At 64.0% G+C, this 56,624-nt stretch carries 55 protein-coding genes and 3 tRNA genes (2 of these 58 cut by a window edge); 22 read left to right on the top strand and 36 right to left on the bottom strand.

What is annotated here, in order from left to right:
• On the top strand, positions 1–781 hold the 3' portion of the coding sequence (locus tag ACX80G_RS13460) for an aldehyde dehydrogenase family protein (RefSeq protein WP_459308153.1). 587 nt of this gene lie to the left of the window's left edge; 781 of the gene's 1,368 nt are visible here — the last part of the coding sequence; its start codon lies beyond the left edge, outside the window; it ends in the stop codon at positions 779–781.
• A 28-nt stretch (positions 782–809) separates the two neighbouring features.
• Entirely contained in the window at positions 810–1,592 is a 783-nt protein-coding gene (locus ACX80G_RS13455; RefSeq protein WP_459308152.1) for a 3-oxoacyl-ACP reductase, read from the top strand.
• Positions 1,593–1,601: 9 nt separating this feature from the next.
• On the opposite strand, the gene ACX80G_RS13450 is transcribed toward ACX80G_RS13455, so the two are convergent.
• From ACX80G_RS13450 to ACX80G_RS13405, 10 genes are all read right to left on the bottom strand, one after another.
• On the bottom strand, positions 1,602–2,543 hold the full coding sequence (locus ACX80G_RS13450; RefSeq protein ID WP_459308151.1) for a DUF2797 domain-containing protein: 942 nt from the start codon (positions 2,541–2,543) through the stop codon (positions 1,602–1,604).
• A gap of 95 nt (positions 2,544–2,638) precedes the next feature.
• Positions 2,639–3,205 (bottom strand): type 1 glutamine amidotransferase domain-containing protein, encoded by a 567-nt coding sequence (locus tag ACX80G_RS13445; protein ID WP_459308150.1) that lies wholly within the window; start codon positions 3,203–3,205, stop codon positions 2,639–2,641.
• 81 nt (positions 3,206–3,286) lie between these two features.
• Entirely contained in the window at positions 3,287–4,498 is a 1,212-nt protein-coding gene (locus ACX80G_RS13440; RefSeq protein WP_459308149.1) for a MinD/ParA family ATP-binding protein, read from the bottom strand.
• A 178-nt stretch (positions 4,499–4,676) separates the two neighbouring features.
• A tRNA-Met gene (locus tag ACX80G_RS13435) sits at positions 4,677–4,750 on the bottom strand.
• A gap of 58 nt (positions 4,751–4,808) precedes the next feature.
• Positions 4,809–4,880: transfer RNA gene (locus ACX80G_RS13430), tRNA-Thr, on the bottom strand.
• Positions 4,881–5,010: 130 nt separating this feature from the next.
• Complete coding sequence (locus tag ACX80G_RS13425) at positions 5,011–6,942, bottom strand: DEAD/DEAH box helicase (protein ID WP_459308148.1); 1,932 nt, start codon at positions 6,940–6,942, stop codon at positions 5,011–5,013.
• A 361-nt stretch (positions 6,943–7,303) separates the two neighbouring features.
• Positions 7,304–7,948, bottom strand: coding sequence for an MOSC domain-containing protein (locus ACX80G_RS13420; RefSeq protein WP_459308147.1), 645 nt, complete (start codon positions 7,946–7,948; stop codon positions 7,304–7,306).
• Between the two features lie 20 nt (positions 7,949–7,968).
• A complete protein-coding gene (locus tag ACX80G_RS13415) occupies positions 7,969–8,640 on the bottom strand; it encodes a response regulator (protein WP_459308146.1) in 672 nt (223 codons plus the stop codon).
• Between the two features lie 10 nt (positions 8,641–8,650).
• Positions 8,651–10,123, bottom strand: a complete 1,473-nt coding sequence (locus tag ACX80G_RS13410) for a sensor histidine kinase (RefSeq protein ID WP_459308145.1) — start codon at positions 10,121–10,123, stop codon at positions 8,651–8,653.
• Positions 10,124–10,187: 64 nt separating this feature from the next.
• Complete coding sequence (locus tag ACX80G_RS13405) at positions 10,188–10,940, bottom strand: SDR family oxidoreductase (RefSeq protein WP_459308144.1); 753 nt, start codon at positions 10,938–10,940, stop codon at positions 10,188–10,190.
• Between the two features lie 147 nt (positions 10,941–11,087).
• Here ACX80G_RS13405 and ACX80G_RS13400 point away from each other — a divergent pair, with 147 nt between their 5' ends.
• The gene (locus ACX80G_RS13400; RefSeq protein WP_459308143.1) at positions 11,088–12,263 is read left to right on the top strand and encodes an amidohydrolase; all 1,176 of its coding nucleotides are present in this window, start codon (positions 11,088–11,090) and stop codon (positions 12,261–12,263) included.
• 1 nt (position 12,264) lies between these two features.
• Positions 12,265–12,717, top strand: a complete 453-nt coding sequence (locus tag ACX80G_RS13395) for a hypothetical protein (protein ID WP_459308142.1) — start codon at positions 12,265–12,267, stop codon at positions 12,715–12,717.
• 73 nt (positions 12,718–12,790) lie between these two features.
• Here the strand turns inward: ACX80G_RS13395 and ACX80G_RS13390 are convergent, their stop codons facing one another.
• The gene (locus ACX80G_RS13390; protein ID WP_459308141.1) at positions 12,791–13,948 is read right to left on the bottom strand and encodes a cystathionine gamma-synthase; all 1,158 of its coding nucleotides are present in this window, start codon (positions 13,946–13,948) and stop codon (positions 12,791–12,793) included.
• Positions 13,949–13,981: 33 nt separating this feature from the next.
• Complete coding sequence (locus ACX80G_RS13385) at positions 13,982–15,358, bottom strand: cystathionine beta-synthase (RefSeq protein ID WP_459308140.1); 1,377 nt, start codon at positions 15,356–15,358, stop codon at positions 13,982–13,984.
• Between the two features lie 236 nt (positions 15,359–15,594).
• Between ACX80G_RS13385 and ACX80G_RS13380 the strand changes: the two genes are divergently transcribed.
• Positions 15,595–16,578 carry a DNA-3-methyladenine glycosylase family protein gene (locus ACX80G_RS13380; RefSeq protein ID WP_459308139.1) on the top strand — a complete coding sequence of 328 codons (984 nt, stop codon included), beginning with the start codon at positions 15,595–15,597 and terminating at the stop codon, positions 16,576–16,578.
• A 10-nt stretch (positions 16,579–16,588) separates the two neighbouring features.
• Entirely contained in the window at positions 16,589–16,870 is a 282-nt protein-coding gene (locus ACX80G_RS13375) for a putative quinol monooxygenase (protein ID WP_459308138.1), read from the top strand.
• Between the two features lie 66 nt (positions 16,871–16,936).
• On the opposite strand, the gene trxA is transcribed toward ACX80G_RS13375, so the two are convergent.
• The 3 genes from trxA to ACX80G_RS13360 all read right to left on the bottom strand — a co-directional run bounded on the left by trxA (position 16,937) and on the right by ACX80G_RS13360 (position 18,145).
• Positions 16,937–17,371, bottom strand: coding sequence for a thioredoxin (gene trxA / locus ACX80G_RS13370; RefSeq protein ID WP_459308137.1), 435 nt, complete (start codon positions 17,369–17,371; stop codon positions 16,937–16,939).
• Between the two features lie 284 nt (positions 17,372–17,655).
• A tRNA-Tyr gene (locus ACX80G_RS13365) sits at positions 17,656–17,737 on the bottom strand.
• 117 nt (positions 17,738–17,854) lie between these two features.
• Positions 17,855–18,145 (bottom strand): hypothetical protein, encoded by a 291-nt coding sequence (locus ACX80G_RS13360; RefSeq protein WP_459308136.1) that lies wholly within the window; start codon positions 18,143–18,145, stop codon positions 17,855–17,857.
• A 162-nt stretch (positions 18,146–18,307) separates the two neighbouring features.
• Between ACX80G_RS13360 and ACX80G_RS13355 the strand changes: the two genes are divergently transcribed.
• The 4 genes from ACX80G_RS13355 (at position 18,308) to ACX80G_RS13340 (ending at position 21,510) form a co-directional block, all read left to right on the top strand.
• A complete protein-coding gene (locus ACX80G_RS13355; protein WP_196842058.1) occupies positions 18,308–18,796 on the top strand; it encodes a YajQ family cyclic di-GMP-binding protein in 489 nt (162 codons plus the stop codon).
• Between the two features lie 192 nt (positions 18,797–18,988).
• A complete protein-coding gene (locus ACX80G_RS13350; RefSeq protein WP_459308135.1) occupies positions 18,989–19,399 on the top strand; it encodes a YybH family protein in 411 nt (136 codons plus the stop codon).
• A 4-nt stretch (positions 19,400–19,403) separates the two neighbouring features.
• Positions 19,404–20,864 (top strand): purine-cytosine permease family protein, encoded by a 1,461-nt coding sequence (locus ACX80G_RS13345; protein WP_459308134.1) that lies wholly within the window; start codon positions 19,404–19,406, stop codon positions 20,862–20,864.
• Positions 20,812–21,510: a cyclase family protein gene (locus tag ACX80G_RS13340; RefSeq protein WP_459308133.1), complete on the top strand. Its 699-nt coding sequence runs from the start codon at positions 20,812–20,814 to the stop codon at positions 21,508–21,510. Before ACX80G_RS13345 ends, ACX80G_RS13340 begins: the two co-directional genes overlap by 53 nt.
• A 436-nt stretch (positions 21,511–21,946) precedes the next feature.
• Here the strand turns inward: ACX80G_RS13340 and ACX80G_RS13335 are convergent, their stop codons facing one another.
• Positions 21,947–22,657 (bottom strand): ankyrin repeat domain-containing protein, encoded by a 711-nt coding sequence (locus ACX80G_RS13335; RefSeq protein ID WP_459308132.1) that lies wholly within the window; start codon positions 22,655–22,657, stop codon positions 21,947–21,949.
• Positions 22,658–23,347: 690 nt separating this feature from the next.
• On the opposite strand from ACX80G_RS13335, the gene ACX80G_RS13330 reads away from it, so the two are divergent.
• From ACX80G_RS13330 to putP, 3 genes are all read left to right on the top strand, one after another.
• Positions 23,348–24,784 (top strand): HNH endonuclease signature motif containing protein, encoded by a 1,437-nt coding sequence (locus ACX80G_RS13330; RefSeq protein ID WP_459308131.1) that lies wholly within the window; start codon positions 23,348–23,350, stop codon positions 24,782–24,784.
• 108 nt (positions 24,785–24,892) lie between these two features.
• Positions 24,893–25,090 carry a hypothetical protein gene (locus ACX80G_RS13325; protein WP_459308130.1) on the top strand — a complete coding sequence of 66 codons (198 nt, stop codon included), beginning with the start codon at positions 24,893–24,895 and terminating at the stop codon, positions 25,088–25,090.
• Positions 25,091–25,308: 218 nt separating this feature from the next.
• Complete coding sequence (gene putP, locus ACX80G_RS13320) at positions 25,309–26,820, top strand: sodium/proline symporter PutP (RefSeq protein WP_459308129.1); 1,512 nt, start codon at positions 25,309–25,311, stop codon at positions 26,818–26,820.
• A gap of 86 nt (positions 26,821–26,906) precedes the next feature.
• Here the strand turns inward: putP and htpX are convergent, their stop codons facing one another.
• From htpX to ACX80G_RS13300, 4 genes are all read right to left on the bottom strand, one after another.
• On the bottom strand, positions 26,907–27,785 hold the full coding sequence (gene htpX, locus ACX80G_RS13315; RefSeq protein WP_459308128.1) for a zinc metalloprotease HtpX: 879 nt from the start codon (positions 27,783–27,785) through the stop codon (positions 26,907–26,909).
• Positions 27,786–27,893: 108 nt separating this feature from the next.
• Entirely contained in the window at positions 27,894–29,174 is a 1,281-nt protein-coding gene (locus tag ACX80G_RS13310; RefSeq protein ID WP_459308127.1) for an MFS transporter, read from the bottom strand.
• Between the two features lie 254 nt (positions 29,175–29,428).
• Complete coding sequence (locus tag ACX80G_RS13305; RefSeq protein ID WP_459308126.1) at positions 29,429–30,130, bottom strand: esterase/lipase family protein; 702 nt, start codon at positions 30,128–30,130, stop codon at positions 29,429–29,431.
• Positions 30,117–30,875, bottom strand: coding sequence for an alpha/beta fold hydrolase (locus ACX80G_RS13300; RefSeq protein ID WP_459308125.1), 759 nt, complete (start codon positions 30,873–30,875; stop codon positions 30,117–30,119). The genes ACX80G_RS13305 and ACX80G_RS13300 overlap by 14 nt, the downstream gene beginning before the upstream one ends.
• 104 nt (positions 30,876–30,979) lie before the next feature.
• Between ACX80G_RS13300 and ACX80G_RS13295 the strand changes: the two genes are divergently transcribed.
• Together ACX80G_RS13295 and ACX80G_RS13290 are read left to right on the top strand one after the other, a co-directional pair.
• On the top strand, positions 30,980–31,429 hold the full coding sequence (locus ACX80G_RS13295) for a Fur family transcriptional regulator (protein ID WP_459308124.1): 450 nt from the start codon (positions 30,980–30,982) through the stop codon (positions 31,427–31,429).
• Between the two features lie 56 nt (positions 31,430–31,485).
• Positions 31,486–32,979 carry a catalase gene (locus ACX80G_RS13290; RefSeq protein ID WP_459308123.1) on the top strand — a complete coding sequence of 498 codons (1,494 nt, stop codon included), beginning with the start codon at positions 31,486–31,488 and terminating at the stop codon, positions 32,977–32,979.
• Between the two features lie 64 nt (positions 32,980–33,043).
• Here ACX80G_RS13290 and ACX80G_RS13285 read toward each other — a convergent pair whose 3' ends face one another.
• The 7 genes from ACX80G_RS13285 to ACX80G_RS13255 all read right to left on the bottom strand — a co-directional run bounded on the left by ACX80G_RS13285 (position 33,044) and on the right by ACX80G_RS13255 (position 42,120).
• Positions 33,044–33,679 carry a TetR/AcrR family transcriptional regulator gene (locus tag ACX80G_RS13285; RefSeq protein WP_459308122.1) on the bottom strand — a complete coding sequence of 212 codons (636 nt, stop codon included), beginning with the start codon at positions 33,677–33,679 and terminating at the stop codon, positions 33,044–33,046.
• Between the two features lie 60 nt (positions 33,680–33,739).
• On the bottom strand, positions 33,740–36,307 hold the full coding sequence (locus ACX80G_RS13280; RefSeq protein ID WP_459308121.1) for an MMPL family transporter: 2,568 nt from the start codon (positions 36,305–36,307) through the stop codon (positions 33,740–33,742).
• A gap of 81 nt (positions 36,308–36,388) precedes the next feature.
• Positions 36,389–37,054 carry a TetR/AcrR family transcriptional regulator gene (locus ACX80G_RS13275; RefSeq protein WP_459308120.1) on the bottom strand — a complete coding sequence of 222 codons (666 nt, stop codon included), beginning with the start codon at positions 37,052–37,054 and terminating at the stop codon, positions 36,389–36,391.
• A 140-nt stretch (positions 37,055–37,194) separates the two neighbouring features.
• The gene (locus ACX80G_RS13270; RefSeq protein ID WP_459308119.1) at positions 37,195–37,590 is read right to left on the bottom strand and encodes a DUF779 domain-containing protein; all 396 of its coding nucleotides are present in this window, start codon (positions 37,588–37,590) and stop codon (positions 37,195–37,197) included.
• A gap of 9 nt (positions 37,591–37,599) precedes the next feature.
• Entirely contained in the window at positions 37,600–39,123 is a 1,524-nt protein-coding gene (gene exaC / locus ACX80G_RS13265) for an acetaldehyde dehydrogenase ExaC (RefSeq protein WP_459308118.1), read from the bottom strand.
• Positions 39,124–39,234: 111 nt separating this feature from the next.
• Complete coding sequence (locus ACX80G_RS13260; RefSeq protein ID WP_459308117.1) at positions 39,235–40,542, bottom strand: GAF domain-containing protein; 1,308 nt, start codon at positions 40,540–40,542, stop codon at positions 39,235–39,237.
• A 138-nt stretch (positions 40,543–40,680) separates the two neighbouring features.
• Entirely contained in the window at positions 40,681–42,120 is a 1,440-nt protein-coding gene (locus ACX80G_RS13255; protein WP_459308116.1) for an FAD-dependent oxidoreductase, read from the bottom strand.
• Positions 42,121–42,313: 193 nt separating this feature from the next.
• Between ACX80G_RS13255 and rarD the strand changes: the two genes are divergently transcribed.
• On the top strand, positions 42,314–43,288 hold the full coding sequence (rarD, locus tag ACX80G_RS13250; RefSeq protein WP_459308190.1) for an EamA family transporter RarD: 975 nt from the start codon (positions 42,314–42,316) through the stop codon (positions 43,286–43,288).
• A 40-nt stretch (positions 43,289–43,328) separates the two neighbouring features.
• Here rarD and ACX80G_RS13245 read toward each other — a convergent pair whose 3' ends face one another.
• From ACX80G_RS13245 to ACX80G_RS13230, 4 genes are all read right to left on the bottom strand, one after another.
• Complete coding sequence (locus ACX80G_RS13245; protein WP_459308115.1) at positions 43,329–44,171, bottom strand: universal stress protein; 843 nt, start codon at positions 44,169–44,171, stop codon at positions 43,329–43,331.
• A 124-nt stretch (positions 44,172–44,295) separates the two neighbouring features.
• Complete coding sequence (locus tag ACX80G_RS13240) at positions 44,296–45,813, bottom strand: APC family permease (RefSeq protein ID WP_459308114.1); 1,518 nt, start codon at positions 45,811–45,813, stop codon at positions 44,296–44,298.
• 5 nt (positions 45,814–45,818) lie between these two features.
• Entirely contained in the window at positions 45,819–46,781 is a 963-nt protein-coding gene (locus tag ACX80G_RS13235) for a universal stress protein (RefSeq protein WP_459308113.1), read from the bottom strand.
• A gap of 5 nt (positions 46,782–46,786) precedes the next feature.
• On the bottom strand, positions 46,787–48,154 hold the full coding sequence (locus ACX80G_RS13230; protein WP_459308112.1) for a flavin monoamine oxidase family protein: 1,368 nt from the start codon (positions 48,152–48,154) through the stop codon (positions 46,787–46,789).
• Positions 48,155–48,328: 174 nt separating this feature from the next.
• Between ACX80G_RS13230 and ACX80G_RS13225 the strand changes: the two genes are divergently transcribed.
• The 4 genes from ACX80G_RS13225 (at position 48,329) to ACX80G_RS13210 (ending at position 50,345) form a co-directional block, all read left to right on the top strand.
• Positions 48,329–48,991 (top strand): TetR/AcrR family transcriptional regulator, encoded by a 663-nt coding sequence (locus tag ACX80G_RS13225; protein ID WP_459308111.1) that lies wholly within the window; start codon positions 48,329–48,331, stop codon positions 48,989–48,991.
• A gap of 299 nt (positions 48,992–49,290) precedes the next feature.
• Positions 49,291–49,932, top strand: coding sequence for a hypothetical protein (locus tag ACX80G_RS13220; RefSeq protein WP_459308110.1), 642 nt, complete (start codon positions 49,291–49,293; stop codon positions 49,930–49,932).
• Entirely contained in the window at positions 49,933–50,103 is a 171-nt protein-coding gene (locus ACX80G_RS13215; protein WP_459308109.1) for a hypothetical protein, read from the top strand. It abuts the gene before it with no gap.
• On the top strand, positions 50,103–50,345 hold the full coding sequence (locus ACX80G_RS13210; RefSeq protein ID WP_459308108.1) for a helix-turn-helix domain-containing protein: 243 nt from the start codon (positions 50,103–50,105) through the stop codon (positions 50,343–50,345). The genes ACX80G_RS13215 and ACX80G_RS13210 overlap by 1 nt, the downstream gene beginning before the upstream one ends.
• 101 nt (positions 50,346–50,446) lie before the next feature.
• On the opposite strand, the gene gabT is transcribed toward ACX80G_RS13210, so the two are convergent.
• A complete protein-coding gene (gene gabT / locus ACX80G_RS13205; protein WP_459308107.1) occupies positions 50,447–51,823 on the bottom strand; it encodes a 4-aminobutyrate--2-oxoglutarate transaminase in 1,377 nt (458 codons plus the stop codon).
• Positions 51,824–51,838: 15 nt separating this feature from the next.
• Positions 51,839–53,278: a gamma-aminobutyraldehyde dehydrogenase gene (locus ACX80G_RS13200; protein WP_459308106.1), complete on the bottom strand. Its 1,440-nt coding sequence runs from the start codon at positions 53,276–53,278 to the stop codon at positions 51,839–51,841.
• A gap of 162 nt (positions 53,279–53,440) precedes the next feature.
• Here ACX80G_RS13200 and ACX80G_RS13195 point away from each other — a divergent pair, with 162 nt between their 5' ends.
• Together ACX80G_RS13195 and ACX80G_RS13190 are read left to right on the top strand one after the other, a co-directional pair.
• Entirely contained in the window at positions 53,441–54,886 is a 1,446-nt protein-coding gene (locus ACX80G_RS13195; RefSeq protein WP_459308105.1) for a PucR family transcriptional regulator, read from the top strand.
• A gap of 98 nt (positions 54,887–54,984) precedes the next feature.
• On the top strand, positions 54,985–55,572 hold the full coding sequence (locus tag ACX80G_RS13190; protein WP_459308104.1) for a DUF1349 domain-containing protein: 588 nt from the start codon (positions 54,985–54,987) through the stop codon (positions 55,570–55,572).
• A 301-nt stretch (positions 55,573–55,873) separates the two neighbouring features.
• Here ACX80G_RS13190 and ACX80G_RS13185 read toward each other — a convergent pair whose 3' ends face one another.
• The 3 genes in view from ACX80G_RS13185 to ACX80G_RS13175 are tightly spaced (at most 48 nt apart) and all read right to left on the bottom strand, a layout consistent with a single transcriptional unit that may run on beyond the window.
• The gene (locus ACX80G_RS13185) at positions 55,874–56,263 is read right to left on the bottom strand and encodes an SRPBCC family protein (protein ID WP_459308103.1); all 390 of its coding nucleotides are present in this window, start codon (positions 56,261–56,263) and stop codon (positions 55,874–55,876) included.
• A 48-nt stretch (positions 56,264–56,311) separates the two neighbouring features.
• On the bottom strand, positions 56,312–56,614 hold the full coding sequence (locus ACX80G_RS13180; protein ID WP_459308102.1) for a Clp protease N-terminal domain-containing protein: 303 nt from the start codon (positions 56,612–56,614) through the stop codon (positions 56,312–56,314).
• Positions 56,611–56,624 carry the 3' portion of a hypothetical protein gene (locus ACX80G_RS13175; protein ID WP_459308101.1) on the bottom strand. Its footprint extends 229 nt past the window's final position, so the window shows 14 of its 243 coding nt (coding positions 230–243); the start codon falls outside the window, past its right edge; the stop codon is at positions 56,611–56,613. The genes ACX80G_RS13180 and ACX80G_RS13175 overlap by 4 nt, the downstream gene beginning before the upstream one ends.

Here is a 56,624-nt window from a genome sequence, read left to right as displayed (position 1 = left end):
CGTCACCCACCCGTCCGTGCGGAAGGTGGTGTTCACCGGCTCGACCGCGGTAGGTAAACGGATCATGGCCGGCTGCGCCGAGCAGGTCAAACCGGTCACCCTGGAACTTGGGGGCAAGAGCGCCAACATTATCTTCGGGGACGCCAACCTTGAGGAAGCAGTCGCTGCCGCGCCCGGGGCGGCATTCGACAACGCCGGCCAGGACTGCTGCGCCCGCTCCCGGATCCTCGTTCAGGACACCGTGTACGAAAGGTTCCTCGAGCTTCTGGAACCAGTGGTGAAGTCGCTTAGGGTCGGTGACCCCCGGGACGAGAACTCGTTCATGGGACCGCTCATCTCCGCCGCGCAACGGCACACCGTCTCCGGCTTCCTGCCTTCCGGCAGTTCCATCGCGTTCCAGGGGAACGCACCGGACGGTAAGGGATTCTGGTTTCCACCAACGGTGTTGACCCCTTCCCGGGAGGACAGGGTGATGCGCGAGGAGATTTTCGGACCGATCGTCGCCGTCGTTCCTTTCACCGATGAAACCGATGCGCTCCGTCTTGCAAACGATTCCATCTACGGGCTTTCGGGGTCCATTTGGACCAGGGACATTGGCCGCGCGCTGCGGATGGCGCGCGGCCTGGACTCCGGGAACCTCTCGGTGAATTCCCATTCCTCGGTCCGGTACTCCACACCCTTCGGAGGCTTCAAGCAGTCAGGACTTGGTCGCGAACTCGGACCAGACGCCCTGGACGCCTTCACCGAAACAAAAAACGTCTTCATCGCCACCCACCCGTGACTCCGACATCAGCAAAAGGGAGCCAGAAATGACCCAGCAGACCATCTCCAACCGCCTCGAGGGCCGCAGCGCCGTGATCACCGGCGGCGCCAGCGGCATCGGTTTGGCAACCGCCCGCAGATTCGCCGCCGAAGGGGCGCATGTCGTCATCGCCGATGTGGACCCGACCGCCGGCCTGCGTGCCGCCGAACAAGTCGGCGGCCTCTTCGTCAAAGTTGATGTGACAAACGAAGAGGAAGTCAAAAACCTCTATGAGACCACTAACGAGACCTACGGGCGGGTGGACATCTCCTTCAACAACGCCGGCATCTCCCCCGCCGCCGACGGATCGATCCTGGAGACCGGCATCGATGCCTGGCGCAAGGTGCAGGAGGTGAATCTCACCTCGGTCTTCTACTGCTGCAAATACGCCATCCCCTACATGCAGACCCAGGGCAAAGGCTCGATCATCAACACGGCGTCATTCGTCGCCGTCATGGGCGCCGCAACGTCCCAAATCTCCTACAGTGCATCCAAGGGAGGGGTCCTCGCCATGAGCCGGGAGCTGGGCGTCGAGTTTGCCCGCCAGGGCATCCGCATCAACGCACTGTGCCCGGGTCCGGTCAATACACCCCTCCTGAAGGACCTCTTCGCCAAGGACCCTGAGAAAGCCGCCCGCCGCCTCATCCATGTTCCGTTGGGCCGCTTCGCTGAACCGGAAGAACTCGCCGCTGCCGTAGCGTTCCTCGCCAGCGACGATTCCTCCTTCATCACCGCGTCAACCTTCCTGGTAGATGGGGGCATTTCCGGCGCGTATGTGACACCCGAGTGAGATCAGCCGTCAGAACAGTGCCGCCTGGACCTCGGGAACCACCGAACAATACCGCCCCAACTCGATCCGCCGCCCCTTCAACCGGGAGAGGTCGGCGAGAAGCGGCACATCCGAGCCTCCGATGAAGCTCAGCGCGGTGGGCCCCACCAGTGCCTCCACCCGGAATCCGTGTTCCCCGGCGGCCAGGTTGTGGGGGTACGGCTGCGTTCCCACCGCTGAAAGGACGTGCGACCACGACGACGGCGCCTCCCACCGCTGATCGGCCACCCTGAAACCGGGGAGGTCCAGTCCGTCGGTCAGCAGGTGGCGCACGCTGGCAGCGAACCCGGCATTTATCCCGTCGAGACGTCCCGGAGGAAGCGGCGACACCAAAGCCAACGTTTTCGCGGCGGACCGCACGGCCTGCACCAGCCCCACGTGACGGGTCACCGCGTCCTCAAGGACCCGAACGATCCGGCCGTCGTCGGCACGCGCAACATAGCGCGCGACGACGGCACCCTGTTCCGCCAACCGATGCCATTTGCGCAGATTCGACGCGGTACCGATCTTGGAGGCACCATCCGCGAAGGTCGCAACGTAGAGCCAGTGTTCCTGGGCGAGGTAGCTGAGCAGGCCATCCGGGGCGACTCCGAAGCGGTGCACATCGTGCATGAACCGCAGATCATCGCGCGCAAAACACCTGCCGCACTGGTATCCGCGCTCGGCGGTCGCTTGCTGGGGGCACGCCGTGTGATCCCGGGAATCCGGACCATACACACTGTGAAATCCGAGGCAGTGCCGCTCGCCGTACCCGCTCAGCACCCGAAAACCGAGGTCGACGCCGTCCCGCTGGGCTGATCCCACCACCGGCAACTTCAGCTCCGTCTGGGCGCCATCGGGTGTCGCCAGCTCCAGTGCCGGTCCGTCGCGGTGCCAGCTCACGCCCCTGCAGAGGAACCGTCCGTCGTCCATCCCCCAACTGTAGACACCCGGGCGCGTACGACCCCGAACACGTTGAAGGACCGGCGGTTTTCCGCCGGTCCTTCAATCAGACAGTGATACTGCGGTCAGGCAGTCTGGCCCGCGTGCTCGCCCTCGGCAATCTCTTCAATCATCTTGTCATTGAAAGCCGGGAGATCGTCAGGCGTGCGGCTGGTGACAAAGCCCTGGTCGGTGACCACTTCGTCGTCGCTCCAGTTGGCCCCGGCATTGCGGAGGTCGGTCTGCAGCGTGTGATACGAGGTCAGGTCGCGACCGCTGACAACTCCTGCCTCGATGAGCAGCCATGGTGCATGGCAGATCGCGGCAACCGGCTTATGCTGGGCGAAGAACGCACGGGCGAACGCCTGGGCATCCTTGTCGACCCGCAGGTGATCGGCGTTGATGACGCCGCCGGGTAGCACCAGTGCATGAAAGTCGTCAGCGTTGGCGTCAGCCACCGCGAGGTCGATGGTGAAGCTGTCGCCCTGGTCGGTGCCGTTGAAGCCCTGTATGGTGCCGGTGCCCGGCGCCACCAGGACCGGTTCTCCGCCAGCCTGCTTGACTGCGTCCCAGGGGCTGGTGAGTTCAATCTGCTCCACCCCGTCGGTGAGTAGAAACGCGACCTTTTTACCGGAAATGTTATGGGGGGACATGCTTCCTCCTGTGTTCAAAACGTCGATGTCGTACATCCCAACACTATTAACACCCTAAATAATAAGCAAGCTGCGTAACTGCTAAAGTCCCTCGGCGACCGCCGCTGCAGCCGATAGCCAAGCACGTTGCGTCGCCGGCCTCAAGTAGACCCAGCGGATGCGCCCCTTGTGCAGCGCCGGATCGTAGGGAATGGTCACGGCCCGGCGGGCGAGCTGCCCAAACCCATCGGCAATCTCCTGAGCCTGAGCTGCGGTGCCGTTCTTGTCCGACTGGCTGACGACGACGACGGCGTTCCGCGACAGTTCGGCATACCGCCCACCCCGGGATTGCAGTGCTTCCAGGAGCAGGGCGCCTGCCTCGGCGTGTTCCTCGAGGGTGGTGGTGGCAATGACCAACTGGTCCGTGTGGTGGATCATCCGCAGCCACCGTTCGGCGGTTTCGTCGTTGCCGGAGTCCACGATGTTCAGCCTGAAGTACTTCGAGGCCACCTCGTGCAGGTCGTCGAAATTGTCGGCGGTGACCTTCTGCTCGGACGCGAGGACGTCCGGCTTGGACCGCAGAACGTCGTACTTGTCTTCGGTCTGGTGATGCACGTAGCGGGCCAGCAGCGCGGACTGGGCCGACGGTGCCAACAGCTGGTCGGTCTGCGGGAGCAGATCCATCACGGTGGCACTGTGGGGTCCCTGTTCGGTACGCCACCCGAGGGTTCCGCGGGTCTCGTTGTTGTCCCAGGCCAGCACTGGTCCCCCGCCATTGCGGGCAAACACCGAGGACAGCATCACTGTGGTGGGCGTCTTGTTGGCGCCACCTTTGCCGTTGACCACCGAGATGGTGCGCGGGCCGGGCCTGTGCTGGCTCACGGCTCGAGTATTGGTGCGTTCCAGGAGTTCGCGCTTGGACGGCGCGATCCGGATACCGAGCTTCGACAGGAAGCCCCTCAACCCGGTCTCTGCAGGAACCCGTGAGGTGTCGGGGGCCAGAAAGGACTTGCGGCCGGACGGCCGCTCCGCCGACTGGCGGCCCGGTGCCGTTGGCGCTGAGGCTGCGAGCGCTCCAGACCCGGCTGGCGCGGACGTGGACACCGCCGACGCGGACGGCGCCGGGGCAGCTGGTCGAGCGTCCGCGGGTTCAGCGCCGGCAACCTCGGCGGGGGCTAGCCGGTCGGCGAACCGTGAAGCCCCGGAGATCGGTCCGGTGCCCTGGTCGGTCACGTGACCACGGCGTCGGCTGGCACGGGTCGGGAGGTCGGCCGGGTTGTCGGTGGGTCCCCACTCGGAGTTGTTGTCGGTCATGGGTTCCATCCGTTTCGTGCGCCGCGGACAGCCCGGTGTTCAGTGCGGTGTTCAGTGCGAGTGTTCGCCCCATCCTATAAGGATGCTGGTTGTGGGGCACTGGTCCTGCGGTACTAAAGGCTAAAGGCCAAAAAGAAAGCAGGCCAGCGGCTTTTCAGCCTCTGACCTGCTATGTCTGTAGCGGTGCCGGGACTCGATCCCGGGACCTCACGATTATGAGTCGTGCGCTCTAACCAGCTGAGCTACACCGCCACAAATGAGTGTGCCCGCAGCCGGGCCGTCTGGCCTGCTTGCGGGACTCCCACTTGAGAGCCCCCCACCGGAATCGATCCGGTGACCTCGTTCTTACCAAGAACGCGCTCTACCACTGAGCTAGGGGGGCAACAGCAGAAAACTTTACCAGCTTCTGCGACCTACACGAAATCAGCTTCCGACCGCTCGGGCCGGGCCATGATTTCACCGCCAGATCCCCGAAAAACCGGGGGATCTGGCGAAATCAATCAGCTACTTAGTCACCACTTGTCGCGACGCTGGGTGGTGCCCGCGCCGGCACCCTTGCCGTGACGTTCCTTACGATCTCCACTGGCGCTGGCGCTGTGTCCGGACGAGCGGAAGCCGCCGTCATGCCCGCGGTCCTTAGTGAAGCCGCCACCCTCGCCTTCGCTCTTCTTGAACGGCTTCTTGAAGCCGTCGCGGTCGCCTGTTGGCTTGCGGCCCTTGTCCAGTTCGAGGTGGATCAGCTCGCCGCCGATACGCGTCTTCGACAGGGCACGCCACTGGTCCTTGGACAGGTCCGCTGGCAGCTCCACCAGGGTGTGGTCGGCGCGGATGTCAATGCCGCCAATCTGCGCTGAGGACAAGCCGCCCTCGTTGGCAATGGCGCCAACGATTGAGCCGGGCATGACCCGCTGGCGACGACCGACAGCAATGCGGTAGGTCGCGTTGCCTTCGGTCAGGCTGCGGGTGGGTCCGCGTGAGCCGAAACCATCCTTGCGGCCTGCTGCGCGTTCCTTCTGGCCCGCTGGAGCAACGGGGATGTCCTTGACCAGGATCGGGTTGCCACCCTGCGCCATGACGGCGAGGGCTGCTGCGATCTCGGAGGCAGGCACGTTGTGCTCGGTTTCGTAGCTGGAGATCAGGTCACGGAAGATTGACACGTCTTCGGTGGCGATGGTCTCGGTGATCCGGTCAGCGAACTTGTTCAGCCGCAACGCGTTGACGGCGTCGGAGGATGGCAGATGCATCTGCTCGACAGGCTGACGGGTTGCCTTTTCAATCGAGCGCAACAGGTACTTCTCCCGCGGCGTAATGAAGAGGATCGCATCGCCTGAACGGCCCGCGCGGCCGGTCCGGCCGATGCGGTGCACGTAGGACTCAGTGTCGTGGGGGATGTCGTAGTTGACGACGAGTGAGATGCGCTCGACGTCGAGCCCGCGGGCGGCGACGTCAGTGGCCACGAGGATGTCGAACTTGCCGTCGCGGAGACCTTCGATCGTCCGCTCGCGCTGCTGCTGGGGGATGTCACCGTTGATTGCTGCAGCCTGGAAGCCCCGTGAACGCAACTTGTCCGCCAGGTCTTCGGTCGCCATCTTGGTGCGCACAAACGCGATGATGCCATCGAAGTCTTCGACCTCAAGGATGCGCGTGAGGGCATCCAGCTTGTGCGGGCCCATCACCTGCAGGAAGCGCTGACGCGTGTTGGTGCCAGTCGAGGTTTTACCCTTGACGGTGATTTCTGCTGGATTGTTCAGGTACTTCGACGCAATGCGGCGAATGGCGCTAGGCATCGTTGCCGAGAACAGCGCCACCTGCTTGTCATCTGGTGTACCGGACAGGATCTGCTCGACGTCGTCGGCGAAGCCCATGCGCAGCATCTCGTCGGCCTCGTCCAGGACCAGGTACTGGAGGTTGGACAGGTCGAGTGAGCCCTTGGAGATGTGGTCAATAACGCGCCCTGGGGTACCCACCACTACCTGCGCACCGCGGCGCAGGCCGGCCAGCTGAGGGCCGTAGGGCGCTCCACCGTAGACCGGCAGGACCGTGAAGTTGTCAATGTGCTTGGCGTAGGAAGCGAAAGCTTCGGCGACCTGCAGCGCCAGTTCGCGGGTCGGTGCGAGCACCAGGATCTGGGTGAACTTGCTGGGACCGTTGAGGTCGGCGAGCTCGGCCATGCGGGACAGGGCGGGAATCGCGAATGCTGCGGTCTTACCGGTACCCGTCTGCGCGAGGCCGACGACGTCGCGCCCTTCCAGCAGCACCGGAATGGTGGCGGACTGGATGGGGGAAGGCTTTTCGTAGCCGACATCGCTCAGGGCCGCGAGGACACGGCCGTCAAGACCGAAGTCGGTGAATTTGATGTCATCAGCTTCGGGAGCTTCAACATTCTGGGGAGCGTCCACGGCGTCGCGAGCTACTAGAGTTTCGGGAGCGTTATTTTCTGGCATGAGGGATTGACCTTCAGGTAGATGCCGGGGAGCTGGAACTAAAGGATGATTCCAGCCCATGAACATAGAAATCCGGCACTGTTTCAATCCCGCGGCAGGACTTCGCGTCATAACTGGCGGCCGCTATCTCAGCGGTCTGTATGACGTTTTCTTCTAGCCGGCGCTCCCTGATGAATCTGCCCGCATGCTTACTCTGCGAGCCCCAACACAACCTATCCAGCCCAGCGAAATGGGCGGAATTTTAAGGGAATACCGGTGTGGGGGATGTTCCAAGTGTACCGCATGGGGGTGCCGGGCCGCATCCACAACGACGACGACAACGCGTGAGCCTGCCCACACCCGCGTGAGCCTTGGTGCCCTGCTAGGCCCTTCTCAATACGGCGGCGACTACAGCGTGGATTTCGGGGCTGAGCGTCACGCCCCGCTCCTCGGCGTTCAGAAGCCGCCGGGCCGCGTCGGCGCCCAGGCCGGCGAACACCTGGTGCCCGGTGATCCCGTGGTCGGGGCGCTTCACCACGGTGACAGTGTCGCCTGCCTGGACTGATCCTTTGGTGATGACCCGCAGGTAGGTTCCTACCCGGTTCTCCTCGGCGAACCGCTTCACCCACCGCGGCTCCTTGACGAACCGGGCGAAGTTCATGCAGGGGGTGCGGGGCGCCGTTACTTCGAGGACAACGTCGTCACCCACCTGCCAGCGTTCGCCGATGACCGCATGGCTGGTGTCGATACCGTCCAGCCTGAGGTTTTCCCCGAACATGCCCGGGCCCATCACCCGGCCCAGCTGGGCGTCCCAAAAGTCGGCGTCCTGCTGTGAGTAGGCGTAGATGGCTTTGGATTCGCCGCCGTGGTGCTTGCGGCTCGCCTGCACATCACCCGTGAGGCCCAGCTTATGCACGTTGACGGGTCCATCGACGGGGCGCTTGTCGATAGCAGTCACACCGGTGGAGTCCTTCGTGGGGAGCAACGCGTGGACTCGGCACACAGCGAGCAGGGAACCTGTTGTCATAACCTCTATCCTAGGGAGCCTCACGGTTCAAACCGGTACCCCATCCCGCTTTCGGTAATGAAGTAGCGCGGCCTGGCGGGGTCCGGTTCCAGTTTCTTGCGCAACTGGTTGAGATAGACCCTCAAATACTGCAGCTCCTTGGCGTAGGCCGGCCCCCACACTTCCAGCAGCAGTTGCCGTCCGGAGATCAGCCGGCCCGGGGAGGCCACCAGCAGGTCCACGATCTTCCACTCGGTCGGCGTCAGTCGCACCTCGGCATCACCGCGGATGGCCGTCCGGGCCCCGGTATCGAGGATGAAGTCGGGGGTCCGGATGATTGGCGAGGCCGGCACAACAGCACGGCGGCTGGCCGCGCGCAGCCGGGCCAGCAGTTCGTCGAGGCCGAAAGGCTTGGTGACGTAGTCGTCCGCTCCCGCGTCGAGGGCGTCCACCACATCATCCGATCCGTGCCGCGCGGATAACACGATAATGGGGGTCTGAGTCCATCCCCGCAGGGCCGCGATCACGTCCATCCCGTCCATGTCCGGCAGCCCAAGGTCAAGCACCACGATGTCGGGGCGGTGGTCGGCCGCGGCGGCGAGCGCCGAGGCCCCGTCGACCGCGGTGATCGGTCGGTAGCCGTGTGCGCGCAGGTTGATTTGGAGGGCGCGGAGGAGCAGCGGTTCGTCATCGACAATGAGGACCGTGGTCACTGGATCCCCCTCACGAGCCCACGCCAGTGGCCAGCGGCAGCCGGATCCGCAGGGTCAGCCCGCCGCCCGGTGTTGCTTCGGCGACCAGCTGGCCATTCATCACCTCGGTGAATCCCTTGGCGACAGCAAGGCCCAGGCCGACGCCCGCTCCGGCCGGGGCGTCGCTGGCCCTTTGAAAGGGCAGGAAGATGGTGGCGGCGTCGTCAGCTCCCACTCCCTGCCCATGGTCGACCACGCGCAGCTCCCCCGCCGGCACGCCGTCGGCACCAACGCCTACCGTCCCTTCCACCGACGCGCTGATCACGATGTCCTCCCCGCCGGCATACTTGTCGGCATTTTCGACAATGTTGGCGATGACCCGTTCCAGCATGCCGGGATCGGCGTCGACCGGCGGCAGGTTACCGGGTACCTCCACCCGGACCCGGCGCGCCGGAAGGCCAGCCAACGCAGCAGGAATCACGTCGGCCCAGTGCACGGCACGGAGGTGCGGAGTCACGGCGTCACCGGTTAGCCGGGACATATCGAGCAGGTTGTTGACCAACGCGTCCAACCGGTCGGCGTAGTTTTCGATGGTTTCCAGCAGCTCCTTCTCCTCGTCGGCCGGAAGCTGGACTGCATCGTGCCGAAGGCTACTGACGGCGAGCTTGATACCCGCGAGAGGAGTGCGCAGGTCGTGCGAGACGGCACGCAGGATCGCCGTCCGCATGACGTTGCCTTCGGTGAGCCTGCGGTTCGTCTGGGTGCTGGTGAGGAGTTCCTGGCGTTGCCGCATCGCGGCGAGTTGGGATCCAAAGGCGGTGAGAAGGCGGCGCTCCCGTGTATTCAAGGCCCTGCCGTAGAGGGCCAGCACCAGACCGTCGGCCAGCTCCTCGGTGGTATCGGCCGAAAACAGGGCTAAGTCGGTTTTTTCGCTATTTGAGAAGGCACCCGGGGCCCCGTCGCTGAGTACTAGCGTCGGAGCGGCGCCGCTAGGGACACTCCGGTCGAACAAGGCCACCGCTTCCACCTGGAAGTGGGTGCGGACGTGGGCGAGGAAGCCCTGCAGGGTGTCTTCGGCGGCCAGAACGCCGCGAGCCAGTTCGCCGAGTGTCGCGGCTTCGGCTGACGCCGCCGCGGCCTCACGGGAGCGACGGGCGGCCAGGCCCACCACCAGCGACACCGCCACGGCTACCGCGACAAAAATGATGAGGGTGAACAGATTCTGCGGGTCGGTGATCTCCAATGATCCGACAGGTGCTGTGGAGAAGTAGTTGAGGACCAGGGTTCCCCACAGGGCAGCGAGCAGGGCGGGCCACAGCCCGCCCACCAGGGCTACGGCGATCACACCGGCCAACTGGACCAACACATCGACGGCGAGGAAATCGCTGCCAATGGTGAACATCGCCCATTCCAGCAGCGGTGGGAGAAGCAAAGCCAGGGCGAACCCGGCGCCCACCCGCACGCGGCCCAGCGTGCCTAACGTACCGAGAGAAGATGACGACATGCCAGCATTCTGTCAGGGATTCGGGCCGGAAGTCGGAGGCGGCGGTCGGAGGCGAGCGTCGGGGCTAAGCCGAGAAGCCGCCGTCGGCCTTCACCAACTGACCATTAATCCACCGGCCGTCCTTGGACAGGAGGAACGCGACAACTCCCGCGACATCCGCTGGGGTGCCGAGCCGGCCTGTGGGCTGACGCTGGGTGAGTGTGTGCCGCACCTCGTCGGACATCCACCCGGTGTCGACCGGCCCCGGGTTGAGGGCGTTGGAGCTGATGTTGCGCTCGCCCAGTTCCCGGGCTGCGGCGAGCACAATCCTGTCCTGCGCACCCTTGGAGGCACCGTAGGGCAGGTTGTTGACTGTGTGGTCGCTGGTCAAAGCGACAATCGCTCCGCCATTGTCGTTGCACTGCAGCGCGAAGGCGTTGATCAGTTGCCAGGAGGCGCGGACGTTGACGGCGAAATGTCGATCGAAGCTTTTCACCGACGTGGTGAGGAGCCCCGAGTCAACGCCCTCGCAATGCGAAAGCACCAGTCCGCTCAGGGTGCCGAGTTCCATCCGGGCGGCCGCAACGAGTGACCCGGGAGTCTTGGGGTCCTCAAGATCGCCGGGGAGGGCGACCACCCGTGAGCCGAGGGCCTCCAGTTCGGGAATCAGATCCTGCAGTTCCGAGGCCGGGTTGGTCGTGCTGTTGACCCGCTGATCGTAGGGGTGCCAGTAGCTCAGGGCCAGGTCCCACCCGTCGACGGCGAGCCGGCGGGCAATCCCGGCGCCGAGCCCTACCGTCCGACCTACGCCGGTGATGAGTGCTGCTTTCCGTGCCATTGCCTGTTCGTCCTTCCCTGGAGTCGGTTTTCAGTCTAGGCGGCCCGCTGTGGCCTGCGGGCTCGCTGGCGCGCCCGCACGCTGACCCGTCGCGGGGCGAAGACGGTAGGTTGGAGATCACAACACTCTGCCGAAAGGTCACCACCCATGACTGTCACAGCAATCATCAACGCCCATGTTGTTCCCATCGAAGGCGCCCCCTTCGATGGTGCAGTGCTGATGGAGGACGGCAAGATTATTGCGCTCGGAGCAGGCATCGTCATCCCCGACGGCGCCGAGATTCACGACGCCGCTGGCCAGTGGCTGCTGCCCGGCCTCATCGATGCCCACGTACACCTGGGCACCCATGAGGAAGGCGAAGGGTGGGCTGGCGACGACACCAACGAGATGACGGACCCGGTCACCGCCGGCGTCCGCGCGATCGACGCCGTCAACCCGTACGATCCAGGGTTCGACGACGCCCTGGCCGGCGGTATCACCGCTGTGAACGTCAACCCCGGCTCGGGTAACCCTATCGGCGGTCTCGCCGTCGCCATTCACACCCACGGCCGCTACATCGAGGAAATGGTGCTCCGCTCCCCCAGCGGACTGAAATCTGCGCTTGGCGAGAACCCGAAGCGGGTATACGGAGAGAAGAAGCAGACCCCGTCGACCCGCCTGGGCACCGCCATGGTGATCCGCAAGGCCTTCATGGACGCCCAGAACTACCTGGGCAAAGCCGATGAGAATGCCCGCGATCCCAAACTCGAGGCGCTCGCCATGGTGCTGCGCCGGGAAATCCCCTGGCGCCAGCACGCGCATCGTGCCGACGACATCGCGACCGCCATCCGGCTGGCCGATGAGTTCGGCTACGAGCTGGTCCTCGACCACGGCACCGAAGCCCACCTGCTCGCCGATGTCATCGCCGAACGAGGGATCCCGGTGCTCATCGGCCCGCTGTTCACCACCAAATCCAAGGTGGAGCTGCGTGGCCGGTCGATTGCCAACCCCGGCAAGCTGGCCGCTGCTGGCGTCGAAATTTCCATCATCACCGACCACCCAGTGATTCCGATCAACTTCCTGATTCACCAGGCGACCTTCGCCATCAAGGAGGGCCTCGACCGCGACACCGCACTGCGCTCCATCACGATCAACCCGGCCAAGGTGCTCGGTTTGGCCGACCGGATGGGGTCGCTCGAGGTCGGCAAGGACGCCGACGTCGTCCTCTGGAGCGGTGACCCGCTGGACGTCATGCAGCGGGCTCTGACCGTGTGGATTGGCGGCCGTGCCGTGTACAGCTACGACGTTGAAACCCGGGCCGGCGTCGTCGTCCCCCGCGGCTAGCATGGCGCGTACCCCGCGGGTGACCCTACCCCCGCTGCCCTGGACGCTGAGGCTGGGCATTGCTGTGTGGCTGGTAGTGGGAACCCTGTTCCTGGTGGCGTCGGGGTCGTTCCTGGTGTCGGCGCGGCTCCAGGAACAGGACCGGGCAGGTTTGATGGGGCTCGGCGTCGTGATGGGGGTGCTGGCGTTGCTGCAGTTCTTCCTGGTGTTCCGGCTGCGGCGGGGGAAGCGCAGCGCACGGGAACTGCTGACGTCGATGGGGATCATCGTCGGGCTGCCGGTCTTGCTGCGCGGGACCCCGGGGCTGTCTGTCGTCGCCGTCGTAATGTTGCTGGCCATCGTGCCGCTGTGGCTTCCGCCGAGCGGCGCGTGGCTTCAGGCGGTGGATGCGAAACCGGAGAACAAGTACCGACGGCTGATTCGCAGGACCCTCAGCCCCTTCAAAAAGCCCTAGCTACCCCATTGACTGACAACTTAACTAACAACGCGCCCGCAATTCACTGCGGGCGCGTTGTTAGTTTACCGACTTACAGCACGGCGAAGGCCTGGTCCAGATCGGCGATCAGGTCCGCGACGTCCTCAATGCCGACAGACAGCCGGATCAGGTTTTCCGGCACAGCGAGTTCAGTGCCGGCCACCGAAGCGTGGGTCATCGCTGACGGGTAGTTCATCAGCGACTCAATGCCGCCCAGCGATTCCGCGAGGGTGAACACGTGAGTCGACTCGGCCACCTTGCGGGCAGCCGCCTCGCCCGCCTTGAATGACACCGAGATCATGCCGCCGAAGTCTCTCATCTGGGCTGCAGCGAGGTCGTGGCCGGGGTGCTCTGGCAGACCCGGGTAAAAGACCTGTTCCACCTCGGGACGGCCCTGCAGCCAGTCGGCGATCGCCCGGGCGTTTTGGCTGTGCCGGTCCATCCTGACGCCGAGGGTCTTGAGGCCGCGCGTCGTCAGCCAGGCTTCCATCGGTGCCGAGACGGCACCGACAGCGAACTGGATAAAGCCCACCTTCCCGGCGATCTCCTCGTTGCTGGTGATTACTGCACCGCCGCTGGCGTCGGAGTGCCCGCCAATGTACTTGGTGGTGGAGTGGACGACGACGTCGGCCCCCAGCGAGAGCGGCTGCTGCAGGTACGGCGTCGCGAAGGTGTTGTCGACCACGAGGATGGCACCGGCGTCGTGCGCAATCGCCGCAATGGCTGAAATATCCGAGATCTTCATCATCGGGTTCGACGGCGTCTCGACCCACACCATGCGGGTGTTATCGCCAACAGCGACCCGGACGGCGTCGAGATCCGACATGTCCACTGCTGCGTTGCTGATGCCCCACGGCGAAAGGACCCGGTCGATCAGCCGGTAGGTGCCGCCGTAGACGTCGTTGCCCATGACGATCCGGTCCCCCGGTGCCAGCAGCGCGCGAATCAGGGAATCCTCGGCGGCTAGCCCCGACGAGAAGCTGAACCCGTGGGTTGCGCCCTCCAGAGCGGCGAGCTGCGTCTGCAGCGAATCACGCGTCGGGTTGGTGCCACGCCCGTACTCGTACCCGTTCCGCAGTTGCCCGATCCCATCCTGCGCAAACGTGGTGGTCTGGTAGAGCGGGGGAATGACAGCGCCCGTCGTCGGATCCGGCGTCTGGCCGGCATGGATGGCCCGGGTGTTGAAGCCCTGGTTCTCAGCGTGCGTCATGGTGCTCCTTAGAGGGAAGTCAGAGTGGGGAAGTCAGATACTCATATAGGTCAGCAAATCGTGGCGCGTCAGAATTCCCACGGGCGACCCAACGAACGTGACCATCAGCGTGTCAGAGTCCACCAGCCGTTCCCGCGCGGTGGCCACCGACTCCAGCGACCCGATCAGCTGCAGCTTCTCATTCATGTGCTGCGAGATCTTGTCCGTCAGTTTGGCTTCGCCGTGGAAGAGCTTGTCGGTAAGCAGGCGTTCATCCACCGAACCCAGCACCTCGCCCATCTTCACCGGCGGCTCCTGTGAGAGGACCGGGATGTTGGAGACGCCATACTCGTTCATAATGTGGATGACGTCGCGCACCGTTTCGGTGGGATGCGTGTGGACCAGATCCGGCATGTTGCCGGTCTTGGCGCGCAGGATCTCGCCGACCGTCGCTTCATCTCCGCTTTCCAGGAAACCGTAGGACTTCATCCAGTCGTCGCTGAAAATCTTGCCGAGGTAGCCGCGGCCCCCGTCGGGCAGGAGGACGACGACGACGTCGTCTTTGGTGAGCTCCTTGGCAACCCGCAGCGCGGCCACCACTGCCATCCCGCAGGACCCCCCGACCAGCAGGCCCTCCTCGCGGGCGAGGCGGCGGGTCATGGCGAAGCTCTCCGCGTCGGTGACGGCCATGATCTCGTCGGCGACGGTCTTGTCGTAGGCCTCGGGCCACATGTCCTCGCCGACGCCCTCAACGAAGTAGGGGCGGCCTGTGCCGCCGGAGTAGATGGACCCCTCGGGGTCGGCGCCGATCACGCGCACCGGTCCGCTGGCTCGGTCCGCCGATACATCCTTGAGGTAGCGGCCGGTGCCGCTGATGGTGCCTCCGGTCCCGACGCCGGTGACGAAGTGGGTGATTTTGCCGTCGGTGTCGTTCCAGATTTCGGGTCCGGTGGACTCGTAGTGGCTCCGGGGGCCGTTGGGGTTGGAGAACTGGTCCGGCTTGAACGCGCCGGGAATCTCGCGGGTGAGCCGGTCGGAGACGCCGTAGTAGGACTGCGGGCTGTCGGGTGCGACAGCGGTGGGGGTGACCACTACCTCGGCGCCATACGCGGCCAGCACATTCCGCTTGTCTTCGCCCACCTTGTCGGGCACCACGAAGATGCAGCGGTAGCCGCGCTGCTGGGCCACGAGCGCCAGCCCGACGCCGGTGTTGCCCGAGGTCGGCTCGACAATGGTGCCACCGGGCTTGAGCTTGCCCTCGGCCTCGGCGGCGTCGATGATTTTCACAGCAATGCGGTCCTTGACGGAGCCGCCGGGGTTCAGGTATTCCACCTTCGCCAGGACTGTTGCCGCAATTCCTTCGGTCACACTGTTCAGTTTGACCAGCGGGGTGTTGCCGATCAGGTCCACTACGGAGTTCGCATACTTCATACCTACAAAGTTACCGCGAAGTATTCTTCTCCCATGACGGTGTGGACCCGCCGGCCACGCTCCTTCCTGGTTCTCCGGTGACCGCTACCACCAGCGATCCCGTTTCGGTGGTCAACCAAGACCTCGGTGGCCGATATTCCCCTCCCCGTTCTCCACCTTGCTGACCGATGTCCAGATTGCTCACCAGATCACCGTCAGTTTCTCTGGACGTCAGCCCGGCGTGACACCATTGAGTCATGACCAGTTCCGTTGCCCAGCGCGCAGCTCCAGGGTCTCCCGCGCCCGAGTCGCTGGTGTGGGAACCGCAGGGCCCGTACAACCTGGCGGGCACCATCGGATCGTTGCAATGCGGCGCGTTTGATCCGGCGTTCGTTCATCATCAGGGCGGCGTCTGGCTGGCGTTCCGGAACGACCACGGCGCCACCACCCTCCGGCTCGAACAGCGCGGGGCGCTCGGCACTGCGCGCGTCCATGCGCTGGCCTGGGGTCCGGGTGCCCGCGCCGCCATGGACGCGGCCCCCACCCTGCTGGGCGACGCCGACGACTGGAGCCACTTCGATAGCCCGCACTTCCTGGCTGCCCTGCCGGAACTGGCCCGCAAAGGCCGGTACCTCAATCCCGGGTTGCGGTTACCCTCGACGGGACGGATGCTCGACGCCGTCGTCCGTGTGATTCTTGAGCAGAAGGTGACCGGGATCGAGGCCAAACGGGCGTGGCGCTGGCTGCTGACCCGGCACGGCGATGCTGCCCCGGCCGCGCCTGGGGCACCTCCGGGACTCAGGCTGCCGCCCACCGCCGCCCAGTGGCGACGGGTCCCGTCCTGGGATTGGCATCGTGCGGGCGTCGATGCGCACCGGTCGGACACCATCATGAAGGCCGTGGCGATGGCCACCGGATTGGAGCGGCTGGCGGGGGTTCCGTCGGCGGGCAGGGTCACCGCCGCACTGTGTTCGGTGCCGGGGATCGGAGCCTGGACGGCCGCGGAGGTGCTGCAGCGGACCCACGGCTGCCCGGATTCGATTTCCGTGGGCGACTACCATTTGGCTGCCTACGTCGGCGCGGCACTGACCGGCCGGCGGACCGACGACGCTGGGATGCTGGAGTTGTTGGCGCCGTGGTCCGGGAACCGACAGCGGATAGTGCGGATGCTCTACGCCAGCGGCTTCCGAAAGCCTACCTACGGTCCGCGGCTGGCGCCCGAGGATCATCGTCACCGCTAGGCTTAACAGCATGAGCGAACCAGTAGATGTGACCGCCGTATTTCTCCCCAACCCCGGCGAAGTGTTCAGGGTGAAGCTGGCCCTGGATATTGCCGTTGAACAAGTGGTCGCCGAGCCGGGATGTATCAGGTACGAGATCACCGATGTGGCTGAAGACCGCGTCGTCCTGACGGAGCGGTGGGAGTCCGAGGAGCTGCTAGCGCAGCATCTGCAAGGTCCTGCGGTGCAGGATCTTGGCGAGTCGCTCAGCGCACTATTGGCCGAGCCGGTTCAGATCACCAAGAGCGCCTGAGACCAAGAAACCCCCACCCCTGTGACAGGGGCGGGGGTCTCTTCATGAGCTCCGTAAGCCCGAAGACTAGCTGGTCTTTTGATTGTCCTGTGCTGGTGCGTCACTTGCGGGTACCTCTGCCGGGGTGCCCGCCTGGGCCGCAGCCTGTTGCTGGGTCACCTGCTCGTGGACCTCTTTCATGTCGAGACCCTTGACGGCGTCGACAAGCTCGCCGAACTGGGTGGCGTTCATCGCGCCGGGCTGCGAGAACACCAGCACCTTTTCGCGGAAGGCCATCAGGGTGGGGATCGAGGTGATCCCGGCTGCGGCGGCAAGGGACTGCTCGGCCTCCGTGTCCACCTTGGCGAAGGTGATGTCGTCGTGCTTTTTCGACACGGCGTCGTACACGGGAGCGAACTGCTTGCACGGGCCACACCATTCGGCCCAGAAATCGACGAACACAATGTCGTTGGTCTCAATGGTCTCGGGGAAGGTTGCCTCGGTTACTTCAATAGTTGCCATGCTTTAACGCTAACGAAGATGCGCGCGGTTGTCTCCCCGTGTTCGCTCTCGATGAAGAATGACGGACCGCAGTGCTGCACGTACCGGGTCCGATACCGAGGCCGCCGTCCCGATGGTTTCACGTTCTATCGTTTCCCTGTTCTGCTAGAACAGTTTTGCCAAAACAGCAGTCAACGATCTATGAAATCCGCGGTGCTCGCAAGTGAACCTCTGGGCAAAAAAGTAGCCCGTCCAGATCTTGGCGAAGATCTGAACGGGCTACTTTCTCGGTGCACCGGCGTTTGTGGCAGATACTGGATTCGAACCAGTGAAGGCGTTGCCAGCTGATTTACAGTCAGCCCCCTTTGGCCGCTCGGGTAATCTGCCAAACGTCCTCATAAAATGAGGTTCACCCACGGTAACCGCGGGCAAGATAACTTTACAGAAAATCATCCAAAGAATCGAATCGCGTTGCGACCGGTCTCATCCAGTCCCGGGTTGGCCCTACAGCCCGGCGTAGACGCGACGCTCAATCTGCGTGTAGAACGCGTCAGCCTGGCTAGCGGTCACAGAGCCGAACGCGACGGCGTCGTCCAGTTCTGATCTGACTCCGGCCAGCCGCTCGGCGCTGCCTGGCCTCTCGTAGGTGACCTCGACCATCGACGACGGCCCGGACGCCACTGCTGGCATCGCAGACAGCCCCGCAATAGACACCGCCGATGAGGCCGCGAGGAATGTGCCCGCGACCGCGTGCCGGACTCGAACTTGGTACCGTACGCGCGGTTTGTGGCTCATGGTTTTTCCTCCAGATCGATCACTGAAATCCACACTTCCACCAGCGATTGTGAGGAGGCACCGGACTTCCTGTTGATCGGCTGTGAATCGTCCCACGCGCCGATCCATGGAGAACCGATTAGGCTGGGACCAGATCCTTCTCACTACCCCAAAGGAGACATTGTGGCGAGCGAATCCACTTTTGATGTTGTCAGCAAAGTAGACAAGCAGGAGGTTGCCAACGCCCTGCACCAGGCGCAGAAGGAGATCGTCCAGCGCTACGACTTCAAAGGTATCGGCGCAGAGGTCGACTTCAGCGGCGAAATGATCCTAATGAAGGCCAACTCAGAGGAGCGCGTCCTGGCGGTCCTCGACGTACTGCAGTCCAAGATGATCAAGCGGGGCATCTCCCTGAAGTCGCTCGACACCGGTGAGCCCTACGCCTCGGGCAAGGAGTTCCGCCTGGAGACCACCATCAAAGAGGGCATCGCCCAGGATGTGGCCAAGAAGATCAACAAGCTGATCCGAGACGAGGCTCCCAAGGGTGTCAAGTCCACTATCCAGGGCGACGAACTGCGGGTCAGCTCCAAGTCCCGCGATGATCTGCAGGCCACCATGTCGCTGCTCAAGGGCTTCGATGAGGCGGACCTGCAGTTTGTGAACATGCGCTAGGTACCCGCACCTCACCCGAAAAGGTGGCGTTCCCGCACCGGGAACGTCACCTTTTCGGGTCTAACGGGACTGGTTTGGATAAATCCTTTGACATTTGTTAGCTATGTCACTCACACTTTGAAAACAAAAGTTGTCTGGCAGGCTACGTGGGCGGCGGATCGCCGTCGACCTCTCGAAGAAGGACCGCACTCAATGACCGAGCATTCTGGCCTGACCGAAGAGGACGTCGAAAAAGCCGCTGGGCGCATCGTCGCAGCGTTTTCACGGACTGACACAGAAACCTATTTCGCGTCGTTCACCCCCGGCGCCACCTTCGTGTTCCATACCGAGGACCGGCGACTCGAACGGCGGGCCGATTATGAGGCGCTCTGGCAGTCATGGCTCGCGGAGGGCTGGCGGGTCACCAAGTGCCTGAGCAGCAACCAGTCGATCCAACTGCTGGGCGACACCGCCGTCTTCTGCCATGACGTGAAGACCACCATCAACACCGGCGAGACCACCCTTGAACGGGAAACCATTGTCTTCCACCGGGACGACGCCGGCTCTGTCCACGCCGTCCACGAGCACCTTTCGCCCCTCCCCGACTCCCCCGAATCCAGGTAGCGCCATGTCAACATCACAAAGTACCGGACGCTCGTCCGGCTCAGCATTCTCCCGGTTGTCCGATCATCTGGAAAAGAATTCCGAAGGCTTCGGCCCCATCAGAGGCAGCCTCGGCGCTGGGCGAATGGGCATGATCTGGTTGGCCGCCAACCTCGTGGTCACCACGCTGCTCACCGGAACACTCTTCGTTCCCGGCGTGTCCTGGCCCCTCGCCGTCGGGCTGATCATCCTCGGAACGGTGATCGGTGGCGCCGTCCTCGTCCTGGTGGGCAATATGGGCACCCGCACCGGGCTGCCCACCATGTCGCTGACCAAGGGCTCCTTCGGGCTCCGCGGTTCGTTCCTTCCGGTCGCCGCCAACGTGGTGATCCTGATGGGATGGAGTTGGGTTCAGGCCATGCTGGCCGGAGTCACAGTCAACTTCCTGGTGGAGCAGGCTACTGGCTTCTCCAGTCCGATCCTGTTCTCGGTCCTGTGCCAGCTGCTGGTGGTGTGTCTGGCGATCTTCGGCCACGCTGGCATCGCCCGGGTCGAACCGTGGCTCGCCCTCGTGATCCTCGCGTTCATGGCGTACATTTTCGTCACCGCGTTCACCACATTCGCGCCGTCGGACTTTGCCGCGCTGCCCGCCGATCCCGAACTCGACTGGTCCGGAGTGGCAGTGCTCGACGTCGTCATAGCCACCGCAATCTCCTGGACAGTCCTGTCCGCGGAGTTCAATCGCCTTGCGAAGTCTCAGTCCGCCGGGATGATCGGTTCGGGCATCGGGTACACGCTGTCAACGGTCCTGGCGATGGTGCTCGGCGCGACCTCTGTCGCGTATCTGGTGCTCGACGGCGGCGAGGCAGTGGCGTTCGATCCCACCGCCATCGTGGCAGCCTTTGGAACGCCGCTGGCCGTAGTGATCTTCCTGTCAGTCATGGCGACAAACACCATGGTGGTGTACGGCATGGTGTCCTCGGTCGTGAACATGGTTCCGTCGAGCAAGGTGAAGTTCCTGCCGACGGCTCTAGTCCTCGGCGGAATCTCCATCCTTGGGTCCACCTGGCTGGCGCTGCTGGACCAGTTCACGTCGTTCCTCGTCATCATCGGTTCGCTGTTCATCCCCGTGTTCGCGGTCATGCTGGTGGACTACTACATTGTTCGCAAGCGTCACTACAACCGGGACATCCTGCGCGGCTCCGGCGGCGACTACTGGTACTTCAAGGGCGTCAACATCGCCGCGGTGGCCGTCTGGGTGATCGGGGCAAGCGCGTCACTTATCCTCACCTATTCGGTGCCGAGCCCGATCGGCGCGACAATCCCCACCTTCATCATCTCCGCGGGCCTCTACCTGGGGTGGGCGCTTGTTACCAAGCGAATCGTGTCAGGGACACCTGATCATTCGCATCTCAGCAACTCTGCTGCCCCTCATGGTTCTGCTGTTTCCACGGGCGCGGATTCCGGGCGCCGTGCGGCTCGTTGATCTTTCGCATCCCATTGTCACGGGGATGCAGGTCTTCCCGGGCGACCCCGAGGTAACGATCACCGTTACTGCCGAGATTGTTGCGGATGGGTTCCAGGTGGCCGAGGTGCATGCCGGCACCCACACCGGAACCCATCTGGACGCGCCACTGCACACCATCGAGGGTGGCGCGTCGGTGGATCAGATCGACCTCAGCCGGCTGGTCGGTGTGGCCCGGATTGTTCGGCTTCCGCAGGTTGAACCTGGTCATGTCTTTGTCTGGTCCGACGTCGAAGCGCAGCTTTCCGATCTGGGCTCGGTGGCGATGGTGTTGTTCCAAACGGGTTGGTCCGCGCACTTTGGCACGGAATTGTATCTGCGACACCCAGCATTCGACGCCGAAGTCGCGGTTGGCTTGTTGGATCGCGGCATCTCGGTGGTTGGCATGGACACCCTCAACCCGGATTTCACTGATCTATCCGGCGCCGAGGTCGATCTCCCTTTTCATCGAACTCTCTTGGGCGCTGACGGCGTGATCGTTGAGAACCTGACCAATCTGGCGTCGGTGGATTTTATTGACCCGTGGGTGTCGGTGCTGCCACTGCCGTATCAGGGGATGGACGGTTCTCCCGTCCGCGCTGTGGCGATGGAGCTCCCTGCCCGGTAAGCCCTTTCCCTTGCCCAGCATCTCCCCCTCTCTTCCACAAGCACCAACCCCTTCCCTCGCTTCCTTCCTTCCTTCCTTCCTTCCGCGCATCAACCCCTTCCCCGAAGAGCTACATCTGGCGAGTCCAGAACCCTTTGAGCCGCCAGATGTCGCTCCTCGGCGGGGATTAGGTAGTTGAATTGCCGAGAATTGTCTAGTTCCCGGCAGCCGCTCAGCCCGCGCGTCGGCGTAGCGCGGCGCCATGGATACCATCTGCTCCATCACGAGCTTAATCGCGGCACTCTGTTTGTTTGCGGATAGCCATTCTTCACGGGCAGCCGTTTGATGGACGAGCGTACCTTCGCCCGGACGTCGTCGCGCTCTGTCCGGTCGGCCACGCAGCGGCTCTTGTCGATAGTGGCGACTCTTCTTCTACTGTTGTGGTGGCGTCCGCGGTCTACTGTTCCGTCGCGTCGCGCAGAATGGCAGCGATCTCTTGGAAGCCTCGGAACGTGGCGTGCTGCAAGGGCGTCAGACCATCGCTCTGGGCGGGGAGCCTCACGTCGGCGCCGCCTTCGAGGAGCAGCTGCACGGTCTCCACGTACCGGGGCGAGCCATCGCCCAGGATGATCGCCTCGTGTAGTGCAGTCCAGCCCGGGTTGTTGACGTGGTTAACGTCCACGTCGGTCTCCAGCAGCCTTCGCACCACATCGGCGTGGCCACGCTCCGCGGCACGGATCAGGGCGGTGCCGTTATAGCTGTCGCGTGCGTGGACGTCCGCACCGTTGCGCAGTGTCAGGTCCAGTAGCTCGAGGTAGCCTTCACTCGCGGCGATAAGGAAAGCACTCTGTTCGGTCTCGTCCTCGTAGTTGACGTCAGCGCCGGCGGCGATGAGCCGTCGAGCTTGGGCGACATTGTCGTCCCAAGCCACACCGATCAGGTTCTGGTTCAGCGCGATCAGTTCGCCGGGGGTGAACGACTCAGACGTAGCCGATCGCCTGCTCGGCGAGACACCTGGAACAGACTCAACAGCTCGCGGCGATGTGCTCGGCGAACGCTCGGACCCGGAAAGCGTCTGTTGCGTCGGACCGGTCACCTCGCCGTTGCCTGTGCAGCCGGTCATCAGCACCAATACGGCCAGAACACCGCCCGGCCAAAGGGCCCTCAACGGGAGGCCTGCCGCAGGGCCGCCGAGGTCTCACACCAGAACGTCATCGGGACCATCCCCATGCCTCCCAGCATACCCGAGCCATGAATCGGACAACCAGGCGCCAGGCAGGGATCAGCACGGGCGTCACGGACGTTCGCCAGGTCCGGTTGCCGATCCCCAGGTCAGACAAGTCGCCGTCGCGACCACACCGGCCGTTATCTATTGGATTCGACACCTGAGCTGCCGACTTTCCGAGCTGGTGCTGAACTGCCGCGATCCCGAGACACTGTTCCGATGCCGTCTACCTAATCTTTGATCGGATCACGAAAATAGTTCAAAATTTTTTTCTCGGGACCTTCTCTCGAACCTTATTTCGTCGGAGCTCGATGATGGAATGGGGGTATGAAAAGCAGTAGAGCTTCTGCTACCGGATCGGGGTTCCGTCCCGGGTCCGGTCCGGATTCCGGCTCCACGGGCGGGCCCGCGGATATGTCCGCGGGGGCTTCCACGGGCGGTCCCGCGGGGGCTTTCGGTGGAGCTTCGGGTGGGGCTTCGGGTGGGTATGGTCTGGGTGGTCCGTTGAGTGTCGCCGCCGTGTGGACGGCGCCTGTGATGAAGGCGCCGGAGCCCCGGCCGAAAAGGGATCTCACTGATTCTCAGACTGACTTCCTGAATTTCTTCCGGGTGGGGTCTGATCCGGATGTGCGGGTGCGTTCCAGTGATGGCCCGCCGGCGTTGACGGGTCGGCTCGGGTTGGTCGCGGTCGCTGGCCTGGACTCTTCCCAGGCGTTGGATGCGTTGAAGGACGTCGGCGAGGCGAGGTCCTGGTTGGATGCGCAGGAAGCGAAGCTCGCCACCCGGGTCCTGGATCTTCAGGCCGAGCGGAGCCGTGCTGGCCGCGGAGAATGGGGTTTCGGACAAACCCTCGCCGCGAGTGAGATTGGCGCCGCCCTGCACTTACCGGAGCGGACCGCTGGGTTCTTAGTCGACCATAGTGTGCTGCTTACCCGGCATTGCCCAGCGACGTTGAACGCGTTGGAGGATGGCAGGCTCTCGCGCCGGCATGCGTGGGCGGTCGCCGAGGAGACCAGCAGTATGCCCCGCACCGCGACCGACGAGTTTGCCGCCGACTACGAGAGCAGACTTATCACGCTGGCGGGCCGGACCACGGTGACGAAGTTCTGCCGTCAGGCCGGACGGTTACGCGAGGCACTGCACCCCGAATCGATTAGCACCCGGCACCAGAAAGCGGTCAGGGAACGCGGAGTGCTCCTCAACCCGGCCTATGACGGGATGGCCTGGCTCCAAGCATTCCTACCGACCGAGCAAGCCGCGGGAATCTACCACCGGGTCGACACTGCTGCCCGGAACATGCAGGGCCCCGACGAACCCCGCACGCTCACCCAACTCAGGGCTGACGTCCTCGTGGATGTCCTCACCGGCGCCGGCCCCACCGGATATATGACCAGCGGACACAAGGCTACCGGGCCCGGACCCGCAGGTACTGACGCCAGGACGAAAGGTGAGGCGAACGCCCGAGTGAAGGATGGAGCCGATAAGGACAGCGGGAACGGATCGGCTCGCGGTAGCCGACGGAAAGATCAGTCGTGGGAGGGCAACCAGTTTTGGGGTGTGCAGGCGAAGGTTTTCGTGACGGTCCCGGTGTTGACCCTCATGGGTGGGGATGTGCCGGGTGAGTTGGAAGGGTACGGGCCGATCGACCCGGACACTGCCCGCAGGCTCGCCGGGCACGCGCCGTCGTTTACGAGGATCCTCACCCACCCCTTCACGGGGGCCAGGTTGGGTGCTGATGCGACCACGTACCGGGTCCCCAAAGACCTCCAAGATGCTGTGAGAGTCAGAGACGGGACCTGTCGACATCCGGGGTGCAACAGGCTGGCGGTGTTCTGCGAACTCGACCACACGATCCCCTGGTCCCGGGGCGGGAGGACCAGTTACTCAAATCTGGCAGCGCTCTGTAAACGTCACCACATGTTCAAAACGGAGGGTTTCTGGCATTACACCCAACCTGAACCAGGGACGATCATCGCGATCTCCCCCGCCGGGGAAACCTACACCACCAAACCCAACCCACCACCCACACCACCACCAAAACCGCGACCAGAAACCCCACCACCGTTCTAGGATGACGCCCCCGAGGCGCCGCTATTCTCAAGACATAGCGACTCAGAACACCGTCGACCCGCCAGATCTCACGCCTCGGCTGATACGAGGCGCCGGTAGGCTCGGGGGATGACGACGACGAAACGAACTTGGGTTTCATCCAATAGGGCACTCGGCGAAGGTCTTGGCGGTACGGCACTTGCCGTACTGGCGATAGTCTCGTTCCTCGATTCGGAGACCTGGTACATGGTCCTCGGATCCTGCGTGATCGCCCTTGGCGCGGCCGTGTTCGGTGCGCGGGCGATCATCGCGCTACGCCGCGGCTAGAACTGCCGTCGGCTGCCGGAATGGGCTGGTCTCAGCCCCACCGGACATGCCAGACACACCAGGCACGCAGCCCCCGCCCGCCGGGAGGGGCGGGTAAAGGGGACAGTGCTGGTCCGGGTACGTGAGCGCAATCACATTATTGGCTTATAGCGCTCGTCTTTGGCATAGTCGGCGGCTGCACTCAGCGAATTCCAAGAAAATCATGAGAGGACCTCGTCATGCCCGACCAGACATTCCAAATCATCGCCATGGTGATCTATATGGGCGCCATGCTCGGAATCGGATGGTATGCCTTCAAGAGAACCTCGGACCTCGACGACTACATGCTCGCCGGCCGCGGACTCAAGCCGGGCGTGGCAGCCCTCAGCGCAGGAGCCTCCGACATGTCAGGATGGCTCCTCCTCGGACTCCCGGGCGCGATCTATGCGTCAGGTTTGATCGAAATCTGGATCGCCATCGGCTTGACCGCCGGAGCCTGGCTGAACTGGAAATTTGTTGCCCCACGGCTGCGAAGCTACACCGAGGTGTCAAACAATTCGATTACCGTCCCGAGCTTCCTGGAAAACCGGCTCAAGGACAAAACCCGCATTCTGCGGGTCGTCTCCGGAATCATCATCCTGGTGTTCTTCACGTTCTATGTCTCATCCGGAATGGTCGCCGGCGGGGTCTTCTTCGAAAGCTCCTTCAACTCCAACTACACCCTCGGCATGATCATCGTTGCCGCCGTCACCATTGCCTACACCCTGTTCGGCGGCTTCATGGGCGCCACCTACACCGACGTTGCGCAGGGTTTGCTGATGCTGGTCGCCCTGATCCTCGTGCCGGTTATCGGCCTCGTCCAGGTCGGCGGCTTCGGTGGCCTGACCAACTCTATCCGCGAAGTCGATCCGTCTCTCCTGAACATCGTCGCCGGCGGTTCAACGGTCGCCATCATCTCCGCAGCATCCTGGGGTCTCGGCTACTTTGGCCAGCCGCACATCATCGTCCGATTCATGGCTATGCGCACCCCGCAGGATGCCGTCGCCGGACGCCGGATCGGTATCGCCTGGATGCTCCTCACCGTCGTCGGTGCCATTTCCACTGCCCTGGTCGGCATCGCCTACTTCCAGCAGAACCCGGACCTGTCGCTCACCGACCCCGAGGCGGTTTTCCTCGACCTGTCGCAGGCTTTCTTCCACCCCTTCGTGGCCGGCATCATCCTCGCCGCGGTCCTCGCAGCAGTCATGAGTACCATCTCCTCCCAGCTGGTGGTTTGCTCCTCGGCCCTCGTCGAAGATCTCTACAACATGGTCTCCAAGCGCACCCTGACCAACAAGCAGGGTGTAGTCCTCGGCCGGCTCGGCGTGCTGGTGGTCGCGATCGTTGCCATCATCCTGGCGTCCGGCCGGAACGAATCGATCCTGTCACTGGTCGCGTTCGCGTGGGCCGGCTTCGGTGCGGCGTTCGGCCCCACCGTCCTGTTGTCCCTTTACTGGAAAAAGCTGACCATGCCCGGCGCCCTCGCCGGTATGGTCGCCGGCGCCGTCGTGGTGTTCACCTGGGGCAACTCAGCCCTCGCCGACACCATGTACGAGATCGTCCCGGGCTTCTTCCTGAACCTGATCATCGCCGTCGTCGTCAGCAAACTGACCTATAAGCCCGACGCCGCCATCGACGCCGAGTTCGATCTCGCCGTCAAGGGGACCCGCTCCTTCAAGCGGATAGCTGCCGAAGACAAGGTCACCGTGTAACCCAGACCCCCTCGCAACACCCGAGTACGACGACGGCGGCGCCTCCCTAAATGGGGGGCGCCGTCGTCGTCGTCACGATGAGAGGCCTACCGAAGCGGCTGGCCCGCCATCCGCTCGAGGCGCTGGACCCGATCGTCCATCGGTGGGTGGCTGGCGAACATCTTCTGCACACCACCGCCCTTGAAGGGGTTGGCGATCATCAGGTGCGAGGTGTTGACCAACTGCTGGCTCTGCGGCAGGGGCGCCTGCTGGGTACCGCGCTCCAGCTTGCGCAAGGCCGAAGCGAGAGCGAGCGGATCGCCGGTGAGCTTGGCCCCGTCCTCGTCAGCATCGTATTCACGGGTTCGCCCGATCGCCGAACGCACCAGGACGGCGGCAAACGGCGCCAAAACCGCCAGCAGAATCGCCGCGATGGGGTTCCCACCCGAGTTGCGGTTGCCGCCCATCATGCCCGTGAACGCGAACATCTGAGCCACGGAGGTGATGACGCCAGCCACCGCGGCGGCCATGGAACTGAGCAGAATGTCGCGGTTGTAGACGTGCATCAACTCGTGGCCCAGCACGCCGCGCAGTTCGCGTTCGTTCAGGAGATTCAGGATGCCCTGGGTGCAGCACACTGCCGAGTTCTCGGGATTACGGCCGGTAGCGAAGGCGTTGGGCGCCATGGTGGGTGACACGTACAGACGAGGCATCGGCTTGTTGGCCTTGGTGCTCAATTCGCGCACAATCCGGTACATGGCCGGCGCCTGCTGTTCGGTGACCGGCACCGCCTGCATGGCACGGATGGCCAGCTTGTCGCTGTTCCAATAGCTGTAGGCCACCGAGCCCACGCCGATCAGGGCGAAAATCCAGATGAACGCCGAGCTGCCCGTGGCGCCGGCAATGACCGCCCCGAACACCAGGAAGATGCCCATCAGGGCGCCGAACAACATGAGGGTCTTCGGTCCGTTGAAATGATTGTGCACTGAAACTGCCAACTCCTTGATGTGACGGCCATTCACCCCGTATAACGCACCAAAATACCGTGCTGTTCCACATCCCGTTCCGACCCGGTCTGTGGCTATAGTCTGTGGCTACGGTTCGGGGTTACGTGAATCGTACTGCGCGAAGCGGGGCTGACGCTTCATCAGGATGATCACCAGCAGGATGCAGACCAGCCCACCGAAGACAGCTGTCCAGCCTTCCCCCAGCCACTCGGCGTTTCCGCCTGCCACCATGTCACCCAGGCGGGGACCGCCGGCCACCACCACAATGAACACTCCCTGCAACCGGCCGCGCATCGCATCGGGCGTCGCGGACTGCAGGATGGTGCTGCGGAACACCCCGCTGATGGAATCTGAAATCCCCGCGAACACCAGGCACAACGCTGCCGGAATGATCCACGGGGACAGCGCGTCCGGCGGCACCGCCTGGGAGTTGCCGGCCATCACCACCACCAACCCGAAGGCACTGATCGAGACGCCCCAGCCCACCACCGACCACATCACAGCCAGTCCCTGGCGATGGATGTGGCCCAGCGGTCCCGAAAACAGCCCCGCGAGGACAGCTCCGACGGCGACCGACGCCAGCAGTATCCCGACAGTCAGCTCACCGCCGCCGATCAGCACCGCGCCGATTGCTGGCAGCAGCGCCCTCGGCTGCGCCATCACCATCGCTGCCAGGTCGATCAGGAAGGTCATCCGGATATTGGGGCGGGTCCCCAGAAACCTGAACCCCTCCAGCACCGTTGCGAGACCAGCCTTCCGGACTTTGCCCTCCGGTGGCAGCGGCGGCAGCTTGAACAGCGCCCACAGGGCGGCAGTGAACGTGACGACATCGATCGTGTAGGTCCAGCCGTAGCCCACCTGCGCCACCAGCAGGCCGGCGAACAGCGGACCCACCGTCATGGCGAGCCCAAACGTGATCATGCTCAGGGCGTTGGCTGCCGGGAGCAGTTCGGGGCGCACCAGACGCGGAATGATTGCCGTCCGGGTGGGCTGGTTGATGCCTGCCGCTCCGGAGTGGACAGCGACCAGCGAGTAGAGGAGCCACACGTTGTCGACTCCGGCCCAGGCCTGGGCGGCGATCGCCATGGTGCTCCCCCACAGGAAGAACCCGGAGACCAGGGCTACCTTCCGGCGGTCGTGAGCGTCGGCGATAGCACCACCGTAAAGCCCGGCCACGACGAGCGGCACGAGCGCGAACAACCCGAGAAGGCCGACACTCAGGCTGGACTGAGTCAGGCTGTAGACCTGCAGGCTCACCGCCACCAGGGTCAGCTGGGTGCCGACAGCCGAAAGCGCCATCCCGAAGAACAGCCGACGGAACGCCGGGCTCTCTTTGAGAGGCGTGATGTCGGCGAGAAGTTTGGGCACCTACGAAGTGTAGCGGCGAAGTTGTTTCCCCCAGCAACTACCGCTGGCGTGGGTAAAAAGGCGAAAATCCGCGACACTTCCGCCGCGGTCCATTCCCCTGAGCGCGCCCGATTCATACGAACGCGCCCGATACCGGCAACGGCACCCGATTCCGGCGAACGCCCCCGATATATCTGGCGCGTTCGCCGGAATGGGGTGCGCGATACTCCTGGCGCGGGTCAAGCAAGAAATGGAGCCCGAAATACCCGGGAGAATCAGGTGGACTGGTGGTCGGCAATCGCCTGATCGACGACGTCGAGCAGCCGCTTATCGCCGATGATCCTGAAGTGCCCCATCGTCTCCAATTCGATGTTCATAGCGCCCGGAAGTTCGCTCCCTTGCGGAATATGCGGATCGAAGCTGCTGTAGATGGACGTGATCCGCGCGTTCGACCCACTATTGGCCAGCTGTGTCAGCAGGAACTTGTTCCGCGGAGAGAACGCCCTGATACTCGGCAACACAAAGAAGTTGGCATAGGTGGAGCCGGAGAACGGCGTATTCACGGCAATCAGCTGCCGTACCCGGTTCCCGACGTCGGGCTGCGTCATCACATATTTGCCGATCAGTCCGCCCTTGCTATGGGCGACCAGCACGACGTCGGTGAGATCGTGAGCGGCGAGGTAGTCAGCCACATACCTACCCATGGACTGGACGGTTCCCCGGTTATACCCCAGTTGCTGCACCACATGAACCGCGTGCCCCGCCGCCGCAAGGTGGACGGCGACCGGACGCATGAACTGCCAGGTCTCATAGATGCCGGGAATGAGGAGCACCGGCGGACGGGCTCCGGCGTCGGGGCCGACGTCGGGCGTGAGGTAGCGGGTGGGGTCCTCACGAAAAAGGAAACCGTGAACCTGCCAGAACCCCACGTAGGCGTAATCCAGCAGCCAGGACCAGCCACGCCTAAGGAACAGCATGGGAGGTTTCTCCGAGGCAGTGCCGGGCGGTGGCCTCGGGCGAGCGATACATCATCACGTGCGGCTCACCGGGAATCTCGGCGGTGGTCACGTCCCGGCCGATCGCGGCCAGCCGAAGCACCCAGTCTACCGGCACGATCGGGTCCCGACTGCCGCGGACCAGGGCGACCGGGCAGCCAATGTCCGGCAGCACCTCCTCCACCCGGTGCTGCAGCATCGACGGGAGGGTTTTGAGGTACCACCTCATCCCGGCCCGGAAATAGTCAGACACCACGATGTAGTTCGCGGCCGGTGACTCCCGCAGGGTGTCCTGCGTCAACCGCATCAGCTGCGTCGCTACGGTCCGCTCCTGGTCGTTGATGGTGGGCGCCAACAGAACCAAACGTTCCACCAGATCGGGTGCCGCGCGCACCGCCTCGGCCGCCACCTGGGAACCCATCGAGTGTCCGACGACGACGGCGTCGCGCACCCCCACAATCCCCATCACCGCGGCGGCGATTCTGCCGAACTCCTCGATGGTCAGACGCCGGCGCGGCGCCGGCATTGACCCGAAGCCCGGAAGCTCGATGGCGTGGACGGTGCAGGTCAGTGCGAGATGGGCGGCCAACGGCTCGAAATAGCGGGCGGAGACACCGATCCCATGGATCAGGACCACCTCACGGCTGCCCGTTCCAACGGTGCGAACCGCGCAGGACACCTCGCCCACCACGACTGTTTGGGACTGCTCCCAGATGGACCGGTTCATGGATTCCCCTCTCAGTGATCCATCAACGGTACCTAACGGTCGCCCCTTCACAGCCAACGGCACGCCTATTATGAGTTCCTCACAATAGATGGTTGACTGGGGCCATGACCAGGATGGCACCCTCGCCGAACGCCGCAGAGACACTGTGGGCCACCGCCCTGCGTGCCCACGGTCGTCGGGTGACCCGTCAGCGCCTGGCCGTGCTGGCCGCCGTCGAGCTGTCGCCCCATGCAACCACCGATGACATCGCCGCCAATGTGCGGACCAGGTTGCCGGACATCACCGTCCAGTCGGTCTACGTGGTGCTCGCTGACCTGACGGAGTTGGGTTTGCTGCGCCGGATCGAGACACCCCATTCCCCCGCCCGCTACGAGACCCGCGTCGACGACAACCACCACCACGCCGTCTGCACCGGCTGCGGACGCATTGAGGATGTCGACTGCGCCGTCGGGCATGCCCCCTGCCTCACCCCGCAGTGGCCTGCCGGCGCCACCCCCATGACCATCCAGATAGCCGACGTCGTCTATCAGGGCCTCTGCACGGACTGCCGCTAGTTTCCACCCACCCCACAAACCACCCCAATTCATAACCGAAGAAACAAAGGAGCCAGATGTCCACGAACTTCAGCACTACCCAATCCGGTGCACCAGTCGTCGATGACGCCAACTCATCCAGCCTCGGCCGCGACGGCGCGATTCCCCTGACTGATCACTACCTGATCGAGAAGCTAGCGCAGTTCAACCGCGAGCGCGTCCCCGAGCGTGTGGTCCATGCAAAGGGCGGCGGCGCCTTTGGCGTCTTCGAAACCACGTCAGACGTCAGCCAGTACACCATGGCGTCGCTGTTCCAGCCGGGCGCGATCACCGAAACGCTGCTGCGCTTCTCCTCGGTCGCCGGCGAGCAGGGCTCCCCCGACACCTGGCGCGACCCCCGCGGGTTCGCCCTGAAGTTTTACACCGACGAAGGCAACTACGACCTGGTCGGCAACAACACCCCGGTCTTCTTCATCCGCGACGGGATCAAGTTCCCCGACTTCATTCACTCCCAGAAGCGCCTGCCAGGTACCAACCTGCGCGACGCCGACATGCAGTGGGACTTTTGGACCCTCAGCCCCGAGTCAGCACACCAGGTGACCTGGCTGATGGGCGATCGCGGCCTACCCAACTCGTGGCGCACCATGAACGGCTACGGCTCGCACACCTACCTGTGGATCAACGAAGGCGGCGAGAAGTCCTGGGTGAAATACCACTTCAAATCCAACCAAGGCCACGAGGTGCTGACCGGAGACGAAGCGGGGGCGCTCGCTGGCTCAGACGCCGATCACCATCTCCGCGACCTCTCGGAAAACATCGCTGCGGGCAACTTCCCCAGCTGGGATCTCAAGGTGCAGGTGATGCCATACGACGACGCGAAGGGCTACCGTTTCAACCCGTTCGACCTGACCAAGGTCTGGCCACAGGGCGACTACCCGCTGATCCCGGTCGGTAAGCTCACCCTGAACCGCAACCCTGAGAACTACTTCGCGCAGATCGAGCAGGCCACGTTCGCGCCGTCGAACTTCGTTCCAGGCATCGCTGCCAGCCCCGACAAGATGCTGCAGGCCCGCATCTTCTCCTACGCGGATGCCCACCGCTACCGCGTAGGGACCAACCACGCGCAACTGCCAGTGAACGCGCCGAAGAACGAGGTCCGCAACTACTCGAAGGACGGAGCGGCACGGTATTCATTCAACTCGCCGTCCACCCCGGTCTACGCCCCGAACTCTGTCGGCGGCCCCGCTGCGGATCCGGCACAGTACGGCCCACATGGTGGCTGGGAGAACGACGGCGATCTGGTGCGCGCCGCTCACACCCTTCACGCCGAGGACGACGACTTCGGTCAAGCCGGAACCCTGTACCGCGAGGTGTTCGACGACGGCGAGAAGGCCCGCTTCCTCGACACCATCACCGGTGCCGTGGGCGGCGTGACCGTTGACGCCATCAGGGAACGTGCCATCCAGTACTGGACCAACGTCGACGCCGAACTTGGCGCCAAGCTCCGCGCGTCCCTGGGCAGCGATGCCACCGGTGGCAACACCGAGGCCGAAGCAGCTAACAAGCTCTGACCGAAGCATTACCTACCGGTGGGTAAAGGAAGGGCGGGCCCGTGGAGGGCACGCCCTTCCTGCCTTAACCTGTTGGCTGAGGTCCCTGGGCGCTGTCGCCCGACCGCCGCTGCAACTCGAGGGCCCGGTCCAGGCCATCGAAGAAGTAGTCCATCATCAGGAGCAGCGCAGCCTCAACTGACTTGCGGTCCTGGTTGACGACGAAGTCATACTGCAGACCATAAACTCCTGACAGGTGGAGCCGGGCGGCAGTATCCGCCCGGGCAGCCGACATGCCCTGGGACAGTAGCCAGCCTCGAATGAAGCCATGCCAGTAGTCGAACTTCGCCGCGGCGCTCAGCCGCGGAGTGGCGCTGACAGCGTCGTGGAGGGATGCCTCAAACTCCAGCCGCTGCAACTGGCGGTTACGTTCAATCTGCGTCCAGCGCCACGACGCCAGAGACCAGACGCGGAACTCTTCCCGGCTGAGGTCCTCCGGGTGAGGCAGCTTGACGGACTCGTCACGACACTCAATGTGATTCACGATCTGGTTGACAAGTTCCTCGCGATTTCCGAAGTGGTACACCAGCACATAGCTGCTGATGCCAAGACCGTCGGCAAGCGTGCGGAAGCTGAGTCCGGCGAAGGTCTTGTCCAGCAAGTAGTCGAGGATCTGATCGAGCAGTTCCTTCTTGCGTTCCGGGTTGGGAGGTCGGGCCATATCTCGAATGGTACGTCGGCCCGGCACCTATCCACGCCCACAACGTAGGACGCTCCCCTCTCAGCCCTTGATCGTGACCTTATCGACACTGTCCGACGCGTTCTGGTGGGCTTCCGGCTCGGTCCGGGACAGCCGGGCGTCCTCCACATCAACGTCGGGAAGCATACGGTCCAACCACTTCGGCAGCCACCAGGCGTGCCTGCCCAGCAGGTACATGGCCGCTGGCACCAGGGTCATCCTGACAACAAACGCGTCGACCAGCACGCCGAAAGCCAGGCCAAAGCCGATGGGCCGCACCATGGTCAGGTGCGAGAACACGAACCCTGCGAACACTGCCACCATGATGATAGCGGCGGCTGTCACCACCCGTGAACCGTGGCTGAAGCCCACCCGCACCGCGCTCTTCGCACTGCTGCCATGTACCCAGGCTTCGCGCATGCCCGACACCAGGAACATCTGATAGTCCATTGCCAGCCCAAACAGGACACCGATCAGGATGATCGGGAGGAAGCTCAGGATAGGTCCCGGGTTGGTCACCCCGAAGATGTCACCGAACCAGCCCCACTGGTAGATGGCCACCGTCGCCCCAAAGCTTGCCAGCAGTGACAGGAGGAAGCCCGCCGTCGCAATCAGAGGGACCAGGATTGACCTGAACACGAGCAGCAGCAAGACCAGTGACAGGCCCACAACAATCCCGAGGTAGAGGGGCATTGCCTCCATCAGCTTCGCTGACACGTCAATGTTCGCGGCGGTCTGACCGGTCACCGAGATCAACACACCGGTGTCCGATTCAATGGCGGGAGCTGAATCGCGCAGTTCGCGGACCAGTTCCTCGGTGCTCTCGCTGGCCGGTCCCTCGGTGGGGATGACCTGGAAGATGCCGGTGCGCCCGTCGTCGCTCACCCCTGCCGGTACCGCAGCGGCAGTGTTGTCCACTGCCGCAAGTCGGTCGGCTACCTCCAGTTGCAGTTCACTCAATTCAGTATCTGACTCGGTCGCGGGGAGGTTTGCCACGACCAGCAGCGGACCGTTGGTCCCTTCACCGAAGTACTCCCCGGCCAGCTGATACGCCCGAAAAGCAGTGGAATCGACCGGCTCGGATCCGCCGTCGGGCAGACCCACCCTCAGCTCGAGTGCCGGCAGCGCGATGACCGCCAGCGCTGCCACCCCCGCGATCAGCGTGAGGATCGGCTTGCGGGTAGCGAACCCACCCCAGCCGCGACCGCTGCCGGCCTTGTGATCGGCCTTGCGCTGAAACTGCTCCTGCGACGCCTGGAAACCGGACTCGGCCTCAGCTTTGGCCCACCGGCGACGGGAGATGACTTTGCGGCCCATGAACCCGAGCAGGGCCGGGGTCAGGGTGAGCGCCACGAGTACCGCGACGGCGACTGTGCCGGCGGCCGAGAGCCCAAGGAGGGTCAGGAACGGCAGACCAGGTACGGCGAGCGCGGCGAGCGCAATAATCACCGTGATGCCAGCAAACAGGACAGCGTTGCCTGCGGTTCCGGTGGCACGGCCAATCGATTCCTGCAGGACCATGCCGCGGAGCAGCTGGGTCCGGTGCCGGTTCACAATGAACAGTGAATAGTCGATCCCCACGGCGAGCCCGAGCATCAGCGCCAGTACGGGAGTGATGGAGCTCATCGAGATGACCCCGGTCAGAGCGAACGTCACCCCCACACCTATCCCCACGCCGACGATGGCCATCAGCAGCGGCAACCCGGCGGCCACCAGAGTGCCGAGCATGACGATCAGGACGATGACCGCCACCAGCAGGCCGATGATCTCGGCAAACCCGAAGATTTCGGAGATGTCCTGGACGATTTCCTTGCTGTAAAACACGGTGACGCCGGTGTCTGTCGCCGCATCGGTGGCCACCTGCACCGCTTCGCGGGTCTCCAGCGTTACGGCATCCACTGGTGAGTCGAACTGGACGCTGGCTACCGCTGCGGCGCCATCGTCGGAGACGAACTGGATTCCCGACGACGCATCGAGGGTGCGCTCCGCGAGGTCAAGCTCGGTGCGACCGGCTTCGAGCGAGGTCCGCCCGTCCTCAATCTCGGCGAGCGAGGCGTCCAGCTGAGCTTGACCGTCATCGAACTGACCCTCGATGGCCTGGGCCTGCTCCGGCGGGAGCAGGTCGCGGCCCTGTTCGAACGCCGTACGGTCGGCGTCGAGCTGTGTCTGCCCAGCCGCGGCCTGCTGCGCACCGGCGTCCAGATCGGTGGTGCTTTGCTCAAGCTCCGCCCGGCCCTCCTCGATGCCGGTCCGACCCTCCTCAAGCTGACGGGACACGTCGAAGGGATTGATGACCGCTTCGACCCCCTCAACCTGTTCCAGGTCGGCGAGGGCGTCCTCGACGGCGGTCTGTTGCTCGGCGGTCATGGCTCCGTCCGGGTTTTCGAAGACAAGTGTCCCCATTCCTCCGATGGCGTCGGGCATGGTTTCGCGCAGCTGGTCAAGGACCCGCTGGGATTCGGTGCCCGGGATGGAGAAGTTGTTGCTGAGCGTTCCCGAGAACGCTGCAGCAGACCCTCCGACCGCCACCAGGATGGCGAGCCAGGCGGAGACAACCCACCAGCGCCGTCGTGCTGCAAACTTGCCTAGGCGGTACAGCAGGTGTGCCATGAAGTGTTCCTCGGTTCGTTCAGTTAATAAGAGCGGTACTGGCGGAAAAGCAATGGGAGGCGGTCGGCGGTGACCACCGGGCTAGCTGGGGTCGCTGAATCCGTCGCGCAGCATCGACAGCGCGCCGACAATCTGGTCTTCGAGCTCGGCTGCCGAGCCGCCCTGTGGGTCTTCGGCGGCTGCAGCCCACACCTGCATCGCTGCCTTGACACAGGAGAGCACAGCTCCCACGAGGGCCAGCAGGTAGAGGGGGTCGAGGTTGCCGCCCATGCGTTCGCTCACGGCCTGGCCGATCCGGGCTTCAGCCCGTTCCCACGCGTGCAGCTGACTGCGCATCAGTTCCGGGCTTCCCTCGGCCATCCGGAAGAGCTCGCCGCAGACGCTGAGGTTGTCCGTCTTGGCTATGGCGGCCAGCGCGGCAATCATCGCATCCAGCAGCGGCTCATCGGCGGGCCTGGCCATGAATTCTGCAGCGGCCAACTCGAGCAAAGCATCGGTGGAGGTGGCGAGCGCTTCCTCGGCACTGTGGAAATAGTTGAAGAAGGTCCGGCGTGAAACTCCTGCCTCCGCAGCCACCTGATCCACGATAAAATTCCCGAGCCCATGGGCGCGCGCCAGGTCCAGGGCCGATGCCGCGATGGCCCGTCGGGTGTCGAGCTTGTTCTGTTCACGGCGGCCGGGCGCTACGACGACGTCGGCGGTTTCCGGCAGCGGTGCGGCACCAGTCGGCGCGATCGATTTGCCCATACAGTTACACTAAGTGCATTTTTGCATTCTGTGCAAGTATCACCGGCATCATACCTACCACCCAGCACGGCAGAAACCGGCGAACGCACCGGATATATCTGGTGCGTTCGCCGGTTTCTGCAACCTATAGAGGAAACGTGCTAGAACATCAGCCGGGATCGGATCAGGAACCGCACTCCTTCGGGGGCCTCGACCGAGAAGCCGCTCCCCCGGCCGGGCACCACATCGACGGTCAGATGAGTGTGCTTCCAGTACTCGAACTGTTCACGGGACATCCAGAACTCGATCAGTTGAGTCGACTCGCCCGTTCCAGCACCAACATCCAGCACGCCGAGCAACACGTCGGCCTCAGCGGTGATGAAGTCACCCGCCGGGTAGCACATTGGCGAAGACCCGTCGCAGCAGCCACCCGACTGGTGAAACATCAGCGGACCGTGGAGGTCCCACAATTTCCTCAACAGTTGCACCGACGGTTCAGTCAGCGCCACCCTGGAAAAATCCTCCCCGGGGAGCACAATGGTGGCCTCGACTGTCATCACCCCTCCCTAGAAAAAGCCCAGCTTGTTTTCGCTGTAGCTCACCAACAGGTTCTTGGTCTGCTGGTAATGATCCAACATCATCGTGTGGTTCTCACGGCCGATGCCGGAAGACTTGTACCCGCCAAATGCTGCACCGGCAGGGTAGGCATGGAAGTTGTTCACCCACACCCGGCCAGCCTGGATTTCACGTCCCGCGCGGTAAGCGACGTTGCCGTTCCGCGACCAGACGCCAGCGCCCAACCCGTACAGGGTGTCGTTGGCAATCTGCATGGCTTCGGCGTAGTCGCTGAACCGGGTTACCGACACGACCGGACCGAAAATCTCCTCCTGGAAGACCCGCATGGCATTGGTGCCCTCGAAGATGGTCGGCTTCACGTAGAACCCCTCGGACAGGTCACCATCCAGGGTGATCCGTTCACCACCGGTGAGGACCTTCGCGCCCTCCTGCCGCCCAATGTCGAAGTACGAGAGGATCTTCTCCAACTGGTCGTTGGAAGCCTGCGCACCTACCTGGGTGTCGGTGTCCAGCGGGTTGCCCTGGATCATCTTTTCGGTGCGGGCGACGGCGTCGGCCATGAACGAGTCGTACATCGACTCCTGCACCAATGCCCGCGAGGGGCAGGTGCAGACCTCGCCCTGGTTGAATGCAAACAGAGCGAATCCTTCAAGCGCCTTGTCATAGAACGCGTCATTCTTGTCGGCAACATCGCCGAAGAAGATGTTCGGGCTCTTTCCACCGAGTTCGAGGGTGACCGGAATGAGGTTCTGGCTGGCGTACTGGCTGATCAACCGGCCCGTGGTGGTTTCGCCGGTGAAGGCGATCTTGCGGATCCGTTTCGATGACGCCAGCGGCTTGCCGGCCTCCACACCGAAACCGTTGACCACGTTCAGCACGCCGGGCGGCAGGATGTCGCTGAGGAGTTCCATCAGTACCAGGATCGATGTCGGCGTCTGCTCAGCGGGTTTGAGTACGACGGCGTTGCCCGCGGCCAGCGCCGGGGCAAGCTTCCACGTGGCCATCAGGATGGGGAAGTTCCAAGGGATGATCTGGCCCACGACGCCCAGTGGCTCGTGGTAGTGGTACGCCGTGGTGTCATCATCCAGCTGGGACAGGCGGCCCTCCTGCGCCCGAACGGCACTGGCAAAGTAGCGGAAGTGGTCTGCGGCGAGCGGCAGGTCTGCGGCCAACGCCTCGCGGATGGGTTTGCCGTTGTCCCAGGTTTCTGCCACCGCCAGCATCTCCAGGTTTTCCTCGATCCGGTCGGCGACCCGGTTGAGGATTGCTGCGCGTTCGGCAACGGAGGTCTTTCCCCAGGACGGGGCGGCCTTATGGGCGGCGTCGAGGGCCAGTTCGATGTCCTCGGCAGTGCCGCGCGCCACCTCGCAGAAGACCTTGCCGGTCACAGGGGAGATGTTTTCGAAGTACTGGCCCTTCACCGGGGCAGCCCATTCGCCGCCGATCCAGTTCTCGTAGCGTGGCTTGAACGTAATCTTGGATCCATCCTGGCCAGGCTGGGCGTAAACAGTCATGTGTTTAACTCCTTGGGTTCCGATAAGGACGTCTTCGTCCTTATTCCGAAGTGTAGGCAGGCGTCAGTTGCACGGGGGTTGCACCCGGAGCCCGCCCAGTATGCCGTACGGTCAGGGTAGGTTCAGCTCGGCTTCCAGCCGCTCCACATGGGCGACGACGGCAGCACGCCGCGGCGACCGTGGCGGGAGTACTTTCAGCGCTGCAGTCCAGGCCTCGGCGTCGTCGTTGGCTTCGGGCAATTGCAGGTACTGGAGCACGGCGTCCGCAGCGCCGTCGTTGAGGACTGCTTCGCGGAGCAGCGAACTGACCTCCGCGCGGAGCCGAACAACGGCCGGCGCCTCGGACCGGGGCAGCACCGGTCCCCGGTAGAGATTCAATGCCATCCGGTGCGCACCACGCTGCAGGTAGTCCAGAACCTGAGACGCGTCGACCGGCACCTCGCGGGGCATGCGGTAGGGCCGGGAGCGCGGTACCAGTGACGGCAGGTGCTGTGCGAGGATGCGCCGCAGCCGCAGCATCTCGGCGCGCACCGTGGTGACCGAAACGTGTTCAGGGTAGGCCATGGCGGCGAGTTGTTCGGCGCTGAGACCGGCCGGATGCAGGGCGAGCAGGGTCACGAGCTCGGCATGCCTGGCGCTGAGCTCAACCGATCGGCGCCCCAACTGGAGGACACCATGGTCCAATCCCAGGATTCGCAGGCCATCCCGGTAGACGGAATTCGCCTTGGTAGGGGCCAGCTTCCGGGCGGGCTGCCGGGCCAGCAGGCGGTGCAGACTGAGGTGGGCCTCCGCTGCCGCAACCGTGGCCTCCACCAGCGACAAGGTATGGACCGCCACGGCGTCGTCGGCACCCGTAATATCGACGACCCCCAGCACCACTCCCGAATCCGGGTCGTGCACGGGCACGGCAGTGCAACTCCACGGATGGACCCGACGGCTGAAATGTTCGGCTCCGGCGATCTGCACGCTTTGCCCGAGGGCCAGTGCGGTACCGGGCGCGCTGGTGCCGACGGCGCGCTCCGACCAGTCGGATCCGGCCACGAACATCATGCCCTCGGCCCTGCGGCGCAACTTCCGATCACCATCGACCCACAGCAGCCGTCCGTTCTCATCGCCAACAGCGACCAGCAGGCCGCTGTCGATGCTGGGCTGGACCAGGAGCTTCTGAATAATGGGCAGGACCGCGGCAAGGGGGTGGCCGAGCCGGTACGCCTCAAGCTCGTCATCGGTGTAAAACAAGGGGGCCTGGACGGCGTCGGGGTCGGGAAGATGTTTAAGGGAACGGAGCCAGGACTCGCCGACGAGCGTGCGCACGCCGTACGGCGCGCCGCTGCCGAGCTGTTCGTGCGCACGGTTGGCGTACTGCTGCAGGGTTCTCGACGTGAGTCCCCCCGGAATCGGCAGTTGCTGCTGCGTCATCGACACTCCGCTTCATGGTCTCCCCGCCGGTGCGGTGGAACCAGTCTAGTGCCGGTGACGGCGGTCTGTCGCGGGGTGTCCGAAGGTTTTTCCTGAGCGGGACGTCGGGTAAACCACTTTCCGGCCGGCGGGTCCTCCCTACTGGCTGACCGACGAGGTGTCGCAGGAGATCGCGATCATCTCGTCCCGGGGCACAACCTTCACACGTTCCCTGACCAGTTCGGCGTTCGTACCGCCGTCGTGCACAAAGTTGGCGCCGAGTTTCAGCTCGTGGGCGTCCAGCTTCAGCCAGCCTTCCCAGGTGGTGTATCGGATGCCCCGGTCAGTGAGCAGATCGATGATGGCGTTCTCGGACGGGTCCTGAGCCGGTGGCAGGTTCAGACGGTCTTCCAGAAGGAACCCGATGGTCTCCAGGGCGTCGCCCTTGGTATGGCCGATGAGGCCCACCGGGCCGCGTTTGATCCAGCCCGTGGCGTAAATCCCAGGAACGGGGGCACCCTGCTGGTCGATGACCCGCCCGCCCTCGTTGGGGATGACACCGCGCTGACCGTCAAATCCCACCTCGGGTAGCTCGGAGCCGAAGTACCCGATGGCCCGGTAGACGGCCTGCACCGGGTAATCGATGAACTCTCCGGTCCCCCGGACACTACCCTCGCCGGTGAGCTCGGTGCGCTCGAACCTCATGGTCGCTACCTTGCCGGGGGTCTCGGGCGCATCGGTGATTTCGACTGGAGAGTGCAGGAAGTGCAGGTGCAGTCTGCGGGAGGCGCCGGTCGGTTCGTCGTCGACCAGCCAGTTGGTGAGGGTCTTTACCATGGTTTTGGTCTGGTTGTTGGTGGCGATCAGCTGCTCGGAGGCTTCATCGAAGTCGAAGTCCTCCGGGTACAACACAATGTCCACGTCCCGGGAGTGGGACAGTTCCCGCAGCTCCAGCGGGGTGAACTTCACCTGTGCCGGGCCGCGGCGGCCAAACACGTGAACGTCAGTGACGGGTGATGCCTTCAGGCTCGCGTAGACGTTGTCAGGGATCTCGGTGGCGAGCAGGTCATCGGCGTGTTTGGAGAGCATGCGGGCGACGTCGAGCGCGACGTTGCCGTTGCCGATCACGGCGATCTCGGTGGCGTTCAGCGCCCAGTCGCGCGGCACATCGGGGTGTCCGTCGTACCAGGAGACGAACTCGGCGCCGCCGAACGATCCTTCGAGATCCACGCCGGGGATGTCCAGCTCGGCGTCCTTGATGGCACCGGTGGAGAAGATCACCGCGTCGTAAAACTTGCGGAAGTCCGATAGCGTGAGGTCCCGCCCGTAATTGATGTTCCCAAGGAAGCGGATATCGCCGCGGTCCAGTACCTTGTGCAGGGCGTTGACGATGCCCTTGATACGGGGGTGGTCAGGCGCCACACCGTAGCGGATAAGGCCGTAGGGCGCCGGGTGTTGGTCGAAGAGGTCGATACTGACGGCGAAGTCGCCGCCCTGGACTTCCTGGGATTTCGTCAGAATGTCGGCGGCGTACACGCCTGCCGGACCGGCACCGATGATCGCTACCCGCAGCGGACGTCCCGCAGCTGAGGTGGACACTGATTGGCCTTCTTCCCTAGTCGACTAACAGAGACGCACGTTTAGCGCACAGTTTCCTATTCTAAATGCCCTACGGGGTGCAGTCTAAACCTGTGATGGCCGTCTCCCCGCGCCGCCCTCACCGAAACTGGTTGTCGGCTGGAATAAATTTCACCCAACCGGTGTTTGAGCGGACGTGACTCCTACCGAAACCATGAGCAAGCGCGAGCCCCGGAGCGAAAATTCGACGGGCATCCTGTACGGAGTTGGCGCGTATGGCCTCTGGGGTCTGCTGCCCTTGTACTTCCTGATCCTGCTGCCAGCTAGCGCGATTGAGATTGTCGCTAACCGCGTCCTCTGGTCGCTGGTGTTCTGTGCGCTGCTGCTGACAGTCATGAAGTCCTGGCGGGCAGTCCGCTCCGCCGCGGCAAATCCACGGATCCTCGGCACGCTGGCCCTGGCGGCCCTGCTGATCGCGGTGAATTGGTTCGTGTACACGTATGGCGTGACAACCGGCCACGCGATCGAAGCGGCGCTCGGCTACTTCATCAACCCGATCGTGTCGGTGCTGCTCGGCGTCGTCGTGTTGCGTGAGAAGCTGCGCAGGCTGCAGTGGGCAGCGGTCGGCGTCGGCATCATCGCAGTGGTGGTGCTGGCCATTGGTTACGGCAACGTGCCCTGGATTGCGTTAACCCTGGCCTTCTCGTTTGGCTTCTACGGTTTCGTCAAGAAGCGGGTCGGGTCAAAGGTTGATGCGGTGTCGAGTCTGAGCATTGAGACGGCCGTGCTCACCCCGATCGCCGCGGGCATCATGATCTGGCTGAGCGCCACCGGCGCGGCGACCGTGCTGACCGAGGGTCCGGGACATTTCTGGATCATGGCTGCGTCAGGAGTCATTACGGCCGTCCCGCTGATCTTCTTCGGCGCTGCGGCGCGGCGCCTCCCACTGACCACCATCGGGCTCCTGCAGTACCTCGCTCCTGTACTGCAGTTCCTGCTGGCACTCTTCGTGATCAAGGAAGAGATGCCACTGGAACGCTGGGTCGGGTTCGGGCTGGTCTGGGTTGCCCTCGCCATGCTCACCATCGACATGCTGCACACGGTCCGCAAGAATTCCAGGCCGCGCCTGCCCCGCGCTCCCCGCCGGCCCGGCACTTCAGCACCGGCCCAAGAGACCGCCGCCGTCTAGCAGCGCCCTAAAGCCTCTAGCTGGGTGGTGACGGTGAGTCCTACGCTGCTGGGAGATTCCAGTCCCGGGGGACCACGACCATTGGGACGGGCAGCGCGCGAAGCATCTTGTTGGCAGTTGATCCGAGGAACAGCTGGCTGCGCTTCGCAAGGCGGCTTGACCCAACGAAGACAATCTCTCCCGGATCCCATTCGATGTCATCGATCGCTTGCTCGATGGTTCGTCCGTGGGCGACGGTGATTGTTGTTTCATGTCCCTCGGGAAGCTGTGCCCCCGCGCGGGCCAGCACCGAGTTGGCGTGCTGATGTGCCAGGTTGATGGCCTCACCGGAGTCCGACTGCTCATTGACGTCGAGTGCCACCAGGGAAATCAGCCGCAATGGCATGCCGCGGCGTGCTGCCGAGTCGACTGCCACATCCAGGACCGCCTCGGCGCCGGCGCGGGTGCCGACCGCGCAGGAGAGCCTGGTCATCCGGTCGCGGTGGCGGTAGCCGCGTGGGGCTAGGCCCACCGGCACCGGGGACGAGTGGAGCACCGCGTTCGCCACACTGCCCACAGTGAACCGCCGCAGCAGCCCGTTGCTGGCGGCCCCAATGACGATCAGTCCAGCGTCAAGATCCGCTGCCACCTCAAGCAGGCCCTCAGCGAAGGAGTCGGCCAGTTTGATGTGGGGCACCACCTCGAGGCCGCCAGGGATTCCTGCGATGGCTTCCTCCAACGCGGCTAGAGCCCGGTTGGTGCCGGCGCCCACGCTGCCGTCCTGGGGACGGTCGAGGACCGTCACCAGGTCGATGCTCGCACCCTGGGTCCGGGCCAGCGACGTCGCCAGTGCCAACGCGTCGCGGCCGCGATCGTTGTTAGTGAAGCCGACTACATAACGCATACGGGCGTGCCTTCCGGTTCGGATTCTGACCGGCGCCTCGGGATTACCGCCGCAGATCTGCTCCCGCAACCCTATCGCGGACGACGGCCAGCGCACTCCTCGCACTGGCCGCCGGGATGCGCAGCTACCGGACCTCGGCCGGTGCGCTCCCCTTGACGAGGGTCTCACCGCGGAAGAAGCCGGGATTGACCCGGTACATCACCAGCATGAGCACTGCGCCGAGGAGGATCACGCCGGTGCCGAGAATAAACACCAGCCCCACTCCCCCGATCGCCGATCCTGAACCATACTCGGGATCCATCGAGTCGGTTGCCGTCTTCACAAACATCACCAGCAGGATCACGCCGCCCAGCAGTGGTGCGAGGAACTTCAAGGCGAAGTTACGGGCGCTGCTGAACGCTACCGCCCTGAAATACCAGACGCAGGCCATGGCGGTGATCCCGTAGTAGAAGCAGATCATCATGCCGAGGGCGGTGATGGTGTCATACAGGGCGTTTTCGGACACCAGTCGGGTGATCACATAGAACGCCGACGCTGCGACGGCAGCGGCTATGGTGGCGTAGCTCGGAGACTTGTAGGTGGGGCTGATCTTCCCGTAGTTCGCGGGCAACGCCCGGTAGTGACCCATGGCGAGCAGGGTGCGGGCGGGCGAGACGAAAGTCGACTGCAGGGAGGCAGCGGAACTGCTCAACACCGTCAGGGACATCAGAATGGCGAATGGCCCCATCACGGGCCCGGCGAGGACAGCAAAGATACTTCCCTGGTTGTCTTCGTTTCCGACACCGAACTTGCCATCGCCCACACCAGCGAAGGATAGCGTCGCCAACGCGACGGTCAGGTAGATCACCACGATGACGACGACGGTGAGCGTGGCCGCCCGGCCCGGGGTCCGCTCTGGATCCTTGGTCTCCTCGTTCATGGTCAGGGTGACGTCCCAGCCCCAGTAGACGAAGATCGACAGGGAGACACCGGCGGCGAAGGCTGAGAACGATTCGACAGCAAACGGGTTGAACCAGTCGGGGCTGATGGCTGTGGCGTCGAAGGCCGTGCCGTTGGCCACGTGGACAAATGCGGCGATGGCGAACCAGCCCAGGACCAGCAATTGGAAGCCCACCAGCACGTACTGGACCGCCTTGGTCGTCTCCATCCCGCGGTAAGAGACCCAGCAGGCCAGGGCAACAAAGACCAGGGTGGTCGCGATGTTCAACGGCAGGTTGAGTGTCAGGTCGGCCAGCGACTCGTTGCCCGTCAGCTGCGCGAGCATGAGATAGAAGAAATCGACGGCGACAGCTGCAAGATTAGACAGCACAATGACCGTCGCCGCGATCAGCCCCCAGCCGCCCATCCAGCCGATCCAGGGACCGAACGCCCGGGTGGCCCAGGTGAAGGAGGTGCCGGCGTCGGGCATCGCATTGTTCAGTTCGCGGTAGCCGAGGGCGACCAGCAGCATCGGGATGAACCCGACCAGGAAGATGGCCGGCAGTTGCACTCCCACCTCAGCGACTGTGGGGCCCAGCGCGGCGGTCAGCGTGTAGGCGGGTGCAATGCAGGACACACCGATGACCACGGCCCCGAGCAGGCCAACCGACCCGGAGTTCAGGCCTTTCTGGCTCAGTCCGGTGGGGGAATCCTTTGTAGGCATGATGCTCACTGCTTCACCTCGGTAGGTTGGACGTCCTTGCCCTCACCGGCATCGGAGCGTTTGGTAGCGAACCGCTCCGGCTGGCGCGGCGGGTCCTCGGTTAGTACGTAGCTGCGCGGTACAACGACCATGGGTACGGTCAGCGCGCGCAGGATTTTGTTGGCAGTGACCCCGAGGAAGAGGCGGCTGTGCTGGGCGAGCCGGCTGGATCCGACCAGGAGGATTTCGCCTTCGTCCCAGGCCAGAGCCCCGATTGCTGCCTCGACGGTGGCGCCCTGCACCACTTCGACGCTGACCTGACCGCCGGCGGCGAGCGACGCCGCCGCCTCAGCCAACCGCGTGTTCGCGTGCTCATGCGCCGCCTCCACCGCAGCGGCGTCAGCGCCTCCGTCGGTGCCCGTGGCGGGGTCAAGCGCCACCAGCGAAACCAATCGTAACGGCAGGCCGCGCCGGCCAGCGGAATCGACGGCGACGGCGATGACCTCGTTGGCGCCTTCCCTGGTACCCACGGCGCAGGTGAGCCGGGTGATCGGATCGAGGCGTCGATAGCCCTGGGGTGCCAGTGCAACCGGCACCGGCGAGGCGTGGAGGAGAGCTCCCGCGACGCTGCCGACGTTGAACCGTTTACGCAGCCCCCGGGAGCTCGCTCCGATAATGATCAGGGAAGCGCCGGAATCGACTGCGGCATCGATGAGGCCACCCGCCTGCGAATCGGCGCTGATGACGTGCGCCCGGGCGGTGACGTCGTCGGGAACCAAAGCGAGCCCCTCGGCCAGCCATTCCTGCAGTTGCGCCGAGAGGATGCTTTCGAATCCCCGCACGGGAGGGTAGACGGCGTTGTAGGGTGACTGCTCCGGCATCACCATCACCAACTGCAGGTTTGCGTCCTGGCGGCGAGCGAGCGCGACGGCGAGGCTGACGGCATCGCGGCCGCGTTCGTCAGCTGTGTACCCGACGATGTAGTCCATGCGGGTCATGCTCCTTCGGCTGCAATACTCAGGATGTTACGGGCAGTTTGTTGACCCATGCGGACGGCTCCCTCGACGTGCTGGTAGCCCTCCGCCGCGAGGTCGGAACAGGACCAGTGAATCGGGCCGACGGGGGTCAGCTGGTCCGGGCCATAGCGGTGGAGGCCGCCGAGGTCGTAACTGGTGGCGTAGGCGCCCCTGGTCCATTCCTCGGAGCCCCAATCGGACTCATAGTAGACCTCGGGGGTGAGTCCCTGGGTGCCGAGGAAGCCGGCGATGGATTCGAGGATTGCCTGCTTGCGGGCCGCGGGGTCCAGCGCGAACATGGCGTCGGCCTTCTCGTCGGACACGAATCCGACCAGCGTTCCGCGGGAATCCTCGTGATTGGTGTTGTCGTAGACCTCCTGCACGATCGACGACGCGCTGAATCCGGTGCCGGACAGGCCGTCGGCCCGCCAGAACGGCGTCGCATACACGGCGTGGACCTTGATGACCAGGCCCAGCGACTGGTGCTGGTGCATCTGATGCTGGCGGCGGGGAAGCGGCGGTTCGTAGGACACCCGCGAGTACAGGTTCGGCGGAACAGCCATCACGGCGTACCGTGCCCGAACGGTCGCGGTGTCGGAGACCGCGGTGACGCCGTCGTCGTCGGACCACCGCAAGGTGCGGACCGGACTGCCCAGGACGACGTCGTCGCCCAGACGCTCCGCGAGGCGTTCCGACACTTGTTGCATGCCGCCGATGACCCGTTTGTCGAGGATGAAGTTCTCGTCGACGAGGTTGGAGAAGGAACCGGCCGAAGCGGCCATCAGCACCGCCTGCAAAGCGGAGAAGGCGTGCGCCGGTTTGGTGAGCATCCCGCCGGCGATGAAGAGTCCGATGTTGTTGCAGGCTTCTTCATCGGATGACTGTTCGCGGAGCCAGTGGTGGAAGGAAATGGTGTCCAGGGCTCTCGCCTCGGGGTGGGTCCACGGGGTTTCAGGGCCGGCTTCAGCTGCCAGCCGATCAAGCAGGTCGATCAACCGGTTCATTTCCGCTTCGGTGGTGGCCGACACGGGGAACATGTCGCCCGTGTAGCGGGTGCGGGTACCGTCAGCGCCGATATAGACGGAATCGCCGCTGCGATACCGGTCATAGGTATCCAGGCCCAACTCGTCGAGCATCCCCTTCAGCGCTGTCTGGTCCGGTGACACCCATTGGCCGCCGATCTCCAGCATGGCGCCGTCAATGGTGTCCGTCCAGGTGCGTCCACCGACGCGGTCCCGCGCTTCCAGGACGGCGACGCTCAGACCCGCTCTCCTCAACTCCCACGCCGCGGTGAGACCTGACGGCCCCGCTCCGACGATCACTACGTCACGTTCCAGATGCTCCACAGTTGCCTTTCACGATTGGGTATGGCCCAGGCCACAAAATGAACGTCATTCATTTATTAGGGATACTGTAGCGATACTCACCCGGGTTTGGAAAGGGCGGAGCCACCAAAGGGGATGACAGTGATGGGGCACCGTAGAATAAATCCCCAACAACGCGACGGCGAAGGGGCGGTCATGGGAAGTGCGGGAGCGTCGGACACTCGTCGTCGGGCGGGTCGACCGCCGCGTGGCCTGCTGTCGCGGGACCTGATCACCGATGCGGCGCTGGGTCTGATCGCCAGCCAGGGATACGAGGGGCTCACCATGTCGGCCCTCGCGCAGCGGCTGCGAGTGGCGCCGTCGGCCCTCTATAACCATGCGGAATCCAAGCAGGAGGTGCTGCGGTGGGTCGAGGACCGTGTGATGGCCCAGGTAGATTTCAGCACGTTCGCCTCGGCCCCGTGGGACGAAGCGGTCCGCGCCTGGGCGTGGTCCTACCGGAACGTGTTCGCCGCCCACGCGCCACTGATTTCAGTGATCGCGGTACTGCCCGTCACCGGCGCCCCCGAAACGTTGGCCATGTACGAGGCAGTGACCACTGGTTTCCTCGACGCCGGCTGGCCCGAGGATCGCATCATCCCGGCCATCGTGGCGCTCGAATCGTTCATCTTCGGGTCAGCGTTCGACGTCGCCGCCCCTGAGGACATTTTCGAGTCGGGCAGTCTGGGCCCCGACTACCCGAGGTTCACTGCAGCAGTCCGCCGCCGCGACACATCGCAGGCGGATTCCGCCGATGCCGCCTTCACCATCGGCCTTGAAGCGCTCATCGCGGGCCTCCGGGCACAGTTGGCCGACTGACCGAGCGTTCAACAAACCCTCCGCGGATACCTCAGCCTCGGGGAGGCAATAATCTGCCGTCCAGCCGAACCTCTCGGAAATGCGCAGTTGTGGGGGGTCGTTGCAAACAACTGTTCAGTCGTGGTGGGTTGAGGCGCGTTCAACCCACCACAAGCGCGCAAGATTTCCCGACGGCGGCGCTCCCGGACACGGCAACCCACCGCCCACCCGCTATCCCCTCGGCGACAGGAAGGTTATCGACAATCGTAAAGTTAACGTTTATCGTTAGTAGCGATAAACGTTAACCATTGGAGGACGCCATGACTGCAGCACCACCTACATCCCGCCGAGGAACGTCGCTCCGTACTGCCGAACGAGTCGGACTGGTTACCGTCCAGGTGATCACTGGCCTTCTCACCGTGATCGTTCTCACCGTGCTCACTGTTTTCCTGGTGCTGGCCTCGCAGGGAAAAACCGAGCTGTATCTGCCAGCGGTCACCCCTGAGGGATCTTTGGCTGGGCTGGGTCCACAAGTATCCGAGGCCTACTTCGACACTGTGACTCTCAGCGTTGAAGGCGTCAGTGGTGCAGCGATAGCGCCCTATGCGGCCACCATGACGGTCGGATTCCTTTTCGTCGCAGCGTCGTTGCTCTTCTTCCTCCACCTCACCCGGCGGGTGCAGCGTGGGCGGCCTTTTGGGCGGTTGATGACGGCAGGTCTAGGCATCCTCGCACTGTTTTTCACTGTCGGATCGCTCATCCTGCCAGCGATTCTCTCCTCTGCGCACACAGAGATCATGGCCGACCTTGCTATCGATCTGGCTGCCGCACCCTTCAGTACCGGCTATTACTTCGGGGCAACTGACTTGCTGTCCCTGATCACCGGAATCTTCTGCGCGCTGTTTGCCGGAGCGTTCAGCATCGGCTCCCGGCTGCAACGCGAAACCGAAGGACTGATCTAGGTGGCAGCTCACACGACTAACCGCCTGGACCGTGGTGCGGCAATCGCCGTCACAGCCGCCTTCATGCTGGCTGCGGCAGGGATTCTCGCTACGGCCATTGGTTCCTTCGCTGTTCCGAGCGCGTTTGAAGCCGCGCATCGGCTCGATCGCGACACCGAGGGCCTGATCTAGTGGCCCCTACTGAATCGGAAACCACCGGCATCCACTGCCGATTGGATGAACTCCTGGCGGACAGGAACATGACCCTCACTGAACTCGGACGACGAGTCGAGATGAGCATCGTGAACCTGTCCATCCTCAAAAACGACAGGGCTCGGGCCATCCGGTTCTCGACCCTACAAGCCATCTGCGAGGTGCTTGAGTGCCAGGTGGGTGACCTCCTGGAAATCCGCCCCGCGTCGCCGGAAGCCTGACCCCCGTTGGAGGCGAAACCCCCTTTCGCCGAAGCGCTAGGTCTGATGGGATCGGCGGTCGCCAACCCACCAAAGCTGGCGCTTCGGCGACGGGGAAGTTGCTACCTCGCGGCGCGGATGGCCGCTTCCAAGACGTCCAGCCCGTCGTTCAACAGCTCATCACCGATCACAAGCGGCGGCAGCAGCCGGACCACATTGCCGTAGGTGCCACAGGTCAGGATGATGACGCCCTCCTGCAGGCACGCAGCTGCGATGGCCTTGGTGGCGTCCGGGTTCGGCGTCTTCGTCCCGGGAAGCACGAACTCAAGCGCAAGCATTGCGCCACGGCCGCGGATTTCCCCGATGATCGACTCGGATCCCAGGTCTTCCTGCAGCGCACGCAGCCGGGACGTTGCCAGTTCCTCGATCGCCAGGGCACGGACAACGAGATCCTGCTCCTGCATCGTGTCGATTGCAGCAAGCGCGGCGGCGCACGCCACCGGGTTGCCACCGAAGGTGCCACCGAGGCCGCCGGGGTGGACGGCGTCGAGCAGATCCGCCCGGCCGGTGATGGCCGACAACGGCATGCCGCCAGCGATCCCCTTGGCCATGGTGATGATGTCAGGCACTACTCCCTCATGGTCGACGGCGAACCAGGCGCCGGTGCGGCAGAAGCCTGACTGCACCTCGTCGGCGATGAACACCACCCCATTGGCTTTGGCCCAGGCGGCCAAGGCCGGCAGGAAGCCTTCGGCGGGAACGATGAAGCCGCCCTCGCCCTGAATGGGCTCGATGATGATCGCGGCCAGTGAACTGGCCCCAATCTGCTTCTCCATCATGGTGATGGCGCGCTGCGCTGCTTCGGCCCCGGTAATCGAGGGGTTCTCCTCACGGAACGGGTAGCTCATCGGCAACCGGTAAACCTCGGAGGCGAACGGGCCGAAGTCCCCGGAGGGGCCACCCTTGTACGGGAGGGACTTGGCGGTCAACGCCATCGTGAGATTGGTCCGCCCGTGATAGGCGTGATCGAACGCGGCGACGGCGGTGCGACCGGTGGCCAGACGAGCCACTTTCACAGCGTTCTCGACAGCCTCGGCACCCGAGTTAAACAGCACCGTGCGCTTCTCGAAGTCGCCGGGAGTCAGCTCGGCCAGCTTCTCGGCGACGGCAATATAACCCTCATACGGGGTGACCATGAAGCAGGTGTGGGTGAAATGCTCCACCTGCTCCTTGACGGCACCGACGACGGCGGGATCCGACGCCCCGACGCTCGTCACTGCAATGCCTGAGCCGAGGTCGATGAACGAATTGCCGTCGACGTCGTGAATGATGCCGCCGTCGGCGTCGGCCACATACACCGGCACGCCGGAGGCGACCCCCTTCGCCACCACTGCTGCACGACGCGCGGCCAGCTCGGTGGATTTCGGGCCCGGGAAGTCGGCGATGATCTTGCGCTTCTGCTCAAGCCGGAACTGCGGCTGGATTGCCTGGGTGGTCATAGTGAAACTGCCTTTCTAAACATCCAGCGCGCTCATGACGTGCTTGATCCGGGTGTAGTCCTCAACGCCATACATCGACAGATCCTTGCCGTAGCCGGAGCTCTTGAAGCCTCCATGCGGCATCTCGGCGGTGAGGAGAATGTGGGTATTGATCCAGACGGCGCCAAAGTCGAGGTCGCGGGAGACCCGCATCGCGGTGCCGTGATCGGTGGTCCAGATGCTCGACGCGAGTGCGTATTCGACGTCGTTGGCCAGTTCAATTGCCTCGCCCTCGGTGGTGAACTTCTGCACCGTGATGACGGGGCCGAAGGTTTCCTGCTGCACAATATCGTCATTTTGGCGTGCTCCGGTGATGACCGTCGCTTCGTAGAAGTACCCTTTGTCGCCGGAACGCTTGCCGCCGATCTCCACCTTGCAATGCTCCGGCAGGGCGTCCATCACCGCGTTGACCGCGTTGAAGTGGTTGATGTTGTTCAGCGGCCCGAAGTAGTTCTGCGAGTCGTCAGCGTTACCGGTCTTCAGCGTTTCGGTGTGCGCCACCAGGGCCGCCACCAGTTCGTCGTGCACCGAATCCTGTACCAACACCCGAGTAATCGCCGTGCAATCCTGACCAGCATTGAAGAAGGAGAACTCGGCGATCGCCGCGGCGGTCTTTTTGATCTCCGCGTCAGCGAAGACGACGGCGGGAGCCTTGCCACCGAGCTCCAGATGGGCCCGCTTGAGGCGCTTGGCAGCTCCGGTGGCGACGGCGATTCCCGCGCGAACCGACCCGGTGATCGACACCAGTCCGGGCACCGGATGGTCCACCATGGCCGCGCCGGTGGCGCCGGTCCCGAGCACCACGTTCAGCACCCCGGGAGGCAGGATCCCCTGGGTCAGCTTCGCCAGCACCAGGGTGGACTCGGGGGTGGTGTCACTGGGCTTGAGGACCACGGTGTTCCCGGCGGCGAGCGCCGGGCCGATCTTCCAGATGGCCATCAGCAGCGGGTAATTCCACGGCGCCACCTGGGCCACTACGCCGATCGGTTCGCGGCGGACATAGGAGGTGTGCCCCTCCACGTACTCGCCGGCCGACTTTCCTTCCATCAGGCGGGCAGCGCCAGCGAAGAACCGGAGCTGGTCCGCGCCCACTGCCACTTCCTCGGCGGCGATCAGGTCGCGCACCTGACCGGTATTGCGATGCTGGGCTTCGACCAGTTCATCGCTCGCCCCTTCCAGCGCGTCCGCCAGTTTCAGCAGCATCAGCTGACGCTGGCCGGGGGTGACGTGTTTGAAGGTCTTGAAGGCAGCCGACGCCGCGGTCATGGCCGCGTCGACGTCCGATGCCAGCGAAACGGGTGCCTTCGCCACGACTTCGCCGTTAGTCGGATTGACGACATCCAGCAACTCTGTGCCGGTCGGCGTCACGAACTCGCCGTTGATGAAGTTCTGGAGGGTGGTTACCACGGTATTCATCCCTTGTCTGGTGATGGGCTGACGGAGCGCTGCGGATCCGTCGCAGTGTAAATCCATTGCCGACCCTACGCCCACTAACATTCCTTGGCCTAGGGTGATCCGCACAACAACCTCCGCCAACCGTAATGCAACCGCACAGTGCACCGGTTCTATAGTTGGGGGATGGCCATCACCCTCCCCACCCTCCTCACGGCCGCCGGTCTCGGACTTCAGCCGGTGGGGTCCGCCAACGCCCCTGCCATTCCGATTCAGTGGGTCGCGGTCACCGAACTTGAGGATCCTCTCCCGTTCCTCAGCGGCGGAGAGGTGGTGTTGACCACCGGTCTGCGGCAGAAAACGACGACGGCGCAACGCGCTTTCGTCCGTCGCGTCCACGAATCCGGGGCGTTGGGAATCGGCTTCGGCACTGGCCTGGGGCATCGACAGGTTCCGGCCGCGCTGGTCGACGAAGCCGACGCCCTGGGACTTCCCGTTTTTCGTGTGCCCTATGAGACGCCGTTCATCGCCATCGGGAAGATCGTCGCCGATTCCCTCTCAGCCGACCATTATTCGCGGCTCGAGAGCCTCCTGAAGGGCCATCAGATCCTAGCGTCGGCGCTCCTCGGCGAGGGTGGTCTCCCCCAGTTGCTCCGCGAACTCGCCGCCATGCTCGGCACCGACGTCATGCTATCCCAGTACGGGGCCCAGCTCTTCACCACCGTCCCGGGCCAGGTCCCGGGCGGGCGACCGGGTAAAACAGGATTGGCCGACCAGCACTGGCACCGCCTGCCGGTTGCCACTGGCCTGAAGGACCGCTGCACCCTGGCCATTGCCGAACCGTACACCCCCGAGCCCATCGTGGCGTACGCGCAAAGCTTGATCAGCGTCGAGTTGAGCAACCAGGCCCGACGACGAGCGAGCGAACGGGCGGTGGCGGGTCAGCTTTTCCAGGACGTGGTGCGAGGCACCCTCGCGGGGCCCGACGCCGTCGCACGCCTTGGTGGCGCAGGTATCGACACCACGCTACGCCAGGTGGTGATGATCATCGAGGTAGCGTCGGGGCAGCGCCGGGCGCTGCGGACCCTGCCGACACCCCTCGGATTCGAACCGGGTCTCACTGCGCTGGTGGACGAGCGCCTGGTCATCGCCGTGCCGGAGGGCGACGGCGCCGCACTGAGCCGGCAGATGGGCGACTACCTTCATGGCGCCGGGCTGACCGCCAAGGTGGGCTTCGGCGGCGCGTATGCGCAGGCCAGCGGATTCCGATGGAGCTACTTCGAGGCGCGTGAATCGTTGAGCCGGGGACTATCGGTCAACACCCCCGACCGGCTGAGCCTGACCTCCCTGCTCATGGTGAGCGAAGACGTGCCGCTCGCCGATCTTGCTGCTGAGGCGCTGGACCCGGTGGCCGCGTTCGACCAGCGCCACCACGCCGAGTTGATGGTAACGCTTGAGCGATATCTGGCGCTGAACGGGTCGGTGGCTGCTGTGGCGGAGGCCCTGCAACTTCATCGGAACACCGTGCGGTACCGTCTGCAGCAGATCCAGGACCTGAGCGGTTACGACCCCGGCATCACCGCCGACCGCGTCCATTTGTACCTCGCCCTGAATGTGAGGGGACTGCGGTAGCCAGCTGGACTGTGCTGATGCCTCAGCACAGCGAGTGCTTCGGGTACCCCGCGCAAAGCCCTACACCTCGAGCAATGTCAACGGAAAGGCAACGAGCAATGACCAATATCGCGTGGACCGAGGGTTCGTGGACGACACCGCCCGCCCACGAAGAAATCAGGGACGACGGACTACATGTCACCGCCCACGAAGACAGTGACGCGTGGCGGGTCACCGCCTACGGGTTCATCCACGACACCGAGCATGCACTGCTGACGCCGTTCAACCAGAACACGGCCGTCGAGGTGTCATTCCACCTCAGCTTCTCCGCCCAGTTCGATCAGGCGGGGGTGTTTATCCGGGTGGACGACACCACCTGGATCAAGACGGGCATCGAGTGGAGCGACGGCGAGGCAAGCCTTGGCGCGGTCGTCACGCGCGACGTTTCTGACTGGTCGCTGTCGCCTGTCCCCGAGTGGGACGGCCGGCTGGTGACCATCCGAGCCAGCCGCTCTGGGGACGCCCTCACAATCCGGGCAAAGGTCGACGACGGACCGTGGCGGCTGGTGCGCGTTGCGCCTCTGGACCCTGACGCCGTCGTGACGGCAGGGCCGTTCTGCTGTGCCCCCTCCAGAGACGATCTGACGGTGCATTTCACTGCCTGGCACACCACTGCCGCGGACGCCAGCCTGCACCCCGGTTCGTAGCGCCGTCGGTTGAGGGCGCGCCATGCCACCTCGGTGCGACTCCGGCATCTGCTCTAGCGGAAAACCCGGCTGATACCGGCCCCGATCTGGACGATTGTCAGCCAGGTGAGAAAGTGCTGCAGCGGACGCAGGGGCTTGGCGACGATGCTCCGCCAACCGTTGCTCCGTGTCCACGAACCCGTCAGGTGCAGTTGTGTCCCACCGGGGGTTGATCTCAGGGAGATAGTCAGGACATTGGTGTTGCTCCGCAGTAGATCAGGGTAGCTGAAGCGCCAGCCAATGCGAGCGGGCGGATGTGTCGCTACCAATCCATCTGGCGCCGTCGGTATTTCGCCTTGATCCGGAGCGGCTTGCCGTCGGGTTTCCGGCTAACCGGGAGGGCAGCCCAGATGGTCGTCGGGGGTGCGGCCTGTTGATGTACCTCGCCGGCTTCAACCGATCCCACGCCGGGGTTCCATTCGGGCATCCGCAGAGGGTCCGACAAGAGCGCCCACACGTCGTCGATGGGCGCCGGGATGAAGGCCGCAACCTGGCACGTCAACATACCGGAGATGCGTGGGTGTTTGTCATGCGAGGCTGTCGGCGGGCGTTCCCCGGCGAGGGCGGTCGTAATTTCGCTGATCGAACTTCCCAGTCGGTTGAGGAGGTCGTGAATCAGCCCGCTTGGCTCGGCAAGCAATTCCTGCAGCACCGCAGACGCATCGCCAACGTTTGCCAGCCCCGGCCCGTTCAATAACCTTCAGCGCGCGCGCCGCCCACTCGTACCCGCGCGTCTCGTGGAACACGATCCGCCCCGGATCGGACCCATCTGCCGTGACACACTGCGTAATTGATCAGAGTGCATGGCGTCGACGGCCGACCGCGCCCCGTCCAGGGTGATCCCCGCTTTGCGTAGCGCCCTGCCCGCCGCTTGATCGTTGATTACCAGAGCGAGGAACAGGTGTTCAAGGTCCGCGTTGCGCAGCCCGCGGCGTGAGGCCTCTTCCATGGCTGCCAACGAAAGCGTCTGCACCGTCGCAGCAGCGGAGATGAATGAGGTCATAGTTTCCTCC

The organism is Arthrobacter glycogeni, from assembly GCF_054510815.1.
This window is presented reverse-complemented; position numbering and strand designations above follow the sequence as displayed.

Coding starts and splice junctions, on each gene's coding strand:
- ACX80G_RS13455 (WP_459308152.1), top strand. CDS start 810: ATGACCCAGCAGACCATCTCCAACCGCCTCGAGGGCCGCAGCGCCGTG.
- ACX80G_RS13450 (WP_459308151.1), bottom strand. CDS start 2,543: ATGGACGACGGACGGTTCCTCTGCAGGGGCGTGAGCTGGCACCGCGAC.
- ACX80G_RS13445 (WP_459308150.1), bottom strand. CDS start 3,205: ATGTCCCCCCATAACATTTCCGGTAAAAAGGTCGCGTTTCTACTCACC.
- ACX80G_RS13440 (WP_459308149.1), bottom strand. CDS start 4,498: ATGACCGACAACAACTCCGAGTGGGGACCCACCGACAACCCGGCCGAC.
- ACX80G_RS13425 (WP_459308148.1), bottom strand. CDS start 6,942: ATGCCAGAAAATAACGCTCCCGAAACTCTAGTAGCTCGCGACGCCGTG.
- ACX80G_RS13420 (WP_459308147.1), bottom strand. CDS start 7,948: ATGACAACAGGTTCCCTGCTCGCTGTGTGCCGAGTCCACGCGTTGCTC.
- ACX80G_RS13410 (WP_459308145.1), bottom strand. CDS start 10,123: ATGTCGTCATCTTCTCTCGGTACGTTAGGCACGCTGGGCCGCGTGCGG.
- ACX80G_RS13405 (WP_459308144.1), bottom strand. CDS start 10,940: ATGGCACGGAAAGCAGCACTCATCACCGGCGTAGGTCGGACGGTAGGG.
- ACX80G_RS13400 (WP_459308143.1), top strand. CDS start 11,088: ATGACTGTCACAGCAATCATCAACGCCCATGTTGTTCCCATCGAAGGC.
- ACX80G_RS13395 (WP_459308142.1), top strand. CDS start 12,265: ATGGCGCGTACCCCGCGGGTGACCCTACCCCCGCTGCCCTGGACGCTG.
- ACX80G_RS13390 (WP_459308141.1), bottom strand. CDS start 13,948: ATGACGCACGCTGAGAACCAGGGCTTCAACACCCGGGCCATCCATGCC.
- ACX80G_RS13385 (WP_459308140.1), bottom strand. CDS start 15,358: ATGAAGTATGCGAACTCCGTAGTGGACCTGATCGGCAACACCCCGCTG.
- ACX80G_RS13380 (WP_459308139.1), top strand. CDS start 15,595: ATGACCAGTTCCGTTGCCCAGCGCGCAGCTCCAGGGTCTCCCGCGCCC.
- ACX80G_RS13375 (WP_459308138.1), top strand. CDS start 16,589: ATGAGCGAACCAGTAGATGTGACCGCCGTATTTCTCCCCAACCCCGGC.
- trxA (WP_459308137.1), bottom strand. CDS start 17,371: ATGGCAACTATTGAAGTAACCGAGGCAACCTTCCCCGAGACCATTGAG.
- ACX80G_RS13360 (WP_459308136.1), bottom strand. CDS start 18,145: ATGAGCCACAAACCGCGCGTACGGTACCAAGTTCGAGTCCGGCACGCG.
- ACX80G_RS13350 (WP_459308135.1), top strand. CDS start 18,989: ATGACCGAGCATTCTGGCCTGACCGAAGAGGACGTCGAAAAAGCCGCT.
- ACX80G_RS13345 (WP_459308134.1), top strand. CDS start 19,404: ATGTCAACATCACAAAGTACCGGACGCTCGTCCGGCTCAGCATTCTCC.
- ACX80G_RS13340 (WP_459308133.1), top strand. CDS start 20,812: ATGGTTCTGCTGTTTCCACGGGCGCGGATTCCGGGCGCCGTGCGGCTC.
- ACX80G_RS13325 (WP_459308130.1), top strand. CDS start 24,893: ATGACGACGACGAAACGAACTTGGGTTTCATCCAATAGGGCACTCGGC.
- putP (WP_459308129.1), top strand. CDS start 25,309: ATGCCCGACCAGACATTCCAAATCATCGCCATGGTGATCTATATGGGC.
- ACX80G_RS13305 (WP_459308126.1), bottom strand. CDS start 30,130: ATGCTGTTCCTTAGGCGTGGCTGGTCCTGGCTGCTGGATTACGCCTAC.
- ACX80G_RS13300 (WP_459308125.1), bottom strand. CDS start 30,875: ATGAACCGGTCCATCTGGGAGCAGTCCCAAACAGTCGTGGTGGGCGAG.
- ACX80G_RS13295 (WP_459308124.1), top strand. CDS start 30,980: ATGACCAGGATGGCACCCTCGCCGAACGCCGCAGAGACACTGTGGGCC.
- ACX80G_RS13290 (WP_459308123.1), top strand. CDS start 31,486: ATGTCCACGAACTTCAGCACTACCCAATCCGGTGCACCAGTCGTCGAT.
- ACX80G_RS13285 (WP_459308122.1), bottom strand. CDS start 33,679: ATGGCCCGACCTCCCAACCCGGAACGCAAGAAGGAACTGCTCGATCAG.
- ACX80G_RS13280 (WP_459308121.1), bottom strand. CDS start 36,307: ATGGCACACCTGCTGTACCGCCTAGGCAAGTTTGCAGCACGACGGCGC.
- ACX80G_RS13275 (WP_459308120.1), bottom strand. CDS start 37,054: ATGGGCAAATCGATCGCGCCGACTGGTGCCGCACCGCTGCCGGAAACC.
- ACX80G_RS13270 (WP_459308119.1), bottom strand. CDS start 37,590: ATGACAGTCGAGGCCACCATTGTGCTCCCCGGGGAGGATTTTTCCAGG.
- exaC (WP_459308118.1), bottom strand. CDS start 39,123: ATGACTGTTTACGCCCAGCCTGGCCAGGATGGATCCAAGATTACGTTC.
- ACX80G_RS13260 (WP_459308117.1), bottom strand. CDS start 40,542: ATGACGCAGCAGCAACTGCCGATTCCGGGGGGACTCACGTCGAGAACC.
- rarD (WP_459308190.1), top strand. CDS start 42,314: ATGAGCAAGCGCGAGCCCCGGAGCGAAAATTCGACGGGCATCCTGTAC.
- ACX80G_RS13245 (WP_459308115.1), bottom strand. CDS start 44,171: ATGCGTTATGTAGTCGGCTTCACTAACAACGATCGCGGCCGCGACGCG.
- ACX80G_RS13240 (WP_459308114.1), bottom strand. CDS start 45,813: ATGCCTACAAAGGATTCCCCCACCGGACTGAGCCAGAAAGGCCTGAAC.
- ACX80G_RS13235 (WP_459308113.1), bottom strand. CDS start 46,781: ATGGACTACATCGTCGGGTACACAGCTGACGAACGCGGCCGCGATGCC.
- ACX80G_RS13225 (WP_459308111.1), top strand. CDS start 48,329: ATGGGAAGTGCGGGAGCGTCGGACACTCGTCGTCGGGCGGGTCGACCG.
- ACX80G_RS13220 (WP_459308110.1), top strand. CDS start 49,291: ATGACTGCAGCACCACCTACATCCCGCCGAGGAACGTCGCTCCGTACT.
- gabT (WP_459308107.1), bottom strand. CDS start 51,823: ATGACCACCCAGGCAATCCAGCCGCAGTTCCGGCTTGAGCAGAAGCGC.
- ACX80G_RS13200 (WP_459308106.1), bottom strand. CDS start 53,278: ATGAATACCGTGGTAACCACCCTCCAGAACTTCATCAACGGCGAGTTC.
- ACX80G_RS13195 (WP_459308105.1), top strand. CDS start 53,441: ATGGCCATCACCCTCCCCACCCTCCTCACGGCCGCCGGTCTCGGACTT.
- ACX80G_RS13190 (WP_459308104.1), top strand. CDS start 54,985: ATGACCAATATCGCGTGGACCGAGGGTTCGTGGACGACACCGCCCGCC.
- ACX80G_RS13180 (WP_459308102.1), bottom strand. CDS start 56,614: ATGACCTCATTCATCTCCGCTGCTGCGACGGTGCAGACGCTTTCGTTG.